This is a genomic window from Chitinophaga barathri (assembly GCF_003807585.1).
Classification (GTDB): Bacteria; Bacteroidota; Bacteroidia; order Chitinophagales; family Chitinophagaceae; genus Chitinophaga; species Chitinophaga barathri.
The window spans coordinates 115,343-173,013 of sequence record NZ_RMBX01000016.1 but is presented as its reverse complement, the minus strand read 5'-3'; the positions used below and the strand labels follow the sequence as shown (position 1 = coordinate 173,013).

General features: G+C 52.9%; 42 protein-coding genes and 1 tRNA gene (2 of these 43 running past the window's edge). 14 read left to right on the top strand and 29 right to left on the bottom strand.

The features are described from left to right. The 4 genes in view from EG028_RS25740 to EG028_RS25725 are tightly spaced (at most 39 nt apart) and all read left to right on the top strand, a layout consistent with a single transcriptional unit that may run on beyond the window. Window positions 1-3,135 carry the 3' portion of a SusC/RagA family TonB-linked outer membrane protein gene (locus tag EG028_RS25740; RefSeq protein ID WP_120519228.1) on the top strand. 108 nt of this gene lie to the left of the window's left edge, so only the last 3,135 of its 3,243 coding nucleotides appear in the window; the start codon falls outside the window, past its left edge; its stop codon occupies window positions 3,133-3,135. 19 nt (window positions 3,136-3,154) lie between these two features. Continuing rightward, window positions 3,155-4,732, top strand: coding sequence for a RagB/SusD family nutrient uptake outer membrane protein (locus EG028_RS25735; RefSeq protein ID WP_120519227.1), 1,578 nt, complete (start codon window positions 3,155-3,157; stop codon window positions 4,730-4,732). Between the two features lie 18 nt (window positions 4,733-4,750). Continuing rightward, window positions 4,751-5,458, top strand: a complete 708-nt coding sequence (locus EG028_RS25730; protein WP_120519226.1) for a fasciclin domain-containing protein — start codon at window positions 4,751-4,753, stop codon at window positions 5,456-5,458. 39 nt (window positions 5,459-5,497) lie between these two features. After that, complete coding sequence (locus tag EG028_RS25725) at window positions 5,498-6,442, top strand: DUF5007 domain-containing protein (RefSeq protein WP_120519225.1); 945 nt, start codon at window positions 5,498-5,500, stop codon at window positions 6,440-6,442. A gap of 72 nt (window positions 6,443-6,514) precedes the next feature. On the opposite strand, the gene EG028_RS25720 is transcribed toward EG028_RS25725, so the two are convergent. The 8 genes from EG028_RS25720 to ggt all read right to left on the bottom strand — a co-directional run bounded on the left by EG028_RS25720 (window position 6,515) and on the right by ggt (window position 15,406). Then, a complete protein-coding gene (locus tag EG028_RS25720; RefSeq protein WP_120519224.1) occupies window positions 6,515-7,240 on the bottom strand; it encodes a LytR/AlgR family response regulator transcription factor in 726 nt (241 codons plus the stop codon). A gap of 3 nt (window positions 7,241-7,243) precedes the next feature. Continuing rightward, complete coding sequence (locus EG028_RS25715; RefSeq protein WP_120519223.1) at window positions 7,244-8,332, bottom strand: sensor histidine kinase; 1,089 nt, start codon at window positions 8,330-8,332, stop codon at window positions 7,244-7,246. A gap of 83 nt (window positions 8,333-8,415) precedes the next feature. After that, window positions 8,416-10,620: an outer membrane beta-barrel protein gene (locus EG028_RS25710; RefSeq protein WP_120519222.1), complete on the bottom strand. Its 2,205-nt coding sequence runs from the start codon at window positions 10,618-10,620 to the stop codon at window positions 8,416-8,418. A gap of 185 nt (window positions 10,621-10,805) precedes the next feature. After that, on the bottom strand, window positions 10,806-11,663 hold the full coding sequence (locus tag EG028_RS25705; RefSeq protein ID WP_120519221.1) for a TraB/GumN family protein: 858 nt from the start codon (window positions 11,661-11,663) through the stop codon (window positions 10,806-10,808). A gap of 10 nt (window positions 11,664-11,673) precedes the next feature. Beyond that, window positions 11,674-12,732 (bottom strand): aminotransferase class I/II-fold pyridoxal phosphate-dependent enzyme, encoded by a 1,059-nt coding sequence (locus EG028_RS25700; protein WP_120519220.1) that lies wholly within the window; start codon window positions 12,730-12,732, stop codon window positions 11,674-11,676. 1 nt (window position 12,733) lies between these two features. Then, the gene (locus tag EG028_RS25695; RefSeq protein WP_120519219.1) at window positions 12,734-13,150 is read right to left on the bottom strand and encodes a hypothetical protein; all 417 of its coding nucleotides are present in this window, start codon (window positions 13,148-13,150) and stop codon (window positions 12,734-12,736) included. After that, window positions 13,147-13,674, bottom strand: a complete 528-nt coding sequence (locus tag EG028_RS25690) for a DUF1572 family protein (RefSeq protein ID WP_120519218.1) — start codon at window positions 13,672-13,674, stop codon at window positions 13,147-13,149. Before EG028_RS25690 ends, EG028_RS25695 begins: the two co-directional genes overlap by 4 nt. A 31-nt stretch (window positions 13,675-13,705) precedes the next feature. Further along, complete coding sequence (gene ggt, locus EG028_RS25685; protein WP_241559222.1) at window positions 13,706-15,406, bottom strand: gamma-glutamyltransferase; 1,701 nt, start codon at window positions 15,404-15,406, stop codon at window positions 13,706-13,708. Between the two features lie 100 nt (window positions 15,407-15,506). Between ggt and EG028_RS25680 the strand changes: the two genes are divergently transcribed. Next, window positions 15,507-17,999, top strand: coding sequence for a M14 family metallopeptidase (locus tag EG028_RS25680; RefSeq protein WP_120519217.1), 2,493 nt, complete (start codon window positions 15,507-15,509; stop codon window positions 17,997-17,999). A gap of 159 nt (window positions 18,000-18,158) precedes the next feature. Here the strand turns inward: EG028_RS25680 and EG028_RS25675 are convergent, their stop codons facing one another. The 10 genes from EG028_RS25675 to EG028_RS25630 form a co-directional block, all read right to left on the bottom strand. Then, window positions 18,159-18,761 carry a thioredoxin family protein gene (locus EG028_RS25675; RefSeq protein WP_120519216.1) on the bottom strand — a complete coding sequence of 201 codons (603 nt, stop codon included), beginning with the start codon at window positions 18,759-18,761 and terminating at the stop codon, window positions 18,159-18,161. Between the two features lie 114 nt (window positions 18,762-18,875). Further along, window positions 18,876-19,844: a YihY/virulence factor BrkB family protein gene (locus EG028_RS25670; RefSeq protein WP_120519215.1), complete on the bottom strand. Its 969-nt coding sequence runs from the start codon at window positions 19,842-19,844 to the stop codon at window positions 18,876-18,878. 42 nt (window positions 19,845-19,886) lie between these two features. After that, on the bottom strand, window positions 19,887-20,936 hold the full coding sequence (gene mltG / locus EG028_RS25665) for an endolytic transglycosylase MltG (RefSeq protein WP_120519214.1): 1,050 nt from the start codon (window positions 20,934-20,936) through the stop codon (window positions 19,887-19,889). 78 nt (window positions 20,937-21,014) lie between these two features. Further along, window positions 21,015-21,395 (bottom strand): preprotein translocase subunit SecG, encoded by a 381-nt coding sequence (gene secG, locus EG028_RS25660; protein ID WP_120519213.1) that lies wholly within the window; start codon window positions 21,393-21,395, stop codon window positions 21,015-21,017. Window positions 21,396-21,403: 8 nt separating this feature from the next. Further along, window positions 21,404-23,404 (bottom strand): hypothetical protein, encoded by a 2,001-nt coding sequence (locus tag EG028_RS25655; protein ID WP_120519212.1) that lies wholly within the window; start codon window positions 23,402-23,404, stop codon window positions 21,404-21,406. A gap of 44 nt (window positions 23,405-23,448) precedes the next feature. Next, window positions 23,449-23,964 carry an LptE family protein gene (locus tag EG028_RS25650; RefSeq protein WP_162946638.1) on the bottom strand — a complete coding sequence of 172 codons (516 nt, stop codon included), beginning with the start codon at window positions 23,962-23,964 and terminating at the stop codon, window positions 23,449-23,451. Window positions 23,965-23,971: 7 nt separating this feature from the next. Beyond that, window positions 23,972-25,213: a sigma-54 interaction domain-containing protein gene (locus tag EG028_RS25645; protein ID WP_120519210.1), complete on the bottom strand. Its 1,242-nt coding sequence runs from the start codon at window positions 25,211-25,213 to the stop codon at window positions 23,972-23,974. A 13-nt stretch (window positions 25,214-25,226) separates the two neighbouring features. Then, window positions 25,227-26,642, bottom strand: a complete 1,416-nt coding sequence (miaB, locus tag EG028_RS25640) for a tRNA (N6-isopentenyl adenosine(37)-C2)-methylthiotransferase MiaB (RefSeq protein WP_120519209.1) — start codon at window positions 26,640-26,642, stop codon at window positions 25,227-25,229. A gap of 113 nt (window positions 26,643-26,755) precedes the next feature. Beyond that, the gene (locus EG028_RS25635; RefSeq protein ID WP_120519208.1) at window positions 26,756-29,119 is read right to left on the bottom strand and encodes a tetratricopeptide repeat-containing sensor histidine kinase; all 2,364 of its coding nucleotides are present in this window, start codon (window positions 29,117-29,119) and stop codon (window positions 26,756-26,758) included. Window positions 29,120-29,153: 34 nt separating this feature from the next. Beyond that, window positions 29,154-30,542 (bottom strand): sigma-54-dependent transcriptional regulator, encoded by a 1,389-nt coding sequence (locus tag EG028_RS25630; RefSeq protein WP_120519207.1) that lies wholly within the window; start codon window positions 30,540-30,542, stop codon window positions 29,154-29,156. Between the two features lie 250 nt (window positions 30,543-30,792). Between EG028_RS25630 and EG028_RS25625 the strand changes: the two genes are divergently transcribed. Together EG028_RS25625 and EG028_RS25620 are read left to right on the top strand one after the other, a co-directional pair. Further along, the gene (locus EG028_RS25625) at window positions 30,793-31,557 is read left to right on the top strand and encodes an SDR family oxidoreductase (RefSeq protein WP_120519206.1); all 765 of its coding nucleotides are present in this window, start codon (window positions 30,793-30,795) and stop codon (window positions 31,555-31,557) included. Window positions 31,558-31,792: 235 nt separating this feature from the next. Then, the gene (locus EG028_RS25620; protein ID WP_120519204.1) at window positions 31,793-32,143 is read left to right on the top strand and encodes a YciI family protein; all 351 of its coding nucleotides are present in this window, start codon (window positions 31,793-31,795) and stop codon (window positions 32,141-32,143) included. A 93-nt stretch (window positions 32,144-32,236) separates the two neighbouring features. On the opposite strand, the gene EG028_RS25615 is transcribed toward EG028_RS25620, so the two are convergent. After that, on the bottom strand, window positions 32,237-33,046 hold the full coding sequence (locus EG028_RS25615) for a tyrosine-protein phosphatase (protein WP_120519203.1): 810 nt from the start codon (window positions 33,044-33,046) through the stop codon (window positions 32,237-32,239). Between the two features lie 19 nt (window positions 33,047-33,065). After that, entirely contained in the window at window positions 33,066-35,903 is a 2,838-nt protein-coding gene (locus EG028_RS25610) for a TonB-dependent receptor (protein WP_120519202.1), read from the bottom strand. A gap of 229 nt (window positions 35,904-36,132) precedes the next feature. Here EG028_RS25610 and EG028_RS25605 point away from each other — a divergent pair, with 229 nt between their 5' ends. Then, window positions 36,133-37,263 carry a helix-turn-helix domain-containing protein gene (locus EG028_RS25605; protein ID WP_120519201.1) on the top strand — a complete coding sequence of 377 codons (1,131 nt, stop codon included), beginning with the start codon at window positions 36,133-36,135 and terminating at the stop codon, window positions 37,261-37,263. A 111-nt stretch (window positions 37,264-37,374) separates the two neighbouring features. Further along, window positions 37,375-37,450: transfer RNA gene (locus EG028_RS25600), tRNA-Gly, on the top strand. 261 nt (window positions 37,451-37,711) lie between these two features. On the opposite strand, the gene EG028_RS25595 is transcribed toward EG028_RS25600, so the two are convergent. The 8 genes from EG028_RS25595 to EG028_RS25560 all read right to left on the bottom strand — a co-directional run bounded on the left by EG028_RS25595 (window position 37,712) and on the right by EG028_RS25560 (window position 50,192). Further along, window positions 37,712-38,674, bottom strand: coding sequence for a terpene synthase family protein (locus EG028_RS25595; protein WP_120519200.1), 963 nt, complete (start codon window positions 38,672-38,674; stop codon window positions 37,712-37,714). Between the two features lie 207 nt (window positions 38,675-38,881). Beyond that, a complete protein-coding gene (locus EG028_RS25590; RefSeq protein ID WP_120519199.1) occupies window positions 38,882-40,546 on the bottom strand; it encodes an ATP-binding response regulator in 1,665 nt (554 codons plus the stop codon). A gap of 146 nt (window positions 40,547-40,692) precedes the next feature. Continuing rightward, entirely contained in the window at window positions 40,693-41,931 is a 1,239-nt protein-coding gene (locus tag EG028_RS25585; RefSeq protein WP_120519198.1) for an alkaline phosphatase family protein, read from the bottom strand. 39 nt (window positions 41,932-41,970) lie between these two features. Then, complete coding sequence (locus EG028_RS25580; protein WP_120519197.1) at window positions 41,971-43,779, bottom strand: RagB/SusD family nutrient uptake outer membrane protein; 1,809 nt, start codon at window positions 43,777-43,779, stop codon at window positions 41,971-41,973. Window positions 43,780-43,806: 27 nt separating this feature from the next. Further along, a complete protein-coding gene (locus EG028_RS25575; protein ID WP_162946637.1) occupies window positions 43,807-47,283 on the bottom strand; it encodes a SusC/RagA family TonB-linked outer membrane protein in 3,477 nt (1,158 codons plus the stop codon). Between the two features lie 460 nt (window positions 47,284-47,743). Beyond that, on the bottom strand, window positions 47,744-48,799 hold the full coding sequence (locus EG028_RS25570; RefSeq protein WP_120519195.1) for a FecR family protein: 1,056 nt from the start codon (window positions 48,797-48,799) through the stop codon (window positions 47,744-47,746). 59 nt (window positions 48,800-48,858) lie between these two features. Then, window positions 48,859-49,446: an RNA polymerase sigma factor gene (locus tag EG028_RS25565; RefSeq protein WP_120519194.1), complete on the bottom strand. Its 588-nt coding sequence runs from the start codon at window positions 49,444-49,446 to the stop codon at window positions 48,859-48,861. 233 nt (window positions 49,447-49,679) lie between these two features. Then, entirely contained in the window at window positions 49,680-50,192 is a 513-nt protein-coding gene (locus tag EG028_RS25560) for a hypothetical protein (RefSeq protein WP_120519193.1), read from the bottom strand. A 167-nt stretch (window positions 50,193-50,359) separates the two neighbouring features. On the opposite strand from EG028_RS25560, the gene EG028_RS25555 reads away from it, so the two are divergent. From EG028_RS25555 to EG028_RS25545, 3 genes are read left to right on the top strand one after another with little or no spacing between them, the layout of a single operon-like run. Continuing rightward, window positions 50,360-50,686 (top strand): hypothetical protein, encoded by a 327-nt coding sequence (locus EG028_RS25555; RefSeq protein WP_120519192.1) that lies wholly within the window; start codon window positions 50,360-50,362, stop codon window positions 50,684-50,686. Between the two features lie 34 nt (window positions 50,687-50,720). Then, window positions 50,721-51,458 carry a COG1470 family protein gene (locus tag EG028_RS25550; RefSeq protein ID WP_120519191.1) on the top strand — a complete coding sequence of 246 codons (738 nt, stop codon included), beginning with the start codon at window positions 50,721-50,723 and terminating at the stop codon, window positions 51,456-51,458. Window positions 51,459-51,461: 3 nt separating this feature from the next. Then, a complete protein-coding gene (locus EG028_RS25545) occupies window positions 51,462-52,502 on the top strand; it encodes a polyprenyl synthetase family protein (protein ID WP_120519190.1) in 1,041 nt (346 codons plus the stop codon). On the opposite strand, the gene EG028_RS25540 is transcribed toward EG028_RS25545, so the two are convergent. After that, window positions 52,486-53,940, bottom strand: a complete 1,455-nt coding sequence (locus EG028_RS25540) for a geranylgeranyl reductase family protein (protein WP_120519189.1) — start codon at window positions 53,938-53,940, stop codon at window positions 52,486-52,488. The two genes, EG028_RS25545 and EG028_RS25540, sit on opposite strands and share 17 nt — an antisense overlap. A gap of 139 nt (window positions 53,941-54,079) precedes the next feature. On the opposite strand from EG028_RS25540, the gene EG028_RS25535 reads away from it, so the two are divergent. Further along, window positions 54,080-54,733, top strand: coding sequence for a hypothetical protein (locus tag EG028_RS25535; protein WP_120519188.1), 654 nt, complete (start codon window positions 54,080-54,082; stop codon window positions 54,731-54,733). Window positions 54,734-54,841: 108 nt separating this feature from the next. After that, on the top strand, window positions 54,842-57,671 hold the 5' portion of the coding sequence (locus EG028_RS25530; protein ID WP_120519187.1) for a PKD domain-containing protein. 674 nt of this gene lie beyond the right edge of the window; only the first 2,830 of its 3,504 coding nucleotides appear in the window; the start codon lies at window positions 54,842-54,844; its stop codon lies beyond the right edge, outside the window.

The window sequence follows — 57,671 nt, the reverse complement described above, 5'->3', positions numbered from 1 at the left end:
GAACCGCTGCCAGGCGTGTCCATCCGTGAAGCCGGCACATCCAACGGTACCGCGTCAGACGTGAGCGGCAAATTCTCTCTTACCTTAAAAGGTGCAAACCCGGTGCTTGAGCTCACCTTTCTGGGTTACGCGAAAACAACAATTAAGGTGGACAACCGCAGTGACTATTCAATTGTGATGCAGTCGGATGCACAGCAACTGAAAGACGTGGTGATCACCGGTTACGAGCAGAAGAAGCGTAAAACGCTGACTACTTCCGTAACCCGTCTTGACGCTGAAGAAATTCAGAACATTCCCGCCGCCAGCGTAGTGAACCTGCTGCAGGGCCGCGTGGCTGGTCTGTCTGTAGTGAACAACGGCGGCATGCCCGGCGTGGGCGCTCCTGTATTTATCAGGGGCAACGCAAGCGTGGCGTCCAGCTTCAACGACGACCGTATTTTCTCCGATCCCCTGTTTGTAGTAGATGGCATCCAGGTACCCGCGGACCGTGCGTCCGCAAAAGGCTTCACCGCGAACGCCCTGGGTACCGGCAACAGTCCCATCTCATGGCTTAACCCGAACGACATTGAGTCCATTGACGTATTAAAAGATGCGGCAGCCGCAGCGGTATATGGTTCCCGCGGTGCAAATGGCGTAATCATCATCAAAACCAAAACCGCCAAGACCGGCAAGCCGAAGATCGACCTGCGCGCGTATAACGGCATCAACTTTGCCCCTTCGCTGTTCCCCATCCTCGGTGGTAAGTCGGAGCGCGAAGCAAAAGTGGACATCTGGAACCGTTTTGCGCCCTATGACGCAAGGATGAGCGGCATGCCCATCCAGATGACGGATTCCCTGAATCCTTTCTTTAATAACTCTACCGACTGGCAGAGCATGTATTTCCAGACCGGAAGGATCCAGAACTACGATGCGAGCATTTCAGCCGGTAACGAAATGGGCAACTACCGCATCGGCGGCGGTTACTATAGCGAAGACGGTATTGTGATCAACACCGGCTTCAAACGTTACACTGCAAACTTCACCGGCCGCCTGCTGCCGAACAAAAAGACGACGATCGTGATGCAGACCTACCTGGGCCGCACAGATCGTAGCCGCGGTAACAGTAAGAACGGTCAGGGTGTAAGCTCTCAGGGTATCTGGAGCATCCCTTCCTCCACTTATATGATACCGGACAAGAGCCCGTATGGCGGCGGTATGCTGGACGCATACAAACTGAACAGGGACAAGAACTTCACCAATACCGTGAACTCGAGCCTCCAGCTGATGTACGCCTTCACGCCGGAAATCATCTTCACCTCCACCGGTTCACTGAGCTATGCGAACGACAAGCGTGATTATTTCTTCGCTTCCGTAGCCAATAACAACTCTTCCGACGCGGGCCAGTATAACGCTCTCAGCAATGGTTATACCTGGACCAACCAGTTGTCATGGAACCACTACACCCCAAACAACGATCATAACTTCGGCGCATTCCTCGTGCAGGAGTTTAATAAAAATACCATCGAGGTTACCCAGATAGACGCAAAAGGCGGTTCTTCCGATCTGATCCAGATCGTGCAGGGCTTCAGCCCCAGCAGGACGGTGACTAAAACAGGTTACGGCGCCAATGCCACTTCTTCCGTGCTCGGTAAAGTGAACTACGGCTACCGTGAAAAATACCTGATAGACGCGTCTATCCGTGCGGATGGTTCTTCCAAACTCTCCCCGAACAAAAGATGGGGTTATTTCCCCACCGTATCCGCTGCATGGCGTATTGCGGAAGAACAATGGGTGAAAGACAACCTGACCTGGCTGAACGAAGCAAAAGTGCGCCTGAGCTGGGGTAAAACCGCTAACCAGTACGTTGAGAACTTCGCCAGCGTAAGTTCACTGAATGGCAACGCGGGCGGTTTCAACGAACCTTCTTACTCTTACGTAAGCAGCTATGGCGGCAGCAAAGTAGCGATCCAGAACTTCAACCAGATGCAGAACCTGGACCTGCAGTGGGAATATTCAGACCAGACGAACCTTGGTCTTGAGCTTACCGCGCTGAAAGGCCGCATCAGCCTGATCGCCGACCTTTATCAGCGTTATACCGAAGGCGGTACTTACGACGAACAGCTGCCTACCAGCTCCGGCTACAGCATCATCAAACGCAACGGTATCGACATGCTGAACAAAGGCTTCGAGCTGACGCTGAGCGTGAATGTACTGGACCCGAAAAGCGCCGTAAGCTGGACTACCCGCTTCATGCTGGCGCGCAACACCTCCCAGGTAGCCAAGCTGCCGAACAATAACCGTCCTTTCATGCTGGACAACGTAACCATGGTAAAAGTGGGTTCCGCTCCCTATGGTTTTGTGTTCATGGTGAACGACGGCGTATGGCAGAGCAACTCCGAAGTGCCTGTTGACCCCTTCACCGGTAAAAAACTCTTCTTCGACTACGGTTACCTGCCTTACCGCGAAGGCGCTCCGCGTTTCGTGGATCTGAACGGTGACTATAAGATCAATGACCTGAACGGCGACGGCGCCCGCGAGGTGAACGACCGCACGTGGGTAGGCGACCCCACCCCGAAGATCGACGGTGGCTGGGTGAACACAGTATCCTGGAAAGGATTTACCCTGGACATGATGTTCAACTTCCGCTGGGGCGTGAAAGTGGTGAACTCCGCTTTACAGCGTTACTGGAACTCTACGAAAGTAACGGGCGGCTACAACCCGAACTATACCACCTTTGATTATTTCAACGGTAACTCCCTGGACTGGGGCGGTATCCCTCCGATGAGCGAATTTGACATCTACGGTTTCGCTCCCGGCGACCGTGGCGGCAAAGACGCCCGTTTCCCCACGCTGGATTACTGGACCGGTTCCATCCAGACGTTCTGGAACATCTATGATTATAAGAGCGCATTTGTGGAAGACGCATCTTTCCTCCGACTCAAAAACGTAATGCTGAGCTACAACCTGCCCAGCAAGTTCCTGAAGAGGTTCGGCATTGAACGTGTAATGGCATATGGCAACACAGAGAACGTGTTCATCATTACCAAATACTCCGGCCGCGATCCTGAAGCGATCGAGTTCCCTTCCGGTTATGACCGTGGCAGGAACTACCCGCTGAGCCGCAAGATGACACTGGGCCTGAATGTTACCTTCTAATTAGTTTAAAAGTATTAGTATGAAAAGAGGAATATATTATGTGATGCTTTGCCTGGTGGGTTTCTCTGCGCTGTCCTGCAACAAGCAGCTGGAGATCAACCCGATCGACCAGATACCGGATGCCCTTTACTGGTCATCGGAAAGGGATCTTGACGGGGCGGTGGCCGGCGGTTACGCACTGCTGCGCAAAACGCTGTCAGAAAGCCCGAAGAATGCAAACGACGACAACGGTTACCATCCCCGTTTTTATATGTACGGAGACCGCCGTGCGTCGAACTTCATGGCAGTGGGGAATGACCCGATCCGTGCGAACATCGACAACGATATCAAAGTAAACCGTCTCCGTTCCGTACTGGGCGGCACCCGCCAGTGGGAAGACGTACTGTTCAACTGGCTGCCTTTTTACCAGGTGATCGAGCAGTGTAACATGGTGCTGGAAAACGCGCACCGTGTGCCGGATAAACAGTTCATCACCTACAGCCGCGAACAGTATATAGCCGAAGCACGTTTTATCCGCGCCTTCACTTATTTCTATATGGTGCGTGTATGGGGCAATGTGCCATTGGTGACCAAATCCAAAACTACCGACAAACTGGGCCGTACACCGATGAACGATGTGCTGGACTTTGTGGACGCAGAGCTGAAAGCATCAGAAGCCGGCCTGCCCCTTCAATATGCCGATGCCGGCCGCAATTCCTTCCGCGCTACAAAAGGCACAGTATATGCAACACTTGCACACTCCCTTGCGTGGAGGCATAAAGATGCCGAAGCGGTAACCTGGGCTACTAAAGTGATTGACGGTGGTGTGTACAAGCTCATCAAAGATGCGAAACCGGTAAACGGCACCATCGTGAACCCGCTGTACCGCAATATCTGGAAAGGCCGCAGCGTGGAAGGCATCTTCGAGATAGACTTCGACGCAGCCACCGGTGAATTTGGCAGAAACGGTTCACTGGCGAACATGACGCTCTTTGGCGGTGTGTATTCCACCAGGCTGCAGCCTTTCTGGTCCCCCGCTTATATGAAAGTGGACCCCGTAAGCGGCAACCGTGCTATCACCCGCATTTCCGATCCGAAAATGATCTTCCCGGACAGCACAAAAGACGAGCGTTTCTACATGGTGCTGACCGCGCCGATAACGGCTACGACAGGTCAGAACTACGTATTCTCCAAATACGGTTTTGCCGTGGATCCCGTTGCGAACCTGTTTGATGCGAACATCGTGGTATTCCGTATGGCTGACCTCATCCTGCTGCGTGCGGAATGTAATGCCCGCCTGCTGAATTACAACGCCGCCAGAACAGATCTGAACACCATCCGTAACAGGGTGTGGCTGGACAACTGGGTTGGCGCCGATGCAGACCTTTACCTCGAGATATTCAGGGAGCGTAGCCGCGAACTGCTGGGTGAAGGCCATTATTTCTACGATCTCGTAAGAACCGGGTTCATCATCGATCCGGATTATAACAAAATACCTACCAGGCCTGATATGACTGCAACAGACTTCGCTGAGGGTGCATGGACCTGGCCCGTAGCGCAGAGAGCATTCACAGACAACCCGAACATGGAGCAGTTACGCTACTGGCAACGTTATTAATCTTTAAAATTATTAGTGATGAAAAGATTCAAATTAAAATATCTCCTGGTTGGTGCAGCATTGATTGCCGCGGCGGTAGGCTGTAAAAAAGAACACTATATAGACGGCGGCGTACATTCCGGAAAGCTGGATATGAATATTTACGACTTCCTGAAATCCCGCCCGTTCGAATTTGATACGATCGTGCAGATACTGGACAGAACAGGGCTTGCGGCGGAAGTACAGAAATCCGGCGTGACCTTTTTCGCCCCCAAGGATCTCTGTATCGTCAACTATCTGAAAAGAAGAAGCGGTATGGCGTTGAAAGACGTACCGGACGCCGATCTGCGCGCTGCGATGGCCAAATATATCATCCCGGCCACCATGGTCTGGCGCGATCAGGTGCCTTTCTTTAATGCACCCAATGGCGGCGGGCAAATGCTCAAAAGTTTCGCGGGAGACACCGTTTGGGTGGATGCTCCTGTACGCCAGGACTATAACGGCGTAAAAGAAGCCGGCCCTAAATACATCCGCGCCTGGTTCGGTAATGGTTTTGCCAATACCTGGGCAAGGAGGTTCGATGCAGCCAACACTTTCCCGGAAACGAGAGAAGAAATCAACGGTGTGATCAGGTACTACAATCCCTGGGTGAACAGCGGGAACGTAATAACCAGCGACCTGCAGGCCACCAACGGAAATATCCAGGTGCTGAACGGCTCACATACCTTCAACTTCCCTTACAAATAGGCAATTCATTTATTTGAACGGTACTTAAAACTTTGAATCATGACGCATAAAAATATAGCAGTAAAAACAGCCCTGTGCCTGGCGCTCCTCGGCGGTGTCCTTTACGGATGCCGCAAGGTAGACCTGCAGGATGGTTACATTGCTGAAACCATACGGTATAAAGACAAGATCATCACCCTGGAAACAGGCCGCGATATCATGAAGGGCGACCTCATCCTGGACCGCACCACCGGCCCCATCACCGTGGAACTGGTAGACATTCATACCAAAGACGGCAAACCCGCCCCTGAAATGCTCCAGGAAGTGGACGCCGTGGAATGGAAAGAAGAATTCACCGGCCAGGAAAAATCGCTGGAAGAACTGGAAGCCAAAAAACAGATCGTAAAACGCCCGGTGTTCGAGATCAACAAATCGGACGGCCGCCTGAAATTCAGGAAAGAAAGCTACGATATGTCCGCAGGCGTGTATATGATTGACGTAAAAGTAACCAACGGCGCAGGCTCCCGCGTTATCAAAGATGCGGTGGAAGTGAACGTGGTAAAAGGAAAGGACTTTGAATACCGCAATGACTATGCATGGATCGTATGCGCGGACTATGACTGGGACAACTGCGCTCCTTATTTCGATTCCGTGAACATACAGATCGAAAGCTTTAAATACATGGGCCCCGGCAGCATGATGACCTGGAAGTTCAAAGACCCTAACGGGAACCTGATGGATCCTTCCAAGTTCCCCGAAGGCAGCAAACAGAAAGGCAAACGCCTGGAAGACTTCGTGTTCGCCTACCGCAAGTTCAGCGACCGCCTGGAGTACGACTGCGCATTCCCCTTCAACGCCGGCAGCAGCCCCCGCGAATTCGAATGGTGGGTACCCGGTTCTTCTTTCAACAAGGAAGAGCGGTATGATATGTTCTCGGCAGTATTCTTCCAGATATTCAGGCCCGGTAAATGGGAGATCGTCTGGAAAGTGCAGCTGCTGCAATAGACATTATAGCAATTGATTTGAATTACTATAGAGAAAAACAAAAAGGCTCCGGTATCGCTCCGGAGCCTTTCTTTATTTTTTGTTGGTCATGATCTTTTCCTTCATCTGGTTCATAAACGCCTCCCGGTAGGTGTCGCCCACCGGCACGGCATCCTCTGTATGCTCCAGGTACACCAGGTTTCCTTCTATCATCCTGATAAATCCCGTGGCCAGCAGGAATGACTTGTGCGTGCGCGCGAAATCTCCCGCGGGCAGCCGTTCTTCCAGGTCTTTGATATTCAGCAGCGCGATAATCTTTTCGCCCTGCTGGGTATGTATCTTCACGTAGTTCTTCAGGCCTTCTATAAATACGATATCCCTGATGTTGATCTTGATCAGCTTGCCTTTCTGCTCCGTTTTCACAAAAATAAAATCGTTCTCTTCCTTCGTGCCCGGCGTTACCGGCTGAATAAGAGAAAGGGCGCGCTGCGCGCCTTTGATAAAACGGGCGAAGGAAATGGGCTTCAGCAGGTAATCCACTACCTCGTTCTCAAATCCTTCCATCGCATATTCGCTGTAGGCGGTGGTAAGTATCACTTTACACTTGCCGTTGATGGCTTTGATAAAATCTATCCCTGTCATGGACGGCATCTGCACGTCCAGGAAAATGAGGTCCACTTTGTGCTGGTGCAGCAGCTGAAGGCCTTCCAGCGGGTCCGTGGTGGAGTAAAGCAGGTTCAGGAAAGGCGTTTGCCTGATATGATGGGTGAGCAGGTCTATGGCGTGCTGCTCGTCGTCTATCACTATGCAGTTGATCATATACTACAGGTTGATGAGGAGTTCGGAGGTATAAAAATGTTCGTTTTCGTTGACGGTAAAAGTATGCCTGCCCGCATACATCAGCTGGAGGCGTTGTTTTACATTGTTCAGCCCGATGCCGGTGCTCAGTTCTTTAGGCCCGGTCTTCTTTTTGTTGCTGATATAGAACCGTATCCGGTGCTGGTCCGATTCGGTTCTTACCACCAGCGGGTTGGCGGGATCCAGCAGGTCGCCGTGTTTGAACGCGTTTTCTACCAGGGTGATGAGTATCAGCGGGGTAATACGCGCGTTCGGGTTGTCTATCTGCTCGCTGTACTGGATGCTGAGTTTGTTGTTGAACCGCATCTGGTTGATCTCGATCACGTTTTTCATATGCGTCACTTCTTTGAACAGGGCTACTTTCCCTTCCGCGTCTTCTTCTTTCCCCAGCGCATACCGCATGATGTCCGACAGCAGGAGCACGGCGTTGCTCACTTCCTCGCTCAGCGGTACGGTTTTGCTGTAGATAAAACTCAGGGAGTTGAACAGGAAATGCGGGTTGATCTGGTATTTGATGGCGCTCAGTTCAGCGTCCATCTTTTGTTTCTGCAGCTCGTCCTCGCGTTTGTTCCGGTTGTTGTAGTCTATGAATATGGCTACCACAAAACAGACAAAAAGATGGAACAGGTAAGAGAACAGGGTGATAAAGGAATAAAACATGAATTTATTCCGTACCATAAAATTCCGCATATTCTGCGGGTTGTTGCTGGCGTTAAAATCGGTTTTGTCGTACTCGAACAGGAAGGTATAGGCCGCTTTCAGTGCGAACATGACGAGGATGATCAGCAGGAACTTCCCCAGCCGCCGGTCCCGCAGGTAGGGGAGGCTGGCCACGAATATGAGCACATAATAAGTGATGGTGAACTCGACGATGGACCGCAGGGTGGTGAGTATGAACCCGCCATACTTTTTATAAGCGGTTTCGGTTACCTCCGGGTCCACGGTGTAGATGAACCCATACATAAAAAGATAAAATACCGCTGAAATGACTACCAGGATCAGTAATCTTTTCCATTCGGTCTTGAAGAATTTTCCAGTTTGTTCCAGTAACATGGTGGCTTTTGGTGCGTTTGTTCAAATATAAGGAAATAAAAAAGGAAGCTTCCCGGTGAGGGGAAGCTTCCCTGGATCTGCTGTTACAGCCCCTGTTGTGCGTTTGTTCTGCCCGCTTCGCTTTCGATGGCGTTCTTACGGGTTTTGGCCGCTTTCACAGTGCTGCTGCCGAACCTATAGTTAAAGGTCATGGTCACCACACGGGTGTCGTTATTCATTTTGGCCAGGTTGTGCACATTGGAATATTGCACTTCAAACCGCATCGGCTGGGTGTTGAATATATCCACGATGCCGGCTTTGAGGGAACCTTTGTTTTTCAGGATGCTTTTGGTCACCCCGAAATCCAGCCCGCCCGCGCTTTTCATGATGGCGTAACCTGCCATGAAGGGCCCGCGGAAATTACCGTTCAGCTCAGCTGTAAATCCTTTAGGCAGGGTAAAAGTGTTTTGCATATTCACCATGGCCGTCACGCTGCTCTTTTGGTAGGCAATGCCGTCCATGTTCGTACTGATGTCCAGCCAGAGACCGGTCACGGTCCAGGTGGTGCGGATCTTGGGGGTGATGGGTTTTACCCATACCACGTTCGCATATGCCACGTTGAAGTTCGTCTGGTTGTCGAAGCTGGTTACCTGCACCTTGGTATCCGGATCTACCCTGAAGATCATGCTCAGGTTGTCTTTCACACGGTTGAAGCCGAGGGTGGTGAACAGGGTGTAGTTATGGCTCCAGGTACCCTGGATGGTCTGCATCAGCACGGGTTTGATGTTCGGGTTGCCCTGGCGGTAGCTGTACGCGTTCTGGTAGGTCACGAAGGGGTTCACGATATCGAAACCGAAACGGGTGATGCTCCTGCGGTAGCTGAAGTTGAACTGGTCTTTGGCGCTCTTCATATAGCTCACGCTGGCGCTGGGGAAAAACTGTACATAGTCGCGTTCAAAGTGCTGATTGATGGTCAGGCTGTTGCCGGTGGCGTGGGTATGCTCCGCGCGGACCATTGCCTGGATCGTGTACTTTTTGATGGTTTTGGTCAGGCCGACATATCCTGCGTTGATGTTTTCCTTGTAAATGAAGTGGTTTGTTTTGCCCGCATCATTTTCCCATTTGTTATTGACCTGGTTCTCCCAGCGGGTATCGTTGTCCGTTTCGGTGAAGGTGGTTTTGACACCAGCTTCCAGCTTGGCGAATTTCAGCTGCTGGGTGTAGTCTGCGCTGAAAGAATACAGGTTGATGGCGGATTCTGTGTTGTTGCGGATGTAGGTGGGGTCGCCGGTGGGCACTTCTTTCATGGTGAAGTAGTGGCCGTTGAAATCGTCGTTCCAGTCTTTCCGGTGGTTGAAATAATCGGCGTTGATGCTCAGTTCGTTTTTATGTTTTTCGCTGCCGGTCTTAAAATATACGTTGAAGCTCGGGTTCACCAGGGTCTGGCGGCCGGTGGCCGTCTGGCGGAAGAGCGAATCGGGCAGGGAGGTCTGGTTATCGTTGTCGCGGTGGCGGTTGTTGAACATGCCTTTTGCAAGGAAGCCGGCGCTGGTGGTCTTGGAGATGTCGAAATCCGCGCCTGCTTTTACGCTGTGGCTGTTGCGTTCTTCGCGGTTGTAGTCGCTGTCTTCCAGCTTATAGTTACCGGGGAAAAAGCGGTCGGAAGTGATATGGGTGAACTGTTTGGCGTACACATAATCATAACCGCCGTACAGCGTTACTTTTTTGGTGCGGTGGTTCAGCGTGAAGCCGTCGCTGCTGCGGGCGTACCGGCCAAAGCCGCCGCTGAGGGTTACGGAACCGTTGGTACCCATGTCTTTGCTTCTCAGCATTTTGATATTGATGATGGCGCCGTCCGCCGCGTCATATTTTGCGGAGGGGTTGCTCATCAGCTCCAGCTTTTCGATGTTGGCGCCGGGCGTGCTGTTCAGCAGGTTCTTCAGGTCGTCCCCGCTGAGGCGGCTCGGGCGTCCGTCGATGTAAACGCTTACGCTCCTGCCGTTCAGCTGCAGGGTGTTGTTATTGTCGGCGGTTACACCGGGCGCTTTGGAAACGATCTCCCAGGCATTGGACCCTGCCGCCGTGGCGGATTTGGAAATGTTTACGGTCATGGTGCCACCCTGCATGGTGATCTGCGGGGCGGTGCTGGTTACGTTCACTTCTTTAAGCTGTTTAACAGAAGGGGCGGGGATCGAGTCCTTTTTGATGGCGGAAGGAGCAGGTACCGTGTCTTTTTTCTGCTGGGCCTGTGAGACGGCAGCGGTCATAAGCATTGTGGCGGAAAGGAAAGTGGTATAAAAAGTTCGCATATAGGTGATTTTGATGATGCAAACTTATCGCCGGGCCGGGGCGCCTGAAAATTTGATACACCAACTGGTCATTTTAAGGGATCAACCGGATTGGTCATACACGAACCAGCTTTTGGGAAGGACAAAAAAGGGATGTACAATGGGTACATCCCTTTCCGGGGTGCTTTTCGGACCGTTTTAAGGTTTTATTTCGTCACCGGCTCAACTTTATAGCCCTTTTTACGCAACAATTCCACCACTCCCTGGTCTCCGCCCAGGTGCATGGCCCCGCAGCCAAAAAGCACCGTTTCCTGCTGCATGGCTTTTTCCATCACCGGTATCCAGTTGCGGTTGCGGTCGTATACCAGTTTATCCTCGTACCCGGCAAACTCGGGTGATTCGCCGAGCAGGTTGTGCAGCCTGGTGATGTCCTGCTTTTTGTAAGCAGCCACCAGTTTGGAGTAGATGGCTTTCTGTTTGGGCAGGTCGTTAATATAATCCATGATCATACGGGCTTCCAGGGTATCCGGGAATGCGTCGAACACGTCTATCTGGTCGTCCAGGGCTTCGAGGCCGAGTATTTCTTTTTGCTGTTCTTTGGCCATGCTGACGAACTTGGTTTCGTATGCCATAGCGGTGGGGCAGTTCAGCATTTTGGGAAGTATCATGGAAAGGATCACGAGGGGCTTCATCTTTTTGAATGCATTCACGTCCATGCCCATGCTGTCCTTCATATATTTTGTGAGTTTGCGGTAATCCTGCGGGGTGAAGGCTTTTTCCAGCGAATACTGCTCGTCCTTTTCCTGGAGGCGGCCCAGCATGGTAGCCATCATGGCGGGATCGTCCATGTCTATTTCCAGGTAAACGGATTTGGACTGGTCAAATGCTTTCTGAAGCGGGGCGGACAGGAAAAAATCATCCGGGCATATCAGGTGGATGGTACCATACACGTAGGAGGGCTGTTTCAGGCCTTTGCCGGATATCTTGTATAACAACGATTGCTGGGCGAAGGCGGGTAAAAGCAGGCAGAGGATGAGAAGCGTGGCAAAGGTTCTTTTGATCATATACGAGCGGTTATAATTGGGTGTAAAATTGAACGAGCTGTACCATCAGTATCTCAATGTCCGCCCGGGTATGCAGCGCGGAAAGCACCACGCGGTGGATCTTCGGCCCCTGCGGGTCCGGGTAGGCAAAGGATGATATGATGGTATCGCGTCCCAGCAGGTATTCGTTCACGTCCTCTTCACGGTCTTCCAGTACGAACACAGGCAGGGATGGCTGGTGGCTGATGGCGGCAATGCCCGCCGTCAGTCCTTCCATGGTGAGTATATTTTTTTGCAGGCGTTTGCGGGCGTTGGCAAAGGCGCTTTGCGCTTTCAGGAAGGCATGGGCGTATGCGGGTATCATGGTGGTGCTGGCGGTAAAAAGCGGCAGCTTGCGGATAGCCGCAATGTCTCCGGCATGCCCGGCCACCATGCCGCCTTCCAGGCTGTATGCCTTTGCCAGCGAGGCAGTGATGAGGTAACGGATGCCTTCATTTGCGGGCAACAACGAAATGATGCCTTCGCCTTCCGGGCCAAGTATCCCCAGCCCGTGACTATCATCTATCAGCACGAAGGTCTTGCGTTTTAATCCTTTCAGCGCGCTGAAATCGTTGATGGTAGCGGTGAGCGGGTTCACCGCATCGGCGATGATCACGTATTGGTGGTCTTCCCCGAGGTTCACCATATCCACCACGGTATCTATCCACGCGGCCCAGCTGCCCGCCGGTATCTGTGCGCCGGGGTAACGGATGGCGGGGTGCGCGCCGGGCGAATACAGGGCTTCGCCTTTACTGACGGCGTAAGTAACGGCCGCCTGCGCGGCCAGGTAACCGGAAGAAAAACAGGCGGCGCTCTGCTGGTGCAGCTGCGCGGCCAGCGCATGTTCCAGCTCTTCGTACAGCCGCAGCTGTAAGTTGCCGATGCGCGAAGAAGGATATACGCTGCCGTAACGCTCCAGCCCTTCGGCCAGCAGGTCGCGGAACGCATGGGACACGTGCATGCCCAGGTAGGCGAAACCGGAAAAGAAAAGACAGCTTCTGCCTTCGATCTGTGCCGTTCTGCCGGGTGTGCTGTCTGTGATGCTGAACATATTATTGTTTCCGGGTGCGTAAAATGAAATGATAGTCGCCGGACGCCACTTTCATATCGAAATTATTTTCATCCAGCTTTTCCACTTCCACCAGGTGTTCCGCATTGCGGGAGCCGTTGGAACTGGTGACGGAAATGATCTTTCCGTTGCTCAGCAGCGAGTATTTTCCGCTGTCCGGCACGCCGCCGATGGTGGCTATGAACAGCCCGTTGTCCAGGAACTGGTAATAGGCATCGGAATAGTAGCCGTCTTTCAGGTCCTTCGCCTGCGTGATCTGCACGTTGTTGTACGGGTCCGAGGAGGGCACGCCCACATCGTACACCTTCCATTTTTTGTGTTTGAGCAGTTCGTCTGTTTTGCCGCTGTTGCAGGCGGTAAACGCTGCTATCAGGCAGCAGGTATAGATCAGGTATTTCATTTGCCGGCGGCTTTTTGCGCGTTGAATTCACTGGTTTTCCCTTTGGGGATGGAAAGGCTGTGCCAGTCATCCGCTTTCATCACTTTGCCCAGGTACACGATCTGGCCTACATGGTAAGGATAATGGGAGAGCTGGCGGTTGAGGGCGTCTATCACGATCAGCGGCTCCGTCCTGATATGGATGGTTTTGCCCAGGTCCGCTTCGGTAAGACTGTCCAGCGTCTGCATCAGGCAATCCCAGCCTTTGTTCCATATCTCCATCATCTCTGTTTTGGTGCATTGGGGCTCATTGTCCACAAACTCCGCGTCGCGCTGGCGCCAGGGTTTTTCGCCGTCTGTGGTCAGGAAGTCTGTGAACCGGCTGAGCATATTGCCGCTCATATGTTTTACGATGATGTAGATGTTGTTCGGCTCCCCGGCGGGCTGCCAGTGGATCTGTTCGTCACTGAGCTGCGCAAATGTTTTCTCCGCGAGGTCCTTGTAGGAAAGGAGCCGTGTCTTCAGGCTGTCTAAATAAATGCTCATACCAATCTGTTTTTATATACCGAATGTACAATTATTCTCCCGCAGCGCTGTCATCGCCGCGGTTGTCCGCCACGGCTTCCAGTTTGTTCTTTCCCGTGATCTTTATCAGCTCCGTTCTGCCGATGGATTCGCGGGATGTGAATTTATAACCCATCCTTTCCAGCGAATATTTCACCGGATCGGGAAATCCTTTTTCGATATATACCACGTCCGGCAGCCACTGGTGGTGGAATTTCGGGGCGTTCACCGTCTGGTCCGCATCCAGGTTAAACACGAGGGCGTTCACCAGGGTCTGGAACAGGGAAGTGATGATGGTGGCGCCGCCGGGCGTGCCGGTTACGAGCAGCGGCTTTTTATCTTTTAACACGATGGTGGGCGTCATGGAGCTGAGCATACGTTTGCCGGGCGCGATGGCGTTAGCTTCGTTGCCTACCAGCCCATACATATTGGGTGCCCCGGGTTTTACGGAAAAGTCATCCATTTCATTATTAAGCAGGAAACCCGCGCCGCCTACCACTACATCGCAGCCGTAGCCGCCATTGAGCGTGGTGGTTACAGCCACGGCATTGCCGGCCGCATCCACTACGCTGAGGTGCGTGGTCTGGTCGCTTTCCCTGATCTGGCCCGCGGGCACACGGGCGCTGAGAGAAGCAAGCCCGGGCGTGAAGTCCGCCATGCGGCGGGCGAGATAATTTTTATCAATCAGTGTGTCCACCGGTACTTTTACAAAATGCGGGTCGCCGAGGAACTGCGCCCTGTCCGCATACGCCCTGCGTTCGGCTTCTATCATCAGCTGCACGCTTTTAGGATTGTGAAACCCCCAGTCTTCCATCGGCTGGTTCTCCACCATGCCGAGCATCTGCCGCAGGCCAATGCCGCCGCTGCTGGGGAGGGGCATGGTTATTACATCGTAGCCGCGGAACTTAAACTGCAAAGGCTGTAATATTTCAGCATGGTAGGCTTTCAGGTCTTCCGCGGAGATGATGCCTCCGCCGCGCCGCATTTCTTCCACGACCTTTTGGGCTGTTTCGCCTTCATAAAAACCGGCCGCGCCTTTTTCCGCGATCAGTTTCAGCGTGCGGGCCAGATCTTTCTGTACCAACGTATCGCCTTCTTTCCAGTCGGTATCTTTTACGAATGCTACGGGGCGGGTGTTGAGTTTCAGGAAAGAAGCCCTGGCGCGGTTGAGGCCGCGCGCTTCGGCGGCGGTGATGATATACCCCTGTTCCGCAAGACGGATGGCGGGGACCACCAGCCTGGCGAGTGGCAGTTTTGCGTAAGGCAGTGTAGCGATCAGCCCGGCTACGGTGCCGGGTACACCGGCGGCGAGATGGCCTTCCAGGCTTTTGCTTACGATGGGCTGGCCCGAACTGTCCAGGTACATATCGCGATGGGCTTTGCCGGGCGCCTTTTCGCGGTAGTTGATGGCGATCTTTTTGCCGTTGGGCAGGGTGGCTACGAGGAAGCCGCCGCCGCCCAGGTTGCCCGCTTCAGGGTACACTACGGCCAGCGCCAGCTGTGTGGCGATAGCTGCGTCAAATGCGTTCCCGCCTGCTTTCATTACTTCCGCGCCCGCTTTGCTGGCGAGCGGATGAGCGGATACCACGGCATATTTACCGGCTTCAAGGCGTTTCGTAATGGTATAACGCTCCGGGCCGGTTTGTTGTGCTGTAGCGCCGAAAGAAAGGATCGTCAAAAGAAAAATAAGGGAACGCATCATCGTTGGCATCATTTGAAGCTAAATTAATATTATTTCCCGGCGAATCCAGCGTATATCAGCAGGTAACAGCGGGCTGCATTTTTTCCCTATCTTAGGGGGATACAACCAAACTATGAGGTATATTTTTTTATTCCTGGCGATTTTAGCCGCTATTCCAACATCACAAGCCCAGCCTTCCCCGCAGACGTTCCTCCAATACCAGCCGGGCGCCCGGTTCACGCCGCACTTCAAAGTAATGGAGTATTTCCGGCAGGTGGCGGAGGCCTCTAAAAATGTGAAGCTGGAGACTTATGGCGAAACCTACGAAGGCCGCCCGCTGGTGATGGCTATCCTCTCCAGCCCGGAGAACATGGCCCGCCTGGAAGATATCCGCAAACATAACCTTGGCCTCGTATCCGGGAGCGCACAAGGCGCCCAGCCGGTGATCATCTGGCTCAGCTACAATGTACACGGAAACGAAGCCGTAAGCACGGAAGCCGCTATGAAAACGCTGTATACCTTACTCACCGAACGGCAGGAACTGCTGAAGAACGCCGTCGTGATCATAGACCCCTGCCTCAATCCTGACGGGCGGGAACGGTATGTCAACTTTTACAATTCCATCCATAGCAAACAGCCTGATGCCACGCCTTACGCAAGGGAACATTACGAACCCTGGCCCGGCGGGCGCAGCAACCATTATTATTTCGACCTGAACCGCGACTGGGCATGGCAAACGCAGACCGAATCGCGCCAGCGCGTATTACAATACAACCGCTGGATGCCGCAGGTGCATGTGGACTTTCACGAACAGGGCGTGGACGCGCCGTATTATTTTGCACCCGCCGCCGAGCCGCTGCACGATGCCATCACCGAATGGCAGCGCGCTTTCCAGGTGCAGATCGGGAAACACAACGCCACTTATTTTGATGCAAAAGGATGGTTGTATTTCACCCGCGAGCAGTTCGACCTGTTTTACCCGAGCTATGGCGATACCTATCCCACTTACAACGGCTCCATCGGCATGACCTACGAGCAGGGTGGCGGCGGCCGCGCGGGCCTTGCCATCACCACCCGCCAGGGCGATACGCTTACGCTGAAAGACAGGGTGGAACATCATTTTATCACCGGTATGGCCACCCTGGAAGTATCCGCCGCGAATGCGGACAAGCTGGTAAAAGAATTCACGGGTTATTTCGCGGATGCGCGCAGCAAACCTTCCGGTGATTATAAAACCTATGTGGTAAAAGGAGCCGGGAACGCGGAAAAACTGCTCAGCCTCTCCGAAACACTGCGCCGCAACGATATCGTGACGGGGTTTGCCACCGGAAGCAGCGCGGGTACAGGATTTAATTATTTTACCGGTAAAACGGAAAAGTTCAATATTGAAAAGGGAGACCTGGTGGTGAGCGCTTACCAGCCGCGTTCCAATCTCGTAAGAGTATTGTTTGAGCCGGTAGCCCGCCTCACGGACTCCGTGACATATGATATAACCGCATGGGCGTTGCCTTATGCCTATGGGCTGCCTGCCTATGCCGTGACCGCTAAAATTGACCCGCCGGTAAGCGCGGAGCCTGAAAAGACCGTTGTCGTGCCCGCGGAGGGTAATACCTACGCATATCTCGCTCCCTGGAACAGTACCAAGGACCTGAAGTTCCTCGCCGCATTGCTGAACAGGAATATCAAAGTGCGGTATTCCGAAGCGCCTTTTACGATAGGGGAAAAAACATATCCCGCCGGTACGCTCATTATGACCAAAGCCGGCAATCCTTCGCTGGACGCGGTGCCCGCGATCGCCGCTAAAATGGAAGTGTCGCTGGTGAAAGTGCCTACGGGTTTTGTAGATAAAGGAGCGGACTTCGGCTCTGATAAGATCAGGTTCATACGCAAGCCAAAAGTAGCCGTGGTGGCCGGAGACGGCGTATCCTCGCTGAGTATGGGAGAGATATGGCATTTTTTTGAGCAGCAGATAGATTACCCGCTTACCGTTATTCCATCTTCATCGTTGGCCAGCGCCAGCTGGCGCGACCTGGATGTGCTCATCCTCCCGGATGGTAATTATTCCGCGCTGGCGGACAAACAAACCGCCGAACGCCTGAAAGACTGGGTGAAAGCAGGCGGCCGGCTCATTGCGCTGGAAGATGCCGTAGGGCAGCTGGCGCAGGGCGAGTGGGGCTTCAGCCTGAAAAAAGAAGAAGAAGAAAACAAAGACAAAAAAGAAGAGGAGAAAAAAGACCCTTACCTCCCGCTGAAACCTTACGAAAACCGCGAGCGGGAAAGCGTTTCACAATTCATCCCCGGCGCTATTTACAAAGTGCACCTGGATAAAACGCATCCGCTGGCATTCGGGTATCCTGAATATTATTACACGCTCAAACAAAGCGATAAACTCGTGCAGTTCATCGAGTCCGACGGATGGAATGTGGGCGTGCTGAAACAAAATGATTATCTCACGGGTTTTGTAGGCGCGCAAACCAAACTCCGGCTGAACAATGGCATGCTGTTCGGTGTAAAGGAAATGGGGCAGGGGGAAGTGGTGCTGCTTACGGACAACCCGCTGTTCAGGAGTTTCTGGGAAAACGGGAAACTGATGTTCGGGAATGCGGTGTTTATGGTAGGGCAATAACAGGAGAATATAAAAGAAACAGGAGAATATAAAAGAAAAGCCCGGCGGAATGTATTTCCCGCCGGGCTTTTTTTACTTCCCGCATTTCCGACAGCGGCAGCGGGCAAAAAGAACCCCATGGGAATTGCTCCCACGGGGTTTCTTCATTATGAGCTGATCTTACATTTTACGTTTGATGCCGCAGCCTACAGAAGCGGTAGTGGTCACCGGCACTGCTTTGCCGCTTACCATGGCGCCGATGGCATTGTGCAGGTATTTGGTCTGCACGCCTTCCGCGCTGCCGGGATTGTCGTCTATCGCGCCTTTGTACACGAGTGTAGCGTCTTTGTTGAAAAGATAACATTCGGGCGTGCGGTCTGCCGCAAAGGCGTCCGCAATCTGGTTGTCCTTGTCTACGACATAGGGCCAGCTATAATGTTGCCCTTTACCATAACTCTGCATGGCTTCGTAGGAATCACCGCCGGTACGTTCCGCTTCGTTGGAATTTACGAGTATCACACCGATGTTGTTTTTTAATGCAAACTGGCAGATCTCGCGGGTGCGGTCCTGGTTACGTTTTACGTAAGGGCAGGTGTTGCAGCTGAACATGACCAGCAGGCCATTGCTTTTTTTAACATCATTTAATGAGAACTCCCTGCCGGAGATGTCTTTCATTTTGATATCTGCCTTCGGCAGCTTCGCCCCGATGGCAAGCCCATCGGGAAAACGGAATGCCACAAGCGAACACACTGCAAGAAGCAGTATAAGAATTTGCTTTTTCATAGGCTCCCTCATTTGGTTCAACATGAAATTAAGGCATTTCGCAGGGAATAAAAAGCCATCCATCCTAATTTAGAAAATCTTCAGCGGGGAATTGATATGATATTAACAGGCAGGTCATGAAAGCCCTTGTAATTCAGGCGCTTCCTTCAGTTCGCGCTCTGCGGCAATTTCGCGCAGCGTACTGATGCTGGTGTTCAATTCGAAGCCGATCAGCAGTATAAATGAGTTAAAATACACTACAAGCATCAATACGAGGATGGTACCGATGGAGCCGTAGATCTGGTTGTATTGCGCAAAATTCGTCACCCACACGGAAAACCCCAGCGTTACCACGATCATGGAAATGGTGGCGAAGGTGGAACCCGCGGAAATAAATTTCCATTTCTTTTTGGTGGCGGGGCCCCAGCGGTAGATCACGGAAATGATGGAGAAAAACAGCAGCACAATGAGCAGCCAGCGTACAAGGCCGATAGAAAATTGTGAAATGGTCTCCGCTATGCCGATTTTTTCCAGCACCATTTTTAATACAGTGCCCTGCATGATGATGAGCGTAACCGTTACCAGCAAAAGCAATACGAGGAACACGGTGAGCATCAGTGCGGTAAGCCTCGTCTGCCACCAGGTGCGCTGTTTGAACCCGGGCAGCAGTTTGTCGAAAGAGTGCAGCATACCCATCACGCCGTTCGAGGAATAATAGAAACTGAGCACAAACGACAGGGAAAGCAGGGTATTCCGTTGTGTATAGAGGAAGTCGTGGATCATGTCCCGCACAATGATATAGCTGTTATAATTGGGCGTGAGGCTTTCCGCAAGGTCGTACAAAGTGGGCTCCACATTCTGGAGGGGAATGAAGGGTACGAGGGTGAACAGGAAGATAAAAAACGGCGGGATGGCGAGCAGGAAGTTGAAAGAAATGGCCGCGGCCCGTTCGGTCAGGCTTTCTTTGGCTGTTTCTTTCAGGAAAAAAACAATCACATCGTACAGGGGTGCACGGTCAAACCCCGGCAGCACCAGGGATTTGCTTTTATGGATCACCCAACGTACAGGTTTGGAACTGAGAATGATTTTTTCTACATCGATCATCCGGGGATTTTGTTGGACCGGTGTAAAAGTACGAAGAAAGGGTTATTTAATCCCTCTTGCATTCAATTCCTTCTGGTACGTGCGCGCGTTCTCCAGGTGTTCCTTAAAAGTGGCCGCAAAGGCGTGATACCCGCTGCCGTCGGCCTTTGCGCAGAAGTAGAGGTATTCCGTGTCCGCCGGTTCCAGCACTGCTTCGATGGATTTTACCGAGGGCGTGCAGATAGGGCCGGGAGGGAGGCCGGCATAACGGTAAGTGTTATACGGAGAATCGAATTCGAGATAAGAGCCCCAGATGCGTTTCAGCGCGAAGTTTTTCAGCGCGTATTTTACGGTAGGGTCCGCGCCGAGTTTCATGCCTTTTTTGAGCCTGTTCAGGTATACGCTGGCGATGCTGGGTTTTTCGTCATGACGGTTGGTTTCTTCTTCCACGATAGAAGCGAGGGTGATCACTTCCGTGGGGCTGAGACCGAGTGCGGAGGCTTTGGCCTTGCGTTCGTCCGTCCAGAAACGGGCATAACTTTCTTCCAGTTTTTCAAATACTTTGCCGGCTGTCGTATTCCAGTAGAACTCGTAGGTGTTGGGCATTACGGCGCACATCACGGTCTGTGTGTCCAGGCCAAACTGGCGGAGATACACGCCGTCGTCCATAATAGCACGGAAGGCGGTGGAGTCCGCTTCCAGCTGGGTGGACACGAGGCGTACCAGGTCTTCTTTCAGCCGCAGTTTATTGATCACCAGTTTTACGGGAGATTGCCTGCCGGAGCGCAATATCCGCACAATTTCGAGGTTGCCCATGCCTTTTTTGATCTCGTAACGGCCGGCTTTCACACGGTTCGGGTAATCCAGCTGGCGGGCTACGATATTGAAGGTAGCGGGGGAGGTGACGATCTCCTGGTCTTTCAGGCCCTGGAGCACGTCCTCATATTTGCTGCCGGTAGGAATGTAGAAATACTTTTTATCGCCAAAGGAACGGGTATTAGGGCCCATCAGGAGGTAACCTCCCAGTACGAGGGCGCCCGCCAGCAGGCAGGCTGCAATAACGGCAATACGGCGTACCCAGGGGGAGTTATTTTTTTTGGTCTTTTGTCTCATGGAAAGAAGGCGGTAATTCAATAAAAAACCCCGCTTTTAACGGCGAGGTCCTTTCAAATATTATATTGGCAAATAATATTAATGTTTGCCCGTGTCTGCCGGGTTGGCAACGGGAGGTGTAACTGGCTGGTTGGTAGCGGGAGGAAGCTGCTGTGTACTGCCAGGTGTAGCTGCGGGCGCGCCTGCTGATTGTTCGATGGCGCTGCCGCCTTTTGCGGGGCCTGCGGGGCCGCCTTTGCCAACGAACATGGCCGAGGTGAGGCAAAGAACAGCAATAACCGCTGCCAGTATCCAGGTGCCTTTTTCCAGTACGTCCGTGGTTTGACGAACACCCATCACCTGGTTGCCGAAACCGCCGAAGGAGCCGGAAAGACCGCCGCCTTTAGGGTTCTGTACCAGCACAAAGAAGCCCAGTAAAATACAGGCTACTACGATCAATATTCCAAAGAAAATCAACATATTAGTTGCTATTTATTATTGTCTGTAAGTTGTTTAAGTTCATTAATCCGTTGCGCAAAATAAGCGTTTTTACCGGGATTAAGCAAACTTAATTTTTGGTAAATAGTTATCGCTTTTTCAGGCTGGTGCTGGCGTACCCAGATCTCGGCCAGGGTTTCGGACACGATGTCGTCGTTGAGCGTGATGGATTGCATGGCCATCTTTTCCACTCTTTCGGTCACTTCCGGATCATCGTCTTCGTATAGTTTGTGCATTTGCTGGTGATACCAGTCCTTGGCGGCTTTACCTGAAAAATTGTCTTTCAGTTCGCGGAGCCAGTCTGTAAAACTTCTCATCTCAGCGGAGGCTTTCTCAGTCATCTTTTCTGCAGTAACAGGGTCTTTCAGCTTTTTATAGGCAAAATAATCTTCCGTGTACAAGGGCTGGAAGGTGAGCACCGTTTCCTCCGTGGGGGTATCCATCGGGAAAATGCGGATTGGGGCTTCTTCTTCAGCAGTGGTGGTTTCCGCGGCAACGGCGTCCGTCACAGGGGCTTCCGCTGCTGCTGTTGTTTCTTCAGTAGCCGGTATCTCCATTTCGTCCGCGAAGGCGGCTTCCGGCAGGGCTGCTTCTTCCACATCCTCATCGGTGGCTACTTCCACCAGCGGCATTTCCGGATCTGCTTTGGGTAAGGCCAGGCCGGGGCCTTCCGGCTCGGTCTCAGACGGCACTACAATTTCCTCTTCCTCTATTTCGGGTGCGTATTGCAAAGGTTCTTCCGGTTGCGGCGCCTCATGATCTATATCGGCCTTTGGCAGGGCCAGGCCCGGGCCTTCCGGCTCGGTTTCTGACGGCACCACAATTTCTTCTTCCTCTATTTCGGGTTCGTATTGCACCGGTTCTTCGGGCTTCAGCGCATCGTAGTCTATAGCTACGATCTCATCTTCCGTGGAAGTACGGGCTGCTTCGGCCTCGGCGGCTTCGTAGTCTACCGCCACGATCTCGTCTTCCGTGGAAGTACGGGCTATTTCAGCCTCCACGGCTTCATAGTCAACGGCCACTATTTCATCTTCAATGGAAGTACGGGCTATTTCCGCTTCGGCGGCTTCGTAATCTACCGCTATCACTTCATCCCGCTCTACGACTTCTGGTGTTGCCACAAAGGTTTCAGAACCTGCGGCTGTCACTTCATCCTGTTTCGCTGTTTCGGGGGCAGTAGCCTCGGCGGCTTGCTGTGCTTCAGCCTCGGCGGTTGCTTTAGCCCGCGCGGCTGCGAGGTCTTCGGCTTCCAGTTCATCCAGGATGGCCTGGTCTTCCGCGCTGATCTCGTCTTCCAGGGCTATTTCTTCGTCCGGGCTGAGCGGGGAGAGGACATGGACGGGTATTTCTTCCGCCACAACGGTTTCCATCAGCGCATCAGGATCAGGGGAAGCGTCCGCTGTCAGGCTGGCCTCGGCTTCCGCTTCCAGTTTAGCAACAATATCATTATCTGCCGCTGCCTGCGCAGTGGGTATTTCGGATTCCATTGCTGCTACGGGTTCTTCAACAGGTGTTTCTTCCGTAATTATTTCAGCTACCGGCTCTGCCTTTATCTCTTCCCCGATTTCTTCCATTACCGGTACTTCCGCCACGGGTATCATCTCTTCCACAATTATTTCCGCCTCAGCTATCTTTTCCTCCGCTAAAGGAGTCTCCTCCGCAATGATTTCCGCCAGGGGGGCTTCCTCCCATGTTTCTTCCACCACCGGCGCTTTCACTGTACTCTCCGGAACCTCTTCCATGGGCGCAAGGGGCTGATCGGCCGCCATTGTAAGCTGGTAAAGGTATTGAGGAGAGCTTGTGTATAACTGCGCTTTCTTAAAAACAGGCGTATTATAATCCGGAATGTAGGAGAATTGTTTCTGTGCCAGTAAGACCCTGGCCGCCGCAAAGTAGGGGTACGTCTCCACCAGCCGCTCCAGGCTGGCCTGGTCAACGTTCCGGAGGTCCGGTTGGCTAAAAATATGGTGAACGATCCTGTTAGCGGTCATGGGTGCTAAAATATGAAAATAATACTTAAATCAAATAAACCGCCCTACCAGTTGGCGAACGCCCGGTTGAACACATCGTCCACCAGGTTCGGAACGATCTCGGCCAACAGGCGGCTTTCCGCCGAGTTGAGCGACTGCGAGGCGTTGAAGTCCGCGGAACGGGAGAATGACTGGTTGGCAAACCCCTTTTTATCTCCCACCCGGTTGATAAAAGTAATGTTCAGCGTAATGGTCAGACGCGCCGTGGCCGGTTTGTCGATGTCCGTCACCGCGGCATTGGATACGGAATATCCCGTCACCGTGCCTTTGAACTCATAATCGGCGTTCTGCTCATTGGTTTGTGTAAGACGCGTTTGCGCAAGTATCTTCTGGCGGAGTTTTTCCGTGATCTGCTGGCTCAGCTGCGGATTGTTCTGCGGGGCGCGGTTTTCGATAAACCTCACCAGTACCGTTTTCGCATCCGGGTGTATACTCGCCCCGGCGGCGGAATATTTGATGGAACAGGCGCCCAGTACGGTCCACAGGCCAAGGCAGGCAATAAGATAGCAGTATTTTGACATAGGGTAATTACTCATTGATGTTGTATTCCTTCAGTTTCCTGTACAAAGTCCGTTCCGAAATCCCCAGATCCAGCGCGGCGTCTTTTCTTTTCCCCTTGTGTTTTTTCAGGGCCTTTTCGATCAGCTCTTTTTCTTTGTCCGCGATAGACAGCGTTTCCTCCACTTCTTCGTGATGGTCTATCTTATTACTGTCCTGGATAATGTAAGGCTGCGCCGGCGAAGCGATAATGGCCTGCGAGGCAGGTGTTTCCGCAGGCTGGAAATTATGCATGGGAGCGGCTTCCTGGAACGCGGCGGCATGTGCCATGTTCGGGTTCTGCAGGATGTCGAAGAACATTTTTTTGAGCTCTGTTACATCTTTCTTCATGTCGAAGAACAGCTTGTAGAGGATGTCCCGTTCGCTGGAGAAGTCCCCTCCGCCGTTGTGAGAGCCTGGTACGATGGCGGGCAGACGGTTCATGGCGGGCTGATCCGGCAGGAATTTGCGCAGGTCCGCAGCGTGTACCAGCTTTTCTGGCGCCAGTACGGAAATCTGTTCCGCGATGTTTTTCAGCTCGCGCACGTTGCCGGGCCAGGGATAATTGACCAGCAGTTCACGCGCCTCGTCATCCAGCTGGATGGAGGTGGTTTTGTAGCGTTCGGCAAAGTCCACGCAGAACTTGCGGAACAGCATGGGAATATCTTCTTTCCTGTCCCGGAGGGAGGGTACGCGGATGGGTACGGTATTGAGGCGGTAATACAGGTCTTCCCTGAATTTGCCCTGCTCGGTACGTTCCAGCAGGTCCCGGTTTGTAGCGGCTATTACGCGCACGTCTGTTTTTTGCACTTTGGAGGAACCTACGCGGATATATTCGCCGGTCTCCAGCACGCGCAGCAGGCGGGCCTGTGTACCGAGGGGCATTTCCCCGATCTCATCCAGAAAGATGGTGCCGCCGTTCACGGTTTCGAAATAACCTTTACGGTTGTCCACCGCGCCGGTAAAGGAACCTTTTTCGTGGCCGAACAGTTCGGAGTCGATAGTGCCTTCCGGGATAGCGCCGCAGTTCACGGCGATGAAGGGATTATGTTTGCGGGCGCTGAGCGCATGTATGATCTGTGAAAATACTTCTTTACCCACACCGCTTTCGCCGGATATCAGCACCGTCAGATCGGTGTTAGACACCTGGGCGGCCACCTGCAATGCGTAATTGAGCGCCTGCGAGTTGCCGATGATGGCGAAGCGGTTTTTGATGCTTTGAATATTGTCCATTTCCTGAGTTTTGTTAGGCTGGCACGATCGTACCGATCAGTGTGCCTGCCGTACAGTCATCTATTTTAACCATCACGTAATCCCCTTTCTGGAAATTTTCCCGGGGGAATACGACTACTTTATTCTGATCATTCCTTCCGAAATAATGTGCGTCCGAACGTTTGGAAACGCCTTCTATCAGCACTTTGCAGGTTTTACCCACTTCTTTCTGCATGCCTTCCAGCGAATGCCCGCGGTGAAGGGCCACCACTTCGGAGAGACGGCGTTTTTTCACCTCTTCGGGCACATCGTCCGTATACCGGCGAGCTGCCAGGGTACCGGGCCTTTCCGAGTAAGCGAACATATAAGCCAGCTCGTATTTCGCGTAATCCATAACGGCCAGGGTGTCCTGGTGGTCATCTTCAGTTTCCGTGCAGAAGCCGGTGATCACGTCCGTGGACAAAGCACAGTCAGGCAGGATCTCGCGGATGCGGTCTATCTTTTTCATGTACCATTCCCTGGTGTAGGTACGGTTCATGAGCTGGAGGATGCGGTTGCTGCCGCTTTGTACGGGAAGGTGGATGTAATTGCAGATGTTCTCATGGCGGGCCATGGCATGCAGCACTTCATCGGTAATGTCTTTGGGATGGGAAGTGGAAAAACGCACGCGCAGCAGCGGGCTGACGGCGGCTACTTTTTCCAGCAGCAGGGCAAAAGTGACGGTTTCGTCCTTCGCCTCATCCACGAAATAATAGGAATCCACGTTCTGGCCCAGCAGGGTCACCTCGCGGTACCCCCTTTCAAAGAGATCGGTTGCCTCAGCGAGAATGGAATAGGGATCGCGGCTGCGCTCACGGCCACGGGTGAACGGTACCACGCAGAAGGAACACATATTGTTGCAGCCCCGCATGATGGATACAAAGGCGGTTACGCCGTTGCTGTCCAGCCGCACCGGGCTGATGTCCCCGTAAGTCTCCTCCCGGCTCAGCAGCACGTTGATCGCTTTCTGGCCGGTGCCCGCCTCTTCGATCAGGGCGGGAAGGGTACGGTAAGCATCAGGCCCTACCACCAGGTCCACCAGTTTTTCTTCTTCCAGGAACTTGGCTTTAAGGCGTTCCGCCATGCAGCCCAGTACACCCACGAGGAAGCCGGGTTTATTTTTTTTGGTCTTTTTGAATTCGGTAAGGCGCTGGCGGACGGTCTGCTCCGCTTTTTCACGGATGGAACAGGTGTTCAGCAGCACAAGGTCGGCTTCGTCCACGTTGCGGGTGGCGCCAAAACCTTCCTGGTTAAGGATGGACGCTACGATCTCAGAATCATTAAAATTCATCTGGCAACCATAGCTTTCTATATAGAATTTTTTTGAATAAGTGCGCGTGTCCCCATTGGCCGGGACAATTGCCTCGCCCTGGCGGCTTTCATCTTGTATTTTCTGTACTGTTTCCAGCATGTCCTGACTTCATTTTTAGGACTGCAAAAATACATAAAAAAATGACAGAATGACAGGAATATGTTGGACGGACCGTGGTTTAACTAAATGATCATCAGGAGGGGAGGGACGGGTCAGCTTTTGAACGGGGCTTCACCGGTTTTCCGGCCAAGGTCGCTGAAGAGGATATTGATATGGGTGCCTTCGCGGGTCTGGATGGTAAAACTGCCCCCGAGATCGTCCGTAAGCCCCTGCAGCAGCTCCATGCCCATGGAAGCGCCAATGTTGTTACGGCCGAAGTCCTGGGGCAGCCCCCGACCGTTGTCCGAAATACTAAGCAGGATCTGGGAACCGGACATGCGGCTGAGTGATATGGATATCTTCCCGTCTTCCTGCTCCGGGAAGGCATATTTGATGGCATTGGTGATCGCTTCGTTGAGGATCAGGCCAAGGGTAATGGCGGAAGAGTGGTTCAGCTCGATGTTTTCCACCTGGAGGTCGAACAGGATGTTTTGCCGGATCGCATAACTTTCCCGCAGGTACTCTACCAGCTCGTAGATGTACTCCGGCATATGGATCGTGGAAAACGTTTCGGACTGGTAAAGTTTCTGGTGGATGATGGACATGGAATGTATCCGGTTCTGGCTTTCTTTGATGGCGGAAAGGGCTTCTTTGTTTTTCAGGTAGCTGGACTGGATCTCCAGCAGGCTGGCTACGATGTGAAAGTTGTTCTTCACGCGGTGGTGGATCTCTTTCACCAGCCATTCCTTGTCTTTCACCAGCTGTTCCAGCTCCAGGTTCTTTTCCTGTATCTGTTCATTGCTTTTTTGTTTGTTCCGGTACTGGATATACACCAGCACGGTGACCAGTATCATGGCCAGTATGCCCGCCAGTGTGAAGTTTTTGATCAGGTCTGTCCGCTGAAGCGTGGCCAGCCGGGCTTTGTCTTTCTGTTCAAGCAGTTGAATGTTTTTCTCCTGGCTTTCCGTTTGGTACTGCACCTGCATTTCGGTGAATTCCCTGGTTTTTCTCATGTTAAAAACGCTGTCTTCCAGGATGCCGGCGGCATATCTCTCGGCAAGCGCCCCGAGGTAATTCCCGGTGCTGGAATCGAGCTTGTATTGTACCCAGTGCACCCTTTTCACCTGGAATACCTGGCTGCTGTCCATGATCATCCTGGCTTTCGTGGAATACTCCCGGGCAAGGCCGGTTTGGCCGGTGGTGATGCGGAAAAGAGCAAGGTCCATGTACGCGGAAAACAAACGATCCTGTTCCCCGGGATCGTCCCGGAGGGAATCCAGGTAGGGCAGCATGATGGTATAATATTTTTCACTGAGATCGAGCTGGTTCAGGTCGTGATAGCTATAACCCAACACATGGGCGATATGCATTTTTTCATGCATGGCCACCGGGGGATATTTTTTGATGACAGGCAGGATCGCGTCCAGCGCCTGTTGAGGGTGCCCGTATTTTGAGATGTTCAGGGTCACATTATAGAAGTTGTCATACCAGATCCGCTTTGAAACATTCTGTCCTTCTTTATGAAAACCTTTGTTTAACCAGTACAGGGCTTTTTCATAATTGTCAAAACCTGCATACGCATTGGCCAGCGCGCTGTATATGAAATTGGAAAATGCGTAATCGCCATTGGTTTCCATGATCTCAACGGCCGTTTTGGCTTCCCGGAATATATCCACAAAACTCCCTGTATAAAACGCCAGTGATGCCAGCACGGAATGGTTGTAATGGATATGCCTGAAGCCCACCAGTTTTTCGAGCTCCGTTACATGCCGCAATTGTTTTACAACCGTATCAAACTTCCCCTGCACAAAATGGATCTCGTAGATCTTCGTCAGTATCTCTATTTGTTTTACCGTGTCTTTTTGCTGCCTGTACAGCTTCAGGGATTCATTGTAGTCTGTTTCTTTTTGCGGGTCATTGTAGGCATTGCCGATGCCCCTGTTCGCCAGTGCCCCGGCCAGCCAGGAAGTATGGCTGGTCTTCCGGGCGAGGTCCACGGCAAGTGTAAAACATTGCCGGCTTTTATCCGGCTCGTTGTTTTGCAGGTAATACCTGCCCAGCGCGGCCAAAGCTGCTTTCTGCCAGTAGACGTTCCCGGTTTTGTCCGCTTCCTGCCTGGCGGCGGATAAAAAGTTATAAGCATTTTCCAGGTCGGACCTGTGTGCGCCGGAACGGTGGAGATAATCATTTCCTAATGCCAGCAGTTCTTTCACGCGGCCATCCGGCCCCTCCCTGTAGTCTTCGTCATAGTAGAGGGAATAGGGGAGGTTTTCACCCTGGCTGACCATAATGGCAATACTGTCCATATCCACCCGCCCTTTCAGGCAGAAAAACACATACGCGGCCGTATGTTTCAGCTGCATGCGCTGCAAGGGGATGGAATAGCCGGAAGATGCCTGTTGTGCACAGGCCTGTTCGGCGGTGAAGATCCCGCCCATTGTCAAAATGAAAAAGATAAACAGCAACCCTGTTTTCATGGTGAAGGTTGATTTACGGGGGTGTCCTGGCGGCTTAACTTTTCCTGGCAATGATCTCTTTTTGAATCCCCAGTTTCCTGATCCTTGAATTCAGTGTATTGACATTGATGTCCAGTATCTCGGCGGCCCCGCCTTTCCCGGATATTTTCCAGTTGCAGCTTTCCAGTACGGAGATGATATGATCCCGTTCGTTCTCTATCATCGTTTTGAAGCGGTCTTTATCGGTGGAGGGCAGCGTGATGGACAATCTTGAGGTGGGAATTTCGAGCTGGTCTATCACGGCGCCGCTGGTCATCACGATATTCCGCTGGATGGTATTTTCCAGTTCCCGGATATTGCCCGGCCAGTCGTAGGCCATCAGCGTTTCCGTGGCTTTGCGGGAAAGCGTGGGCACCGGTTTTTTTTCCTCGCTGTATTTTTTTATGAAGAAGTCCGCCAGCAGGGGGATGTCCGATTTCCTGTCGCGAAGGGCGGGCAGCCGCATCGGGAATACATTCAGGCGGTAATACAGATCGATCCGAAAGCGGCCCGCGGCTACTTCTTCTTCCAGGTCTTTGTTCGTGGCGGCCAGCAATCTTACATTGATCTTCCGGGGTTTTCCGCCCAGCGGTTCTATCTCCCTTTCCTGGAGCACCCGCAGGAATTTCACCTGCAGTTCCAGCGGCAGTTCCCCGATCTCGTCCAGGAATATAGTGCCGCCGTCCGCCAGTTCGAATTTGCCTATGCGTTTTGCCAGTGCGCCGGTAAACGTGCCTTTTTCATGCCCGAACAACTCGGATTCGATCAGGTTCGCGGGCAGCGTGCCGCAGTTCACCACCACAAACGGTTTGAACCTTCGTGCCGACAGCTTGTGGATGGAATGGGCGATCATTTCTTTTCCCGTGCCGCTTTCGCCGAGTATCAGCACGGAAGTATCTATCGGGCCTACCATTTTCACCTGTTCCAGTACTTCGTTGAATTTCGGGCTGCTGCCGATAAGCTGGCTCAGCTCGGGAGGAAGCGCGGTGGGCGGTTTCTTTTTAGCTGAAGAACCGGCGTCTATTGCCGGCTGCCTGTTCTGGTGGAGATACAGCGCCACGTCCAGCATGATCAGCACATCCTTCGCACGGAAGGGTTTGACCATAAAACCATATGGCTTCGTTGATTTTGCGGCGTCCAGTATCTGCCGGTTGGAATTGGCGGAGAGGTAAACAAACGCCATGTTTTTCTCATGCAGTATTTTCCCGAGGTCAATACCGGTGCCTTCGCCCTGTAGGAAAATATCAACGAGGACCAGGTCCGGTTTTTCCCTTTCGATGACGGACAATGCAACGGCCACAGACCTTGCGATGGTGCAGGTGGAATATCCCGCATTGGTCAGGATGACATTGAGGCTTTTGGCTTCAATAAACTGATCTTCTACGATGAGTATTTTTGGTTTCAATGATAAGGACGGTTTATGGGTGGTATGCTCCGATAAATTTACGATAGTTCTTTTTGAAAATTACAAAGTATTCTCTTTCAACATACTACCATCTGTTTTTCCGCAACAATTATTGAAATGCCAATATTTTATTTCCCGCTTTAAAAATTAAAATATTGCAAATCAACCCGCTGAATTCGTGGCACAGGTTTAGTTCCGCCGCTGTTAGATTTTTAACAAAAGGCCAGAAACAGGGCCAAAAGGAGGAACCATGAAAATTGTAATCATCGGTGGCAGCGGTCTAATAGGCTCAAAAGTTGCCACCAGGCTCGGCGCGCTTGGGCATGAAGTGCTGACGGCGTCACCGGCCACCGGGGTGAATACCATTACCGGCGAAGGGTTGGCGGAAGCGCTGAAAGGCGCATCGGTGGTCATCGATGTGGCTAATTCCCCATCATTTGAAGAAAATGCCGTGATGGAATTTTTCACCACATCGGGCCGCAACCTGCTGGCCGCGGAAGCGGTAGCGGGCGTAAAACATCATATCGCATTGTCCGTCGTGGGTACGGACCGCCTGAAGGACAGCGCCTATTTCAGGGCAAAGATGGCCCAGGAAAACCTGGTCAGGGATTCGGGCATACCGTATACGATCGTCCACTCCACGCAGTTCTTCGAGTTTGCCGGTTCCATTGCGCAGTCGGGCAATCAGGGAAAGGCCGTGCATCTGCCGGCGGCGCTGGTACAGCCTATTGCGGCGGATGACGTAGCGGCCGCCGTGGCAGATGTAAGCCTGGGGACACCGCTCAATTCGATCATCGAAATAGCCGGCCCCAAACGCCTGGGAATGGATGAATGGATACGCCGCTACCTGAGCGTTACCGGCGATCCCCGCCAGGTGGTGACGGATGTGGAGGCATTATACTTCGGCGCGAAGCCCGATGACAAATCCCTCGTTCCTGGTGAGGGCGCCCGTATCGGCGCCATTGGTTTCGACGAATGGATCATTGCCGATACACTAAGAAAAAAAAATATGTAGTAACATTTTAAGTGCTGAATGATGGAGAAGGCAATTTCAAACAACGAAAAAGAAAGACCCGCATTTCCGCCGAAAGAGGATGAACCCAAACCCCCGAACACCCCGGAAAAAAACACGAGCGAGGGATGCGAATTCCTGGACGACACTATCCGCATGAAAGAACAGCCACTCAAACCAAAACGGATAGAACCGCCTCAATACCGAAACCGTTTATAAATCAATTAAAAAAGCAAACATGAATGAATTTTTGGTAGCGATCCACCGTGATCTGACAAGCAAAGACCCAAAGCCGTCTGCCGAGGAAATGAAGGCTGCCCTGAAGCCTTACCAGGACTGGATAGCCGGCATAGCCGCGCAGGACAAACTCGTGAATCCCCTCAAACGTTGGGATACAGACGGAAGGGTGGTAAAACAAAATGACATGGTGTTAAACGGTCCGTATGCGGAAGAAAAAGCATCCATCGGCGGCCTGTTCCTGATCAAAGCAAATGATTACGAAGAAGCTGTGGAAATCGCGAAAGGATGCCCCATTATCGAAGTTGGAGCGATCGTGGAGGTAAGGATGGCGATCCCACCGGAGGTGTAAGGAACCTGAGCACTAAAAATGCCCCCGCTGTTGGCGGAGGCATTTACAGCCACGCGGGGAGAACCGGCGTGGCTGTTTTTATAACAGGCATTCTTACATCGTATATTTTTCACGCAATGTCCTAAGCTCTTTTTCCCCGATACCCAGCTCTTTCGAAAAGAAATTTTCCACGGAGCCGTAGGTGTTTTTCAGAGAGTTGAACATACTGCGGAGATGCTCCGGTTTCAGCGCCATGGCTTTGCTGATCTGCTGTTCGGTCATACCGGTCATCTGTTGGAGCCCCTGGAACATCCGGGCGTTCATCGGTGCCAGGTATACGTTGCTGGCGGTAAAGTCCGCTTCTATTACATCCTGCGGCACCTGTAAGGCGTAGAGGAACAAAGCCGTAGCCATGCCGGTACGGTCACGGCCACCGGTGCAATGATACATGACGGATTCATTGGCGGGCAACACCAGCAATTCCTGGAACAGGGGTTTGTACCGCTCTCCCAGCGGGGTTACATTGCTGTAGAATTTTTCGAGAAAACCACCCTGTTTGATAATGTCCGCCATCATAGCGGCATTGGGCAGGCTATCGCTGCCAGCGGGGCAAAGCGTGTACCTGCTGCCGGGCAATATGTGATCCGGCGCGGCGGCGGCTTCTTTCCGCCCCCGGAAATCGAATACAGTATGGATGTGTTTTTCTTCGAGGGTTTTCAGGTCCTGGTCTGTAAGCCTACTTACATCGGCGGAGCGGAATACCTTCCCGGTGACCACCGTTTTCCCGTCACGGGTTTTATAACCGCCTACATCCCGGAAGTTGAGCGCTCCCTGCATACGCACCAGCCGCTGCGTGCTGTCCGCCAGCTGTGCAAACGCCACTACGGGGGCCAGCATGGAAAAAACAAGAATCAATTTTTTCATTTTCTATACCAGTTTAAAATTATTTGATAATGTCCCAACGGATACCGGCCTGCCCGCGGCTGCCGTACCACTCGTTACTGACGATCCTGTTGCGGCTGCCCATGTATACTTTCAGCGGCTCGTTCGTGAGGTTGTTCAGCTCCACGAATGCACGGATGGAAGAGGTGATATTGACGGTAGCGGAGGCATCCACGGTGAAGTTCCGGTCTGTATAAGTGTAGAAGTCCGGGCCTAGCTGCTGGTTGATGGATTCCACGGAAGCCCCGCGGTAATTACCCGCCAGGCGTACCATTACGCCTTTCCTTTCGTAGAACAGGATGCTGTTGAACAGGTGTTTGCTCTGGTTGGGCAGGGTAGTGGTGTAGGTGCCGGTGGGTTTTACTTCGGAGTTGATAAAAGTATAGTTCAGTTCCACGCCAAGGCCGGAGAGGATACCGGGAAGGAAGTCCAGTCTTTTGTTGATGCCGGCTTCCGCGCCTATCAGCCAGGAATCGCTGAGGTTCTGCGCCTGCGTCAGCGTGTAGTTCTGGCCGTCCTGCTGAAAATTGATCCTGTTGCTGAACACCACGTCTTTTATCTTTTTATAGAACACGCCGCCGGACAGCAGGCCGATGTTTTTGAAATAATATTCCCCCATCAGGTCAAAGTTGCTGGCGAAAGTGGGTTTCAGGTCCACGTTGCCTTTGGTGATCGTAACGGGATTTTTGGTATTGTCCACCGATTCACCTGGGGTAAGGTCGGAGAAGTTCGGGCGGACGAACGTACGGGTGTACGCTGCGCGCAGGCTGGCCTGCTGATTGATGTTGTATTTCAGGTGTATCATCGGCAGCAGCGCGTTATACGTATTGTTCACCGTTACGGGGCTGAGCGTGGTGGCGGCGGGTGTACCGGCGGTGGTCGCTTTGGTGCCGTGAAGGGTAAAGGTGGTGTATTCGTTCCGCACGCCGGCCACGATCTTAAAACGGTCGCTGGCGTCTATTTCAGCCATGGCATAACCGGCCGTTACCGCTTCGGAGCCACTGTAAATATTGGTGGGATTGGTTTTCGGTGTCACGTTCATGAACCCGTTTTTGCGCAGGGTGGCAGTATCCAGGAGGTCGAAAAGCTGCTGTTTGGTGAGCGGATTGATGGCATAGGAATCATAATTCCCGTCCATGCCTTTAAAGAAACCGCCGCGCATAGGGAAGTCCGTGCGTTCCAGCTGGCTCAGCGGCAGTAGGGCGGGCGATTGCGGAATGCCAAGGGAAGCCCCGGCAAGGTATACGATGCTGGACCCGAACATACCGCTGCGGTCTTTATACCTGTATTTGGCGCCTGCTTTCAGGTGTATCTTGCTGCTGAGGTTGAACCTGAAATTCAGCTGCGCCGTTTTGTCTTCCTCCCGGGTGTCCAGCTGGGCGATGACGAGCTGCTGAAGCGTGAGTTTGGAAGGATCCATTTTTTCGCCGGCGTCTTTTATTCCCGGGTCGAAAGACAGGGGTGCGCCGCCTTTCCCGTCATTGGAGTCGAAGCCCCAGTAACGTTTTCCATCCGAGGAGAGATTGGTGAAACCGCCCGTGATCTTTTGCCTGAAAGTGGAGATGGGCAACCCTTTATTGGAATTGGTCGGAGGTGTTTCGAGGAAATATTTTGTGTAATAATTGCTCACGGTCCAGTCCATTTTTATTTTGGCTCCCAGCTGATGTTCGCCGCCCAGTTCCGCGCCGTTCAGCACCGTCTGGTAATAGGAATAGCGGTAATTGTACTGGTACTGGCTGTTGTTGTAATCCACGTAGGATTCGTATACCGGGCGGATGTCGTTGAACTTGTCCATCAGGCCGCGTATAAATATCTTATTGCCCGCGTTGAAGGTATAATCCAGCCCCAGGTTCGCCCCATAGGTTTGTCGTTTGCCCATATACCGTTTCAGCATCACGGTGCTGATGGACTTCCGCTGGCCGGGATCGCTCAGCCCGGTGTTGTAGGATACATCAAAGGCATCGGTACCCCACTGCCGGTTCCAGATGGCGGCAGCCAGCATTACGCCCAGCTTGTTTTTAAAGAAGCGGTCGCCGTAAACGACAGAACCATTGTATGTGCCGTCTTTTGAAAAAGTATTGTAACCGGCGGCCGCACTTACGTTCAGCTGGCGTTTGGCGGGGGAGGTGCGGGTAATAAAATTGATGGATCCCCCGATAGCGTCGCCTTCCATGTCCGGCGTAATGGCTTTTGACACCTGTACGTACTGGATCATTTCAGAAGGCACGGCATCCAGCACGGAATTGCGGCTGCCCATTACGTTGGCGCTCGGCAGGCGGTTGCCGTTAAAAAGGATGGAGGTCCATGCGAAAGGCGTACCGCGTACGGTAGCGGCGTCCGCTTCGCCGTGATAGCGGGCTACTGCCACGCCCTGCACACGTTGCACGGCTTCGGCGGCATTACGGTCCGGCAGTTTGCCGATCGCATCGGCCGCAATCACATCCATGATCGCGAGGGAATTTTTTTTGATGCTCAGCGCCTTCAGCTGCGAAGGCGCCATGGTGCCTTTGATCAACACTTCTTTCATCTGGCCGGCTGGTTCCAGCTGGATGATGCCGGCGTCTGTAATGCCTTTTTTTACATCCAGTTCTATTGTCCGGGCCTCGTGGCCTATATAGGTAACAATGATCTTTACCTTTCCTGTAGCCTGCGTGTTAAGGGTAAAACTCCCGTTGAGGTCCGTGGCGGTGCCTTGCCTGGTAACGGGTGCCTGAACAGTTGCCCCGGGCAGCTGCCCGTCTTTTCCGCTTACCACTCCTTTGACGGTCTGTGCTTTCGCCGCTGAAACGAGCGTCAGCATAAAAATGGTGATAGGGATTTGTTTAAAGCCAGCGATCATAGTTGATAAATTTTCTCCAAAAGTCAGAAACCGGCGGAAGCCATACGACCGGGTAGATGTACCTGTACCCCAGGAAGACCATTCCGATGCAATAGTACGTGCATGTATTGAAAACCATTTAGTTAGAGGGTGTTACCAAATTATTACCAATGCCCTAAATGCGGCGTAAATCGTTTGAGTTAACATTCGCATAATACGATAGCTCTAATTTTAACCCAGAATCCGGGGTATGTTATATGTAATTTCAATAGGCGCATTCCAGGCATTGATAGCAGTTTTGCTGTTGTGGAAAAACAAATTCCGCAACAAAGCGGATGCCCTGCTGGTCGTATTGTTATGTTGCATTGCCACGCACCTGGGTATCAAATTTTATATCTATTCATTTGTGGAGGACCTGCAAATCCGTACGCAGATGAATACTTTTATAGGTTTTTGTTACGGGCCGCTGGCCTATTTATATGTGCTGAAGCTGCTGGACGATAAGTTTATCCCCGCCACGCGGATGTACCTTTTTATTCCTTTTGTGCTGGCCGCCATCGGTTACCTGACGGTATTCTGCCTGCTGCTGGCGGATGTGCCGGTAGGGCACCGTGCTTTACAGGTGTATAACGATACATCCACATGGCTGTTTATGGCATCCGGCGCGTTTTACCCGCTCATTATTTTCCGGAAGCTACGCCTCATCCAGGCAAAAGGGGAGCGGCAGCTGGTATTGCACATCAGCGTACTGATGCTGGCCGTGGCGGTAACTGGGGCCATTTTTAAAACGATCAGTTTATTCACTGGGCCTTCCATGGAAAGCATGCTGCTTTGCCGGAATATCTGTTACATATTGTTGTCGGTTATCTGCATCGAAATACTGCGGTTTAAATATGCGGGTATACCGGGAGCGCGCACCCCGGCGCCCGCACCGATTCTGCTGCTTCCGGATATTGAGGAGGTGACGGAAGCGGAAATACCTGTTCCCAAAAAAATACAACTGGCGGAAACGGAACATAAAAAAATACTCCAGAAGCTGGATCAGCATCTTGCCGCCACCAAACTTTACCTGGACCCGGACCTCAGCCTCGATAAACTGTCCGCCGCCATCGGCGAAAGCAAATATCATGTATCCGAGGCGCTGAATGTGTATGCAGGGAAACCGTTTTATCAATATATCAACGAATACCGTATTTCCTGTGCGTTGGAAATAATGACGGCTATCTACCAGAAGAACCTGCCGGTAAACATCCTCATGATTGCCTTTGAATGCGGCTTCAAGGCCAAGTCCTCCTTCAACAATTACTTCAAAAAGATCACCGGCGAAACGCCCAGCGCGTATCTTTCCAGGTTAAAGACCGGGGCGGCCGCGGCCTGTTAGCGTCAGCACTTTTCCTGATTGCTCCCGCAACAGCCGGGGAATAATTTTTTCAACAAGATGACGGAATGTTAATTTTTTGAAGGGGACGCTGTATATTTGTCCTCCTTACCAGCGGAAATAGCTCATTTGGTAGAGCATCAGCTTCCCAAGCTGAGGGTGGCCGGTTCGAGCCCGGTTTTCCGCTCCAAAATGCCTGAAGGCCGTCTCAAAAGAGGCGGCCTTTTTGTTATTCAGCCTTCATTTTCCCGGAAAACGGCAACCTCCTGGTACTATTTTAACAGTCTTCTCTCAACGCTCTCCTATACCTCTCCTTTACGTATCCTATACGTACCGTATACTTTGGCTATAGGAGAATATACTATTAATCAAAAAAAGGCGGCTCAGCCATCGCCGCTCAGCCGCCTTACTGTTTTTTATCTCAATCGTCCCCTACCGGCTTCTTATTTTCCTACATCATGTTCACCCTGCTGCTATACCGCTCCGAATCGATAAACGACCAGTCCAGGTTGCCCCGTACGATCATCGCCAGGTCCGTAATGTACGTGCCGATGTCTTTTTGTTTGCCCACATAATAGTCCAGCCGCTTGTACAGCATATGGAAATCCCGCATCTCCTGGTTGTGGATCTGCACCGCCCTGTCGGATGCAATGTCCTCCGTCAGGCCGTATTCATTTTGCAGAATAGGCACCAGGTTGTGAAAATCCCCATGCCCCTGTTCCTTTTGCAGGGAAATAAGATCGTTTGCCCAGCAGCCAAGATGGCCGCATAATGTCGTCAATAGGTCCAGGGGCTTTTTACGGAAAGTGTTCAAAGGAGTTTGTGTGTTTTCGGCAAAAAAAATCAGGCTGGCCGCCAGGTGAGCGCCGCCGAATAAAGGCCGCCAGTGGCTGTACTCGTCCAGGGAAGGAATGATGCCTGATTGGGCATTCTGGTTCTGCCATTTGATGGCTTTGAACAGCAGCACGATATCCTGGATGAACTGCCCTTTCAGCTCCGCATTACACAGCTCGCGCATCCGGCGCCACACATCGCTCAAAGCAGCCAGTACCGGCCCGCTTTTGTAGGTATGCGCCTCGTCGTGGATCAGTACGTTGCAGAACTGTTTAGCCAGCTGCTCAAAGTTCACCGGCGGGGCATCGGGCCCGGACTCGTGATCCAGCATGTCGTCCAGCAAAAAGAGGAGCACCAGCAGGTCGTTCGTAATACACAAGCGTTTGAAACCCGCGGTGGGATAAAACCGGCTGGTCATGTGCCCGAAAGCGCTCCGTTTGTATTCCAGGAAAGAGTCCCCGCGGTGCAGGTCAAAGGCCAGGGTCCATTGATCGGTATGCTCTTCTACCGCATCAACCATGGCGTTAATACGCGCCGGGAAAGGGCAGTACAATGCCCGATCCAAAGTGAGTGTTTGCATAAACTGATGGTTTAGGTGATTGGATTCAAAAAAGAAAAAGCAAGGGTATGGCTGGCGCGTCTCTCGAAGTAACAGCGCATGGCCGCAAACGCAGGATTACTCTACAGGCAGGAATATCGCAGTAAAACATCAAACAGTCACACGGTTCCGCATGTTTTGGAACTGTATGGATCATTGGGCACTGTGTCTTTAGTTGTGCCGGTTTTTTCAGCTGGTTGTTAACGCGTTTTCTGACAATTGTATATACTGGTACAGGCGGTGCAGCTCGATGGGTTTGCTTAGGAAACCCGTTACCCCGGCTGCCAGTAATCCTTTATTGGTATCTATGCCGGCAACACCGGATGTTATAATTACCGGTACGTCTTTTAAATGTTCCTGTTTTCTGATCAGGCGGATGGCCTCCAGCCCATCCATGCCGTTTAGCTGGTAGTCAAGAAGTATAAGGTGAGGGCATTCCAGGAAAGTGGACTGGATGGCGGCAAGTACGTCCGTGTGTTTGATGGCGGCGCAGCCTATTTTTTTCAGCTGCATTTCCGATGCGCGGAGGTTCATAGGGTTATCATCCACCACCAGCACCGTTTTGCCCAATGGTCTTAACTGTTCGGTTGGCGATACAGATTCCTGTTCCGGCACGGTTACCGGGATGGTGACGGTGAATGCGCTGCCCATGCCGGTGTTGCTTTTTACCGTAATGCTGCCCCTGAGCAGTTTGAGGGTTTCCAGCACAATAGGCATACCCAGGCCGGTGCCTTTATAACGGTTGCCGCGGTCAGTAATATAAGCCTGGAAAAGGTGCGCGCGCTGGCTTTCGGTAAGCCCCGGCCCCTGGTCTGTCACCCGCATGATGATATTGTCACGCCCGGCATCCAGCTGCACGGAAATGGCGGTATCGGCGTGGGTGAACTTGATGGCGTTGGAAAGAAGGTTGGAAAGTATGGTGGTCATGGCCTTTTCATCGGCCAGCACTTTGTCGGGAAGGCCCGGCATCAGCTCCAGCACGATGCTCACGTTTTTCTCACCGGCAAATACCTGGTAGGACTGGATCAGGTCTTCCACCCACTGCTCCAGGTCTACTTTTTTGTAAGCGGGTGTTGGCCGGCTGTGCTCCAGCTGGCTGTAGTCCAGCACATTGTTCACCACTTCCTTGATGCGGTTGATGGAAAAACTCAGCGCTTTCGCGTCCCTCACCGGGATCGTTACGTTTTCCGTATCGCTGGGAAAGTTCCGCAGGTATTCTTCGCACACGGTGTTCGCCACGTTCAGGTGGTTGCGCGTTTCATGGTTGGTACGGTTGAATTCCTGGCTCTTGGCTTTGTTCAGCCTCACCAGCGTATCGATGCTTTCATTAAAATGCGCGGAATAAAAATAAAACACCATCACGTTCAGCAGGATGGTGGCGGCCAGTACGAGCCACTTCACGAAGTGATAACCGAAACTGATGCCAAGTATGGTCAATACGCCCACAACGGCCGCGATGCTGATCACTCTCGGGGTTACGTTCGGGTAGATCAGGAAAGAAAGCCCTATCAGGAATACAACGATCAGTTCGATATTCGCATTGGGCCCCATCAGCAGGCCGAAGTACAGCAGGCCGAGGCTATGGGTGGAATACATCACCAGTTTGGCAATGTTGTGCCGGCGCAGTACGTTCCAGAGCGGTATGGTAAAAAGGATGGAGCCTTCTATCAATGGACTGATCAGTATCGCCAGGTCACCGGTCACCCAGTAAAGGATGGGAGCCATGATGACGGTGAAAATGGCGGGGATAATGCCCATGATATTCACGATCACGATAGACCTCGCCTGGTTCGCATCCGCACCTTGTGCACCCAGGTTGATAATGTTTTTGAGATAATGTGAGATCGTGTTCATGACAGGCGGTTCCGATTAGCGGGTATTGACAGAATCCGTTACGTTTGTTTGTTAATGAAAAGTTAAATCAGTTTGGGCTAAAACCCAAATAAAAAAGGCAACTGATTGAAAACCAGTTGCCTTTTTGTTGAGATAGGAAAGTGTTTTTATTTCTTTTTTTCTTTCACGATCCACCTGTTGACCATATTCTCCTTTCCTTCCAGCACTACTTTGTAGAATTCGGAGGGGGTATCTTTGATGTCGATCTGGTAATGTTCCCTGGTCACGGGCACTTCAGCCACCATTTTGTACTCGTCTTCACCGCCTTCTTTGTATTTGTTCGTGCTGGCGAGCCATATCTTCACGGTGCCTTCCTTATCCATCGCTTTCCAGCTCAGGTCCAGCTGGCCGGGCGCTTTGAGCAATGTGGGCTGTGCAACGGATACCTTACCGGTGAGCGCAATGCCGTCCGATTCGCGGCTCACGTGAAGGGGTAAACGGAGATCCATAAACCGTGCGATGGTGGGCATGATGTCCACTACGCCTGGGTAATAATACTGCGCGTAGTTGTTCAGCTTCGCCTGGTTGGTCACGATCCAGCCGGAGCGCTGGCGGGCGGTCTGGCCGCCATGGCCTTTGCCGGAGTGTTCGTCGCGGCCATGGTCTGTCGTGATGATGATCAGCCAGTCTTCTTTATGTTCCTTCTGACGGTACTGAATAGCTTCCCAGATGCGCCCGATCTTGTCGTCCAGCTTGCGGATGGCGTTGTGGAACTGCGGGCTGTCGCCATACATATGTCCCATATCGTCTGTGTATTCGAGGTATACCCAGGACAGGTCCGGCGCATCTTTGCGGATGCTGTTCGCGGCTTCGGTGGCCACGAGGTCGTCGATCTTTTCCATGAAGTCGCGGCCTTTATCCTGCGGGAATTTCACCGTGTCCAGCTCATAGCCGTCGTACTTGTAATCGAATTTGATATTGCCGGTGGCGGCCATGCCGTCGCCTACGAGTTTGGTCCGGTTGTCCGTCCAGCTGCTGTAGATGGCGGTTTTCTTTTCCGGGTGCTGCTCTTTGAGTATGCGGAAGATGGTCTGGTAATGATAGTTGGGCGCGGCGATGTCGTTGTCCCAGACGTTGTGTTTATTCGCCCAGGTGCCTGTCAGCACGCTGTTGTAGCCTACCGCGGAGATAGTGGGGGTTTGGGAATAACCGCCTTTTTCGCCGCCCACATATGCGCGGATGTAAGCGCCCGTTTTGGCGATAGCCGCCATATTGGGCGTGTTCAGCGATTCTATCACATCGGCGGAAATACCGTCCGCAATGATAAATACCGCTTTCTTTTTGTTCTGCGCGAAGCTGGCGCCCGCCGTGAATAATACCAATAACAATAAGCCGTGTCGTCTCATCCGATTAATTATTTCTGTTTACAAATTAACGTCATTTTCCTACCAACCGAATATCTGTTTCAGATTGGGATTGAGCAATACCTGGCTTTGCGGCACGGGGCGGTAATAATACTTCGGTTCGATGAAGGTACGTGTGCCCGTTTCGGTGACCATGTAGCCGTTGGTGCCGTTGCTGAGGTATACCGTCACGTCGTCATTGATGGTGCCGGCTTTGTAGTACACCAGGCGCACGCCCAGGGCGTTCTTTTCCTTGGTGGCGTCCGGCGGGATGGTAGCGGTTTTGTCGATCAGGATGATGTCCTCATGACCGTCTCCCGTCATGTCGTATTTGCCCAGCCCGGGGAAGTACATGCCCTGGGGGATCTTTACGAGCAGCTGACCGGCAGCCCAGCGCATCAGGTCGTCGAAGCGGTAACCTTCCAGTGCGAATTCCACGCGGCGCTCACGGCGGATCTCAAGGATAGCGCCTTCCATAGCACCGCTAACCAGCGGGTAGGATGTACTCAGTAAGAAGTCCGGATTGGCATTGGCGGCGGCCAGGTTCATAGGCGCAACGCCTGCTCTTGCGCGCAGGAGATTAACCGATTTGTCCAGGTCCGCCTGTGTGAGCGTGCCCAATTCCGCCAGCGATTCGGCATAGGCGAGCAGGGCCTCCGCATAACGGTATACGGGGAAGTCCACGCTGTTCAGCAGGATGTTGTCCGTGGTATTGTAATATCCTTTCAATTGGTGGTAGCCGCTGAATTTTTTATTGAGTTTCTGAATGTAGGGAGCGGCATCGGCTACGAACTTCCAGCCGGGATAAGCCACGGTGTGCATCAGCCTGGCATCCCTGTTCTGGAATTCCTGGGTGAATGGCATCTGCATGGCGCCGGGCTGGTCTGTGAAGCGCGTGCCGTTTTTCATCAGGTATTCGTTCACCAGGCTGCGCGCGGGTGAGCCTTCGTAATCCCCGAAGATGGTGCCGTTGTTGCTGGAGCCCATCTGTTTGGTCTGATCATATGCTGTGGCGAGGATCACTTCTTTGTTGCTGTTGAGGTCCTGGCTGTTGAACAGGAGGCCGTAATCCGCTTCGGGCTTGCCGGTGTTGTATATCTGGAACTCTCCGCTGTTCATGATCTCCAGCGAAATGTCCCTTGCTTTTTCGAGGAAGCTGTTTGCGCTGCCACCGAGGCTCAGTTCAGGATGGTATTTGCGGTAAGTGCCTTCGTGCAGGGCTATGCGGGCGTACATCATCATCACGGACCATTTGTCCGGTGTATTGGTAGGTACGGCGGGCGTGTTGGAAGAACGGTCCTTTACATGCGCGGCGGCAAATGCCAGGTCGTTCATCACGCTGTCCACGATCAGCGCGCGCGGGTCGCGGGCTTTGTTGAGCTGTTCCGCATCCGAAGGGTCCAGCGGTTTGGAGTACCAGGGCACATCAGAGTAACGTTTTACTTTTTCGAAGTAAAAGATGGCGCGGTAATATTTTGCAAGGCCGGCGTGGTGATCTTTGATCTCCTGCGTGGTGGCGGCGCGTTCGTAGTTCTCCAGGAAATAGTTCAGGTTGCGCAGGCGCCCCCAGTCCCAGCCGCCGGTGATATTGGTGGCGGTGGGCGTGCCGGTCATGATATTTTTCATTTCCACGGCGGCAGTAGTGGCGCAGTTGTCCGTGTTCTGGTCGCTGAAGTATGCGCCGGTGCCGGGTTGGGACACCATACCGTTCATATAAAGCGCCAGGTCTTCCTGTGTTTTAAAGAAAACTTCCGGTGTGATGGCCGTTTCCGGGTAGCGGTTCAGGAAGTCCTTGTTGCAGGAAGTGGTTACTGCAAGCGCCGCTATCAAGTATATCGGTAATTTTTTCATGTTCAGTTCATTTACAGTTTTAATCCATTACAGGTCCAGGTTCAGGCCGGCCGCGTATTTACGTTGGTAGGGATATTCCCAGCCATAGCCGTCGGTGATGGATTCAGGGTCCAGGTATTTTTTGATGGACGAAAACTCGAAGATGTTCTCACCGCTTACAAACAGGCGCAGGCGGCTGATCTTGTAACGTTTGGTGAGGGAGTTGGGCAGCGTGTAACCGATGGTTACGTTTTTGATGCGGAGATAGGCCGCGTTCAGCAGATATTTGGTCTGTGGCATATCCAGGCCGGTCCTGCCGCCGCTGTTGGTATAATTGTTATCCGCCAGCCATGACTGCATTACCGGGAAATATGCGTTCGGATTGGCGTCCGCCAGGCCAGCCGCGATGTAGGATGCGGAGTGTTTGGCGCGCTCTGCGTCTGTATCGGCTTCGCCTCGGTAGAAGTCGAGGTTCCAGGGATAAATGTTGGCGTATGGCTGCTGGTAAGGGCCCCAGTACAGGTAGTGGTGCGGATAATAATCCATCTTGCCGATGCCCTGCAGGAACACGGAGAGGTCTATGCCGTTCCAGTCCATATCGAGGTTGATGCCGTAGCGGTAGCGGGGGGAGGTGTTGCCGATCACGCGCAGGTCTTTCGGATCGTTTGCGCTAAAGCCTCTTTCGATCTTGCTGTTGCCGTCAAAGTCTTTGTACCTGGGCCATCCGGGCACCACGTCTATCGCGCCCCAGGGAATAAGATCGGTCTGGTCCAGCTTGCCGATCTCTGCCGCGTCTTTGAAAGTGCCGTCGTTCGTAAGGCCCCACAGTTCGCCTATTTCCTGGCCTTCATAGTAGTTGTTCAGCAGTTTCTGATCGTTCCTGAATTTGGTGATCCGGGTACGGGAATCGGAGAGAATGGCGCGTACGGAGAAGTTCAGCGGTTTGCCGCCTACGTTCACATAATCGCGGTAGTTCACAGAAAGTTCCCAGCCTTTGGTCCTGAGGTCCGCCGCGTTCTGTTCTGGCACCGCTGTACCCAGTACCCCGGGGAGCTCCTGGCCCGGCGTGAGCATGCCGGTGGTGTTCCGTACAAAGTAGTCGAAGCCGGCCAGTATTTTGTCTTTGAATATGCCTACGTCAGCACCAACGTTTGCCGTGGTCACTTTTTCCCAGGTGTAGGTACGCGGGTCCACCTGGAGGGTGGGGGAGCCGGTGATCACGGGGATGACGTTGCCGCCGATCAGGTAATCCGATTGGTCGTCTTTGGGGAACAGCTGCATGTAACCGAAGTAGTCCACGCTCTGGTTGCCCAGGTTGCCATACGATGCACGCAGTTTGAGGGTGCTCAGCTGGCTGATATTGTTTTTGATGAACGATTCCTCGCTGGCGATCCAGGCTGCTGATACAGACGGGAAAAAGCCCCAGCGGTTGCTTTCGGGGAAGCGGGAAGAGCCGTCGTAACGGCCGTTCAGCTCAAGAATGTATTTGTCGTTGTAGGTATAATTCACACGGCCGAAGAAGCTGCGGATAGCATAGTTCCAGTCATTGCCGAACGGAACGGTGATGGTGCTTTCGCCGCTGGTAAGGCCGATGTAGGGCAGGCTGGAGGAAATGAGACCGTTACGGGTAGAGGTTGTCAGCAGCCATTTATAACTTTCCTGGTTATAACCCGCCAGCAGTTTGATGGCATGTTTGCCGAAGGTTTTGTTGTAGTTGGCAAACAGGTCGAACACATCATGGTTGATATTGCCCGTATTTTCGGTCACATAACCTGCGCCGCCCACCTGGCGGATGTCGTTCGGTCCGTAACCGATGCTGTATTTTTTACTGTCGGTGTGGTATTTCCACAGCTCGCGTTTGAAACTGGCGTCGCCGGTGATCTGCAGGTCGCCGTTCAGGAAGGTGCCGGTGGCTTTGGCAATGTTCTGGAAGCCGAAGCGGGTGTCCTGCCTGCCGCCGCCCTCTGTGAGCCTGGCTGCAAGATTGCCGGCGCCGGTATTGGCCCAGGTGCCGTCCGGGTTTTTGGCTACATCTGTTGGCTGGAGGTAGTAGATGTCGGTAATGTTGACGGTGGGCTGTGTCCTGCGTGTCTGGTAAATGTTCAGGTTGTTGTCCACACTCAGCCATTTGAGCGGTCTCAGGTTCAGCTTGCCGCGCAGGCCATAGCGGTCCCAGTCGTCTTTGGTGAGTTTGTTCAGGCCGTTTTCTTTAGTATAATCCGCGCTCAGCAGGTAGGACACCGGCAGCTTTTTGCCGTTTTCGGCGGAGCCGCTGAGGGAGATGGAATGATATTGTGAAGGGCTGCTTTTGGCGAAGAAATAGTCGTTCCAGTTATTGCTGCCCATGTAAGCCCATTTGTTGGGATCGGAGGGATCTACGCGCACTTCCGGGAGGGAAGGGTCTTCGGACCGTTGTTTGGCCCAGGCGTAATGGTCGTCGGTGTAGTTCACATAATCCCAGGGTGTATTGTCCGTAGCGGTTTCCAGCACGCGGGAATAAATGTAAGGGTCTGTAACCGCCTCGGGCAGTACGGTGAGCCTTGACATGGCGAAGTAGTTGTTATAAGACAGCAGCTGCCTGCCGCCGGACACTCCTTCTTTGGTGGTCACCAGCAATACGCCGTATGCGGCACGGGCGCCGTAAATGGCTGCGGAAGCAGCATCGCGGAGCACGGAGATAGACGCGATGTCTGAAGGGTTCAGGCGCAGCAGGTCATCCGTGGCGGAGGCGATACCGTCGATGATCACGAGAGGGGAGCCGCCGTTGATGGAGGTAAAGCCGCGCACGTTGATGGTGGGCGTCTGACCCGGCTGGCCGCCGAAATAGGTGATGTTGAGGCCGGGGCTGAGGCCCTGCAGGCCCTGGAATACATTGGCAATGGGCCTTTCAGCCAGCTGTTTGCCGCCTATCTGGTCTATGGCGCCGGTTACATTGATCTTGCGCTGGGTGCCGTAACCTACCACTATTACTTCTTCCATGGAGTTGGAATTGGGCTCCAGCTTTACCTGCATGGCAGATGCGGCGTTCACGGGCAGCTCCTGGGATTCATAACCCACATAGCTGAACACAAGGATGCCTTCTTCCGGCACTTTCAGCTCGAATTCGCCTTTTTCATTGGTAAAGGTACCTATCTGCGTATTTTTCAGGCGCACGCTTACCATCTGTAAAGGTTCGCCGGAAGGGCTGCTCACCTTACCTTTGGCCGTTACATCCCTGCGTTCGTTGCCGGCGGGGGCTATCACGATGAGGTTGTTCGGCATCAGGCGGTAGCTGAGCTGTGTATTTTGCAGCATCTGGTCCAGCACTTTGGTGATGGGCCAGTTCCTGGCGTCCAGGCTCACCCTGGTGGTGAGCGGGAGATGATCATCATTGTACACAAAACGGTACTCCGTTGTGAGCTCAATGAGTGAGAATGCCTTCTCAAGATTGGTGCGGGATAATTTTACGGAAATCGTGTTCTGCCCGCGTACGGAGGCACTAGCCTGCATGCATACAACAAAAACGATGATCGCGGAGAGCTTCATAATAAGGAGTAGTTTTTTGAGGCCTCGCCGGGGTGGAAGCCATCTCACCTCTTGACATTTTTTCATACCTTTGAATTGTCGGTTAATTGAAATAGTTCATGTATACGCATAGCAACGTCATTAGCCGGTAATTACACGGGGAATGGTGCGAACATTTCCCGTTTTTTTTGGCCCTATTGCTTTAATTAAAAATTTGTGCTGGTGTGTCTTGTTATACCATCGGCATGTCGTTAAAAATGTAATGATCCTTTTTCGAGAAATTAAATGTGTGCAAGGTCATGCCGTTGCACCCACAGCCTGTTAAGTTTTCACATGTTAAATGCAGGTATATCTTCCCGCATCCGGCTCTAATTTGTTCTGTTTGTTAGCGAAATATTCAATGCGGGCATGTCCCGATATACTATAATTCCCGCATTCGTTTTACCTGTTCCTGTTTACACCCGAAAATTGATTTTGTTTTTTATTCTATCCAGATAATGCCCGCGGCATCTTTCTTAAAATGAAATGATCCTGTCAGCTCCAGCGCTTCCAATGCCTCCGTCAGCGATTCTTTTTCAAATACGGCCGTCAGGCTCACCTGTTTTTTATCTTCGTTCCTGAAGCGGATATCCGCGCCATACCACTGCTCCAGCAGTATGACCACTTTTTCGAGGGGCTGCGATTTGAAAGCGAGTTTGTTCTGCACCCAGGCCGTCTCCGCGATCACACTGTCCCTCACTTCGGTCAGCGTGGATTTCACGGCGGGCGCGGGCACGATAGTCTCACGGTCCGCCACGCCGCTGCTCACGGGCTGAAGGGTGGATACGCTGAGTTTTTCGTTCGGCATCAGGCGCACGGTCTTTTTGTCCATCACCACTTCCACGGCGCCGGTCACCAGGGAGGTTACGGCATTGTCTTCATGCGGGTAGGCGCGTACGTTGAAGGTGGTGCCCAGTACCCTGATGGAAAAGGTGTTTGTTTTGACAATAAAAGGATGCTCGGCGTCTTTGGTTACGTCAAAGAAGGCCTCACCGGCGAGCGTCACTTCACGGGTTTTGCCGGCGAACTGTTTGGGATAGTCCAGCTGGCTGCCCGCATTGAGCCATACGGTGGTGCCGTCCGGCAGTTTGATCTGCGAGCGGGAGCCCTGATGGGTCACCATTTGCTGCAATTCTTCAGTGGCCTGGCCCTTCTGTTTGGGCCACAAGGCGTACCCCACATAAAACGCAAGCGCCAGCGCGGCAGCTACACCGGTCAGGCGGAATATCATCCGCCGGATGCGGCCGGTACCGGGCTCAGGCTCCTCTTCGGTCTCCATGGCGGCTTCCAGTCTTTGACGATGCCGTTGCAAAGCCTGGTCCGTTTCTTCCGGACTGAAGCGTTTGTGTTTGTCTTTCCAGGGCTGCATCATTACTTCCTTTACGTAAGAAGCGTCAGGATGCTGCTGGAGCAGGCGTTCCAGCTCCTTTTCCTCTTCAGGCGGCAACTGGTTTGCCATTTTTTTGGCCAGCAGGTTCCAGATCTTATCATGCATCATAATACAAGGACAGTTTCAGGAATAAAAGTTCCCTAAAGGATTAGAAATTTTTTTTCGGTTTAGCGGAGAAGGTAAGATTGGGCGAGATCTGCCGGCATATCCAGGCGGATCGCTTCGGCTATTTTTTTAACGGAGATGGCCAGCTGGGCGTCCACCGTTTTGGGGGATATCTGCAATAGTTCGCCCACTTCGCGGTATTTCAGCCCGTCCTGTTTCACCAGCCGGAATATCAGCTGGCAGCGGGCGGGGAGGCTGCGGATGGCGGATTCTATCTTTTGGGTCACTTCGGCGGAAAGCATATTCTGTTCGGTATCGGGAAGGATGGCGAGGGCGTCTGTATCCAGGTTGTCCAGGCTCAGGTGCTGGTGCCGGCGGTGCTGGCGCACGGCGTTGAGGCTCTGGTTGCGCGTGCACACGTACAGGTATACCACGGGATTGGCTACGTTCGAGAGCTGTGCCCGTTTGCGCCAGAGCATTATAAACACGTCCGACACTATTTCTTCAGCCAGTTGCCAGCTGCCGGTAATAGCGGCGGAGAAGTGGATCAGGCGCGAACACAAAGCTTTGTACAGCTCATTGTAGGCATCCTGGTCACCGTCGTCACATACCTGGCGGAAATATTGGTGGAGCACTTCCTCATTCATCATGCCGGAAAAGTATAGAATTGTTCGATGGCAAATATTAACGCAATATTATTTCTTCGTGGATTCTGTTGGATGTTCGGATTCTGATTGATTTTTTAAAAGAGTAACTGACCCAAATTAATAAAACTTTCAGCAAGCGGCCAACTATTATTTTCCCATAGGGCCGGAAGAGAAAAGGGTGCATCGGAATCCGGTGCACCCTTTTCAGCGCGGTGATTCCGCGGGTTAAATATCTTTTAATAGGCGTGCAGCCCGAGTTTGCCGGCCAGCCAGCTGTTTTTCAGCGGCACGAGCCAGTGTTTCTCCAGTTCGCCTTTTGTCTGCACGGTATTGTTCAGGTAAATGGTGTCTGTGGAAATATACCCTTTTTCGATCGCGTAGCCTACCTGCGCCAGGGGCAGCAGCTGCAATTTTTCCTTCACGATGAAACCCAGCGCCAGGCGGTCGAACAGGTTTACGCTATACTGGTTTTCCATGCTTTTTATGATCCTCACGGAGCTGTCTGTGCTGCATCCGCTTACGCCCGCCTCGCTTTCGTCCGCCATGAGCACGATCACCTGGTCAAACAGGAGGCGTCCCCAGCCTTTTACGGGCGTTCCGTGGGAGTTCCATTGTTCGGTGAACTGGTGGAGCTGTTCTTCGATCTCAACGGCTTCCTTGGCTGAAAAAGGCCGGTTGCTCTGGTATATCCAAACCCGGCTGGCCGGGGAGAAGTCTGATGGTAAAATATGTACGATATCGGTATTCATCCTGCAAAATTACGGGAATCCGGCTAAAACCGGACCGAAGAATTAACCCGGTTTTCTTTTTTGCATGGGATTATTTAGTTAGATTTGGTATAGTAACCGTTGTAGACTCCAAAGTTCCAAAAGAAAGAAGAATCCTTAGATTTCCTTTAACCTCAAAATTTCTCATCATGGCAGAAGATCACAATGTCCACATTGTCGAGTGGCCAAAAGAGGGAAACGCCCGCCTTGAGCACTTTTTCAACGAAAAACCTTTACAGGTCAGCATGCTGCACAACCAGGGACAGGCCGTTCCGTTATGTATCAAATTATGCGAGCCTATCTGCGCCGAAAGCAATTACCGCATCGGTATCAACCTGTTGGGACAGCCGTTCGCCGAGATCGTGATCAAAGGCGTCACCCGCCTGTTCAATTGCCGGGACAGCAACGATAAGCCCAATGACAAACCGAATGATAACCCCGGCGGCCCCACAACGCACGTACCGCCCGTAGGTTAGCAGTATATCGTTCATCCCCCAAAACATCCCCTATATGCCCGTAAAAGCGAAGCAAAAAGCGGCGGAGCCGGTGGCTGCCACACAACCGGCGCCCGAAAAAAGCGCTCCCGCCACCGGCATCCAGTTCGAAGGCCTGGGTAATATCGTAGACAGTGCATCCAAAATAGTGCTGAAAGCAGCCAATATCCTCGAAGAGGAGATTGCGCGCGGCATTGTGGCGGCCAAACAGATAGAAGGCAAACTCACGGACGTACAGAAGCTCAGGGGCGGGAACAAGGAAGAGCTCCTTACCCGCTTCAGGCAGGATGCGCATGATGTGATAGACCTCCTCATAGACTTTACCACCATTGCCGTGAAAAATGCAGGCAGCCTCGCTTCCCGCATCATCAATATCCGGCAGGGCGGTACGGACGGCACGGATGGCAGCCCGCAGGCCGAAGACCCTGTTCAGATCCCCCTTATCCACGCGCCCAAAGACATGAAAGCGGGCGAGGCCCTGGAAGTGCCCATCACGCTGGAAAACGACAGTAAAACGGACGTGAAGACCATCGAATTCACAAACACCGCGCTGATGGACGCGTCCAACAACCAGATAGCCGCGGCGGCTATCACGTACACCCCCAATCCGCTCGTTTTACAGCCTGGCAGCAACGGCAGTGTGAAGATCGCCATCAAAGTGCCGGATGGGGCAAAACCAGGCTCCTATACCTGTTTTATACAGGGAAAAAACGTGTCGAACCTCAAGGCCACCCTGCTGGTGAAAGTAGTTTAACGCATGCTCTCCACCGATATACAGGAACAATTCCTGGCGAAGCTGGGCGCGTACCGGGACCTCAGCCTCAAAACCCTGATCGATTTTATCCCGGACCGCGAGCCAAAGAAATATCTGTACGACCTGGTAACGCTTTACCCCAAACGCGGCGGTAAAGGTTTCAGGCCCGGGCTATGCCTTGCGGCCTGCAATATCTTTGGCGGCACCACCGCCGAAGCCATGAACTCCGCCATTGCGCTGGAACTGTTTCACAACGCCTTCCTGGTACACGACGACATCGAGGACGAAAGCGACGACCGCCGCGGCAGCCCCACCATGCATGCCGCACACGGCGTGCCCATCGCCATCAATGTAGGCGACGCCATGAACGTGCTCAGCATCCGCCCGCTGATGCACAACATCTTTACGCTTGGCCCCAGCCTTACCTGGCAGGTGTTTTCGGAAATAGAACATATGGTGCTGGAAAGCGTGGAAGGCCAGGCTATGGAGCTGGGCTGGCGGCAGGACAATCTCTGTGATCTCAAAGAAGACGATTACCTCCGCATGATACTCAAAAAAACATGCTGGTATACCTGCATCCACCCGCTGCGCATCGGCGCCATCATCGGCTCCGGCGGCGCCATGGACCCGGATGTGTTCAACCGCTTTGGTTATTATCTCGGCGCAGCGTTCCAGATACAGGACGATCTGCTCAATCTTGTAGGCGACCAGGATAAATACGGCAAAGAAATATGCGGCGATGTGCTGGAAGGCAAACGCACGCTGATGCTGATCTACCTGCTGAATACCTGCAATCAGAAAGAGAAACAAAAGCTGGAAACCTATCTTGCCAAAAAACGTTCTTTACGGATGCCCGACGAAACGGAGTGGGTGATGAAGATGATGAAAAAATACGACTGTATCGCGTATGGAAGGAAAAACGCGCAAAACCTTGCCGGCGCCGCGCTGAAAGAGTTTTATACGGTATTCGGGCATATGCCCGAATCGGAGGACAAACAGTTTATTGAAAGTATGATCCTGTATATGATCAACCGCGATTATTGATACCTTTCAGCACATGCCCCGCGAGCTGAAAAGAATTACTTACAATGCCTTTTCCCCAGCTGAGATAATTCCCGGGATGCTGCATCAGATCGCCGGCGGTCTGCATGCCGAACATCATCCCGCCCCAGGCCAGCCGGGTGATATTCCCGGGCCCTTTGGCTGCTTCGCGGAAAGCGTCCGTAGCCAGCGTCTGCACACCCTGCGTTATGCTTTTGCCGATAAATGAAGCGCTCATGGCTTCGTTTGCGGGTTTGAGGCCGGCGAGTATGCCTCCGGCGATATCCGCGTATTCATCATCCCGGCGGGCTTTCTGAACGATGATGTCCAGCAGTTTCAGCCAGAGCGGGTTCAGATTGCGGTTGCGGATAAATTGTATCAGCGTGTTGGAAAGCGACATGTCGAACCCCAGCTCTTCCACGATCTTCTTTTTGTAAGGCGCCAGCGCGGCTTCATGGAACTGCTCCCGCCGGATACATTCCGTGATCGTCTCCGCCGCCCAGCGCCCGCTGAGCGTGGCGTATTGTATGCCTTCCCCGTTTAGCGCGTTGATGAGCCCACCAGCATCACCCACGAGCACAAGCCGGTCCGCTGTTTTGGGATGATCGGGATTGTAGGTGGCCAGCGGCCAGCCCACCACTTTGTCCTCCAGTTCGCCATCGCCGATCTTTGCTTTCAGCGCGGGATCTTTTTCGATCAGCTCCAGCAGCAGCGTTTTCAGGTTCACTTCCTGGTGCGGGAAATTCTCCTGTACCATACCCACGCCCACATTCGCGGTATCGGGGCCGGTGGGGAAAAACCAGTAATAACCCGGGAAACTCTGAGAGGTGAAATACAGTTCGGCCTGGTCCGGCATGCACTTCACGTTTTTGTAGTATGCCCGCACGGCCAGTATCCTGTCTTCCGCCTGCGGCTTGCTGCCGGTGAGTATACGCGCCACGGTAGAACTGCTGCCATCAGCGCCTACGATCATTTTGGCGAACAACGATCCTTTTTTGTGATGCGCCAGCACGCCGTTGCTGAACACCTGGTAATCCAGCAGCCTGCCCGCCAGCAGTTTTGCGCCTTTTTTGACGGCGGCTTTCAGTATCCAGTCGTCCAGTTCCATGCGGGGTATCACACGGCCATGGTCGGGGATGCCGCTTACCAACGGGATGTTTTTGGTTATCATCGGTTTGCCGTCCAGGTAAAGGGCCGCTTGGGTGATCACATTGGTCTTGCGGAAAGCTTCGTACTGATCGATGCCCATGCCTGCCAGCTCCCGTATGGCTACAGGGCCTACAAAGTCGCCGCATACCTTATCGCGGGGGAAGGGCTGGTAATCGAGAATGGTGACCTGTATACCCTGCGTGGCGAGGTGATATGCGCAGGAAGCGCCCGCAGGGCCGCCGCCGATGATCAGCACATCCGTATCGTACTGCGGGGTTACATGCAGTTTCATGGGGTTTGGTTTATATCCGAATTTACGAAAAATAACATGCAGTCTCCATGGTTTTCCTTAAATTTGACATATCACCCCGAGCCCCAATTCAACAGCACAACGGTACTGCATATCATTCGCCCCAATAAAAACGCTTCTTATGGAAAAAGGAAAAATTTCCTCCCTGAAAGAATTGCAACAGCAGATGCCCCGTATTCTCGAACAACATGGCAAAGATCCTTCACTTACTTTGCTCGCACTCGCCAATCCTTTGCTGGCACTGGAAAAAATTGGCTACACCTTCAGCCCCGAAGCGAAGGAAGAGATCACCGCGCATATCCGTTTTGGTAAAACAGGCGCTGCTAAAGTGGAAACACTGAAGGCGCAGATATTCGCCGTCACCGGCAAACCCTTCGACCTGCGTGACGCCGCCGCGCTGCAACAAAACCTCAACGCCGTGCTTTCCAAAACAGCTGCTTCCAGCGAAGTGAAACCAGATAAATCAATAGCCAAAGCAAAAGCGGCCGCCCCCGGCCCGGTGAAGCTGGCTTTGCCCAAAGAAGAAGTAGACGCCATCCTGGAGAGCGTTAAAAAACCGGTGAAGATAGTGGGAGGGAAAGTAACCGACCCGCTGGAAACATTCAGCGCAAAACACGCGGTGATAGCCCCTTTGCTGGAATACCGCAAACTGGAAGCCACTCATCCGCAGCTGGCGCAGCAAAGCGTGGCTGAAGCGCTCGTGAAACAAAAAGATAAGCTGCCCCTGCGCAATATCAGTTTCCGGATGAACCGTTCGAATGGCAATACAAAATAACATCCACCGGCATAACTCAGAACACTAAGACAAACACAATACGATATCAATACCGATAATCAGCGGCACTGAACCGCAACATGTTAAATCCCCATAAAACCCCTGCAAATGGCAAACACGCATGGTTTTGAAGTGATCGCGCAACTCACCGTTCCCGCCCTGAAACAATTGCTGCTGGCCGCATGGAAATCCGGCGGCGATGCCAGCGGCCCCGGTGTGATACCTGAATATGTCAACATTCCCAATACGATCAGCTTCGGCCCCTACCAGGTGGCCAGCGGGCATGTACAGATACCGAAGGAACAACTGGACCTGGAAATGGATACCGGCGTGAACGGCGTCCGCATCAAGCTGGGCACCATCAATCATATTGAGATCGCCAACCCGCCGATCGATGCGGCCAAATTGTTCGATATCACGGCGGACGTGCACGTGCGTGTGCCCATCCGGGAAATCAATACCGCCAATCATGAGATAGGGGCGGACTTCACAGCCATGCCCGCGGACGCGGTAAGCGTGTCCATCACCAGCGGCGATCCCATTGCGCCCATTACCACGGCCGCCATCGAAGAGTTTGTACATAAAAAATACCAGGAAGGCGCCATCCCTTCGCAGATCACGCCGGACCCCACCATTTCTTTCGGCCCCTTCAGCATGAAGGTACATACCGAACTGTACGATGACGTGAATGATCCCGCGCGTAAGATCACCATCGAAAAGCCGGACCCCACGCATGTGAAAGTGATCATCCCCTGTTACCTTCGGTTTTATGATATCACCGGCAGCCTTGCCGGGTTTTCTCTCCGCACGCCCATGGGCATCACCGGGAAAGCCGTAATGCTGGCGGAATATACGGAAGCAGCGGACCGCATCTTCGTGAAGACCTCTACCGCCACCGTTACGCTGGAAAACGTAACACCCGCTTCCGGCGACGAAGGCAGCAATTATACCTTCAACAAAAATGCCGCTTCCATCGGCGGCTACGACCTGGAAGCGCTCATCAAAACAAACTTCAGTTCCGCCGCCGCCGGTCCTCTTCACGCCTTTGGCGACGTGGAAGTATTTGTGCCCACCATGGCGCAGATAGAAGGTTTTATCGCCGCCCGCGTGCGGGACGAACTGGTGGCGCGGCAGAAAATACAGGTATGGAAAGTGGAAGACCCCACCGGCACCACCACCATCAATGATGTAACCCCACAGGCCTACAGCAATGGCTTTGCGCTTTGCATCAACGGCGGCGGAGGCGGCAATCCCGGCGCGGTGACCAGCTTTGTGCCCGCGGGCCGCGACTTTGCGATCGCTACCAGCGAAGCCAAAGTGCGGCAGGAATTCAACGAGACCGTGGCCGATCAATACGGTACATTGCCTACCACGCTGGATGAACCGGTGGAAGGCAAAACCGTAAAACTCAACAGCATCGGCCTGGACCTCCTTACCGGCGAGCTGAGCGTGAACGGGGAAGTGACGATCGTAGATGCCGTGCTGGACAGCATCGATATAGACGCCGGTTTTGACCAAAAGGTAAAACTCAAATGGGTAGATAAATCAGACGGCACGCAGATGCTGGAGCATGAGCTGATCGGCGACCCCGATGTGGACCTTGGCGCAGGAGCCTGGCTGCTGGTGGCTTTCCTCGGTTTCCTCACCTTTGGTATCATCGGCCTTATCATTGGCCTGATCATTATGGCGGTGGTGGAAAGTATTGCTTCGAAGATCGGCGGGGTAGTGGCAAAAGATGAATCCGGGAAAGTGACGGGCATCGGTGCATGGCCGGGTAGCCTGGATGCTATCGGTAATGTGCAGGCACGTTTTGAAAACCCCGTGGTGATAGAACCGAGCGGCCTGGTGTTCGCCGGCAATATGATCATCACCAGTACGCACGCGCTCACTTCTGAAGATATGGCCCGCTCTCATGGCCCGTACAACGTAACCGGCAACGCCTTTGTGAACTTCAACGGCGGTGCGGACAAACCTACTTCAAAAGCCCACTGGCTGGCGGGAGACGGCGCATCGTTCACCCTCCGCAATGTATCCCACCGTTTCGGAAAGAGCGGCGTATATGTTGCACGCGTGCAGATACAGGTGGATGAAACCGGCGGTGCCACCACCAAACATTACACCCGCGTGAATGTGAAAAACGTGGCCCCGGTGGTTAGTTTTGAATTACCCGTGATCACGGTGGAAGAAGGGGAAAAGGTGACGCTGAAAGCGGTATTCACGGATGATAACTGGCTGGATACCCACAAAGCGGTCATAGACTTCGGCGATAATACGGCGCCACAAACGCTCTCCGTCACTGAAACCAACAAAGAACCCCAGGCGCAGGGCACTGCCAGCGCGGAGCACGCCTGGTGCGACAATGGCACCTATACCGTCCGCCTCACCGTGCAGGACAGTGCCGGCGGCGTGGGTGAAGCCGTCATGACCGTGAACGTCACGAACGTGGCGCCTAAAGTATTCACCTACAAACGCCTCTGCGTGCTCAGGAATCAGCCCGTACGCCTCGACGCCGTATTTATAGATGCGGGCTGGTGCGACTCGCATGTAGGCACCTGGGATAGCGGGGACGGTCATATCAAAATGGCAACTATCCGCGAGAAAAATAAATCACCGCAGGGGGTGGGCATCGCCTCCGCTTCGCATGTATACACCTGCAAGGGCAATTACGTGGCCAAGGTGACCGTGCAGGACGATGACGGCGGCGTGGGCATGGCCTATTCGCTCGTCACCGTTACGGAGCTTCAAAACGCCGATTTCGAAGGTGGCTTCCGTTACAAACCGCAGAAGGAAGCGCGCAATACGCAGGAAGACGCGATCGTGGCCAACGAATGGCAGCCTTTTGCTTCGCCGGTGCTCATCATAGACCCGGAAAACTCGAACGTGCCGCCTTTTAAAGCCGCTTATTTTATCCCGGATGAGTTCATTTGCAGGGATGGCC

Coding starts and splice junctions, on each gene's coding strand:
- EG028_RS25730 (WP_120519226.1), top strand. CDS start 4,751: ATGAAAAGATTCAAATTAAAATATCTCCTGGTTGGTGCAGCATTGATT.
- EG028_RS25615 (WP_120519203.1), bottom strand. CDS start 33,046: ATGAAAAAATTGATTCTTGTTTTTTCCATGCTGGCCCCCGTAGTGGCG.
- EG028_RS25565 (WP_120519194.1), bottom strand. CDS start 49,446: ATGATGAATGAGGAAGTGCTCCACCAATATTTCCGCCAGGTATGTGAC.
- EG028_RS25725 (WP_120519225.1), top strand. CDS start 5,498: ATGACGCATAAAAATATAGCAGTAAAAACAGCCCTGTGCCTGGCGCTC.
- EG028_RS25560 (WP_120519193.1), bottom strand. CDS start 50,192: ATGAATACCGATATCGTACATATTTTACCATCAGACTTCTCCCCGGCC.
- EG028_RS25590 (WP_120519199.1), bottom strand. CDS start 40,546: ATGAACACGATCTCACATTATCTCAAAAACATTATCAACCTGGGTGCA.
- miaB (WP_120519209.1), bottom strand. CDS start 26,642: ATGCTGGAAACAGTACAGAAAATACAAGATGAAAGCCGCCAGGGCGAG.
- ggt (WP_241559222.1), bottom strand. CDS start 15,406: ATGATGCCAACGATGATGCGTTCCCTTATTTTTCTTTTGACGATCCTT.
- EG028_RS25545 (WP_120519190.1), top strand. CDS start 51,462: ATGCTCTCCACCGATATACAGGAACAATTCCTGGCGAAGCTGGGCGCG.
- EG028_RS25710 (WP_120519222.1), bottom strand. CDS start 10,620: ATGCGAACTTTTTATACCACTTTCCTTTCCGCCACAATGCTTATGACC.
- EG028_RS25550 (WP_120519191.1), top strand. CDS start 50,721: ATGCCCGTAAAAGCGAAGCAAAAAGCGGCGGAGCCGGTGGCTGCCACA.
- mltG (WP_120519214.1), bottom strand. CDS start 20,936: ATGAGACAAAAGACCAAAAAAAATAACTCCCCCTGGGTACGCCGTATT.
- EG028_RS25650 (WP_162946638.1), bottom strand. CDS start 23,964: ATGTCAAAATACTGCTATCTTATTGCCTGCCTTGGCCTGTGGACCGTA.
- EG028_RS25575 (WP_162946637.1), bottom strand. CDS start 47,283: ATGAAGCTCTCCGCGATCATCGTTTTTGTTGTATGCATGCAGGCTAGT.
- EG028_RS25540 (WP_120519189.1), bottom strand. CDS start 53,940: ATGAAACTGCATGTAACCCCGCAGTACGATACGGATGTGCTGATCATC.
- EG028_RS25535 (WP_120519188.1), top strand. CDS start 54,080: ATGGAAAAAGGAAAAATTTCCTCCCTGAAAGAATTGCAACAGCAGATG.
- EG028_RS25700 (WP_120519220.1), bottom strand. CDS start 12,732: ATGTTCAGCATCACAGACAGCACACCCGGCAGAACGGCACAGATCGAA.
- EG028_RS25655 (WP_120519212.1), bottom strand. CDS start 23,404: ATGACCGCTAACAGGATCGTTCACCATATTTTTAGCCAACCGGACCTC.
- EG028_RS25580 (WP_120519197.1), bottom strand. CDS start 43,779: ATGAAAAAATTACCGATATACTTGATAGCGGCGCTTGCAGTAACCACT.
- EG028_RS25705 (WP_120519221.1), bottom strand. CDS start 11,663: ATGATCAAAAGAACCTTTGCCACGCTTCTCATCCTCTGCCTGCTTTTA.
- EG028_RS25735 (WP_120519227.1), top strand. CDS start 3,155: ATGAAAAGAGGAATATATTATGTGATGCTTTGCCTGGTGGGTTTCTCT.
- EG028_RS25675 (WP_120519216.1), bottom strand. CDS start 18,761: ATGAAAAAGCAAATTCTTATACTGCTTCTTGCAGTGTGTTCGCTTGTG.
- EG028_RS25585 (WP_120519198.1), bottom strand. CDS start 41,931: ATGAGACGACACGGCTTATTGTTATTGGTATTATTCACGGCGGGCGCC.
- EG028_RS25555 (WP_120519192.1), top strand. CDS start 50,360: ATGGCAGAAGATCACAATGTCCACATTGTCGAGTGGCCAAAAGAGGGA.
- EG028_RS25645 (WP_120519210.1), bottom strand. CDS start 25,213: ATGGACAATATTCAAAGCATCAAAAACCGCTTCGCCATCATCGGCAAC.
- secG (WP_120519213.1), bottom strand. CDS start 21,395: ATGTTGATTTTCTTTGGAATATTGATCGTAGTAGCCTGTATTTTACTG.
- EG028_RS25635 (WP_120519208.1), bottom strand. CDS start 29,119: ATGAAAACAGGGTTGCTGTTTATCTTTTTCATTTTGACAATGGGCGGG.
- EG028_RS25610 (WP_120519202.1), bottom strand. CDS start 35,903: ATGATCGCTGGCTTTAAACAAATCCCTATCACCATTTTTATGCTGACG.
- EG028_RS25695 (WP_120519219.1), bottom strand. CDS start 13,150: ATGAAATACCTGATCTATACCTGCTGCCTGATAGCAGCGTTTACCGCC.
- EG028_RS25720 (WP_120519224.1), bottom strand. CDS start 7,240: ATGATCAACTGCATAGTGATAGACGACGAGCAGCACGCCATAGACCTG.
- EG028_RS25690 (WP_120519218.1), bottom strand. CDS start 13,674: ATGAGCATTTATTTAGACAGCCTGAAGACACGGCTCCTTTCCTACAAG.
- EG028_RS25680 (WP_120519217.1), top strand. CDS start 15,507: ATGAGGTATATTTTTTTATTCCTGGCGATTTTAGCCGCTATTCCAACA.
- EG028_RS25715 (WP_120519223.1), bottom strand. CDS start 8,332: ATGTTACTGGAACAAACTGGAAAATTCTTCAAGACCGAATGGAAAAGA.
- EG028_RS25595 (WP_120519200.1), bottom strand. CDS start 38,674: ATGCAAACACTCACTTTGGATCGGGCATTGTACTGCCCTTTCCCGGCG.
- EG028_RS25670 (WP_120519215.1), bottom strand. CDS start 19,844: ATGATCGATGTAGAAAAAATCATTCTCAGTTCCAAACCTGTACGTTGG.
- EG028_RS25605 (WP_120519201.1), top strand. CDS start 36,133: ATGTTATATGTAATTTCAATAGGCGCATTCCAGGCATTGATAGCAGTT.
- EG028_RS25570 (WP_120519195.1), bottom strand. CDS start 48,799: ATGATGCATGATAAGATCTGGAACCTGCTGGCCAAAAAAATGGCAAAC.
- EG028_RS25620 (WP_120519204.1), top strand. CDS start 31,793: ATGAATGAATTTTTGGTAGCGATCCACCGTGATCTGACAAGCAAAGAC.
- EG028_RS25625 (WP_120519206.1), top strand. CDS start 30,793: ATGAAAATTGTAATCATCGGTGGCAGCGGTCTAATAGGCTCAAAAGTT.